Here is a 56,873-nt window from a genome sequence, read left to right as displayed (position 1 = left end):
TATTCGGGCGCAAGTGGAGCGTGGTGACTGCGGGACCGCGCTGCTTTGGAGCGGCGTGGGTGTCGCGCTGGAGGCGCTCAAATCTCACCCCTTCACCCCGCACCCCCAACCGTCCCGCCCACCGCGGCGCTCAGCTCGTGCGCGGCGGCCATGACGGCGGCGCTCAACCGGGCGATCTCCTCCCGCGCCACCCGGCTCGTGGGACCAGAGACGGAGATCCCGGCCACCGCCTCGCCGGTCATGTCGAAGACCGGCGCCGCGATGCAGCGCATGCCGGCGTTTTTCTCCTCGTCGTCCACCGCGTAGCCCCGGGCGCGGATCTCGGCGAGGTCGGCCCGCAGCGCCTCGGGCGCGGTGATCGTCCGGCCGGTGAAGGCCCCGAGACCGCCCTCGGCCAGCCGCCTATCGAGCCGCGCGGCATCCATATGCGCCAGGAGCGCCTTGCCGATCCCAGAGGCATGCATCGGCGAAAGCGTGCCCGGCGGGAAGAAGGCGCGGATGCTGGCATGGGTCTCGACCTGGCTCAGGAAGAGCACGGAGCCTTCGCGCTCGACCCCGAGGTTGGCGGTCTCGCCCGTGGTCTCCATCAGCTTGCGCAGCACCGGGCGGGCGCGGTCGACCAGGCTGGTGCGGCGCAGGAAGCGCGCGCCGATCACGAAAGCGCGCGGGCCGATGTGCCAGAGCTGCTCCTCGGCGTCGAACTCCACCAGCCCGCGCCCCTCGAGGGTGATCAGGATGCGGTAGACCGTGGCCGGCGACTGGCTCATCTCGGCGGCGATCACGGTCAGCGCCTTGCCCTGGGCCTCGCTCAGGAATTCGAAGACCTCCATCGCCCGATCGAGCGACTTGATGACGTTCTGATCGGTCTTGTCGTCCCAGTGGCGCGGACGTCCGCGGGCCCGCCGGGTGCCGGTCTTCGGGTTCTCCATGACACACCTTCGCATTTCCCTGAAAAACGCCCCCACGATATGAAAAACGCAACCCCCTGACAACGGGCGAAAAATCCAGCCGCCTGCATTTCTGAAAAATGGTTTTAAAAAAATTTCCCCGAGGCGCGCCCCGGCGTATCCTGTCTGCATCGACGGAGGGAGTCACCGATGAGCTTTCAGAATCCGGTTTTCATTCCGGGGCCGACCAATATCCCCGAACGGCTGCGCAAGGCCTGCGACATGCCGACGATCGACCACCGCTCGCCGCTCTTCGGCGAGATCCTGCACCCCGCCCGCGCGGGTGTGCGGCGGATCCTGAAGAGCGACAGCGCCGAGGTCTTCATCTTCCCCGCCACCGGCACCGGCGGCTGGGAGACGGCGCTGAGCAACACGCTCTCGCCCGGCGACAAGGTGCTGGCGGCGCGGAACGGCATGTTCAGCCACCGCTGGATCGACATGTGCCAGCGCCACGGGCTCGAGGTCGAGATCGTCGAGACCCCCTGGGGCGCGGGCATCCCCGCCGACCGCTACGCAGAGATCCTGAGCGCCGACACAGGCCATGAAATCAAGGCCGTGCTGGCGACCCACAACGAGACGGCGACCGGCGTGCGCTCGGACATCGGCGCGGTGCGCCGGGCGATGGATGCGGCGGGCCACCCGGCACTTCTTTTCGTCGACGGGGTGAGCTCCATCGGCTCGATGGACTTCCGCTTCGACGACTGGGGCGTCGATGTCGCCGTCACCGGCTCGCAGAAGGGCTTCATGCTGCCCGCGGGCCTCGCGATCACCGGCTTCTCGGCGCGTGCCATGGAGGCCACCAGGACCGCCCGCCTGCCGCGCACCTTCTTCGACGTGCACGACATGGCCAAGGGCTACGCCAACAGCGCCTATCCCTATACCCCCGCCGTGGGGCTGATGAACGGGCTGAACGAGGCCTGCGGGATGCTGCTCGCCGAAGGGCTGGACAACGTCTTCGCCCGCCACCACCGCATCGCCGAGGGCGTCCGCGCCGCGGTCGCGGCCTGGGGGCTCGAGCTTTGTGCCACCTCCCCCGAGGTCTATTCCGACACCGTCAGCGCCATCCGCACGCCTGATGGCTTTGACGCCACGCGCATCGTCACCCATGCCGCCGAGACCTATGGCGTGGCCTTCGGCGTCGGCCTCGGCGAGGTCGCGGGCAAGGTCTTCCGCATCGGCCACCTCGGCAGCCTCACCGACGTGATGACGCTCTCGGGCATCGCCACGGCGGAGATGTGCATGAAGGACCTCGGGCTCGAGATCACCCTGGGCTCCGGCGTCGCGGCGGCGCAGGATTACTACCGCGGCCACCCGGCGCTGCTGCACAAGGACGCCGCCTGATGAAGGATGCCCCGATGTATATCCCGACCTACGAGGACATGCTGGCCGCGCACGACCGCATCCGCCCGCATATCCGCCGCACCCCGGTGCTGACCTCGGACCACCTGGATGATCTGACCGGCGCCAAGCTGTTCTTCAAATGCGAGAACCTGCAGGAGCCCGGCGCCTTCAAGGTGCGCGGCGCCTCGAACGCGGTCTTCGGCCTCGACGAGGACCAGGCCAGGCTGGGCGTTGCGACGCACAGCTCGGGCAACCACGCGCTCTGCCTGAGCTACGCCGCCGGACGCCGCGGCATTCCCTGCAACGTGGTCATGCCGCGCACCGCGCCCCAGGCCAAGAAGGACGCGGTGCGCCGCTACGGCGGTAAGGTCACCGAATGCGAGCCCTCGACCTCCTCGCGCGAGGAGGTCTTCGCCCGCGTCCAGCAGGAGACCGGCGGCGAGTTCGTGCATCCCTACAACGACCCGCGCGTGATCGCCGGCCAGGGCACCTGCTCGAAGGAGCTGATGGAACAGACCGAGGGGCTCGACGTCGTCACCGCGCCGATCGGCGGCGGCGGCATGATTTCGGGCACCTGCCTGACGCTCTCGACCCTGGCGCCCGAAGTGCAGATCATCGCCGCCGAGCCCGAACAGGCCGACGACGCGATGCGCAGCTTCAAGGCCGGGCATATCATCGCCGACGACGCGCCCGAGACCATCGCCGACGGGCTGAAGGTGCCGCTCAAGGACCTGACTTGGCACTTCGTGTCGAACCACGTGAGCGACATCCTCACCGCCTCCGAGGAAGAGATCGTCGAGGCCATGAAGATCACCTGGAAATACCTGCGGATCGTCATGGAGCCCTCCTGCGCGGTGCCCCTGGCGGTGATCTTGAAGAACCGCGAACGCTTCGCCGGCAAGCGCGTCGGCGTGGTCGTGACCGGCGGCAATGTCGACCTCGACCGCCTGCCCTGGATGGCGGGCTGACCCCCTTTTCCCTCGCGGGGGGCCGGGCCGCGCGCCCGGGCCCCGCGCAAACCGAGACAGACCTGACAACAGGAGACGCCCCATGAACGCCCCCCTCTCGCTTTCCGACCTCGAGGTCGGTTTCGACGTCCCCGCCCTGCCCGGCATGTCGGCGGACGAGATCCAGACCCCCTGCCTGGTGCTCGACCTCGACGCGCTCGAGCGCAACATCAAGAAGATGGGCGACTACGCCCGCGCCCATGGCATGCGCCACCGGGTGCACGGCAAGATGCATAAATCCGTCGACGTGGCGAAGCTCCAGGTCGAGCTGGGTGGCGCCTGCGGGGTCTGCTGCCAGAAAGTCTCCGAGGCCGAGGTCTTCGCCCGGGGCGGGATCACCGACGTGCTGGTCTCGAACCAGGTGCGCGACCCGCAGAAGATCGACCGTCTGGCGCGGATGCCGAAGCTCGGCGCGCGGACGATCTGCTGCGTCGACGACCTGGCCAATGTGGCCGAGCTTTCGGCCGCGGCCGAGAAACACGGCACCGAGATCGAATGCCTGGTCGAGATCGACTGCGGCGCGGGCCGCTGCGGCGTCACCACCACGCCGGCGGTGATCGAGATCGCCGAGGCCATCGACGCCGCGCCGGGGCTGAAGTTCGCCGGCATCCAGGCCTACCAGGGCGCCATGCAGCACCTCGACAGCTACGAGGACCGCAAGGCCAAGATCGACGTGGCGGTCGCCATGGTGAAGGACGCCGTGGACGGGCTGAAGGACAAGGGCCTCACCTGCGACATCGTCGGTGGCGGCGGCACCGGGTCTTATTATTTCGAGAGCAACTCGGGCGTCTACAACGAGCTGCAATGCGGCTCCTACGCCTTCATGGACGCCGACTATGGCCGCATCCTCGACGCCGAGGGCAAGCGCATCGACCAGGGCGAATGGGAGAACGCGATGTTCCTCCTGACCCAGGTGATGAGCCACGCCAAGGCGGAGAAGGCGATCTGCGACGCGGGCCTCAAGGCGCAATCGGTCGACAGCGGGTTGCCGGTGATCTTCGGCCGCACGGATGTGGAATACGTGAAATGCTCGGACGAACACGGGGTGATCGCCGACCCCGAGGGCGTCCTCAAGGTCGGAGAGAAGCTGCGCCTGGTGCCCGGCCACTGCGACCCGACCGCCAATGTGCACGACTGGTATGTCGGCGTGCGGGGCGGCAAGGTCGAGACGCTCTGGCCGGTCTCGGCGCGCGGCAAGGCCTACTGAGGCCCCCGCGCATCCTGGAGGGCCCGGCCCGCGAGGGGCCGGGAAGCCGTCCGCGTCGTATGCCCGCCCTCCGGCGGTGGCGCGCGGACGCACGAATTTCGGACGGAGGACAGACATGCTGATCGTGCCCGAGCGCGAGATCGCCGACCTGATGACCCGCGAGGCGGCCTTTGACGCCGTCGAAGCGGTCTTCGCCGCCATGGCCGCGGGCCAGGCCTACAACTTCCCCGTGGTGCGCGAGGCCCTGGGCCACGAGGACGCACTTTATGGCTTCAAGGGCGGGTTCGACCGCTCGGGGCTGACGCTGGGGCTGAAGGCCGGGGGCTACTGGCCGAACAACCTCGAGACGAAGGGGATCATCAACCACCAGTCGACGGTCTTCCTCTTCGATCCCGACACCGGGCGGCCCCGGGCCATGGTCGGGGGCAACCTGCTGACCGCGCTGCGGACGGCGGCGGCCTCGGCGGTCTCGATCCGGCACCTGGCGCGGCGCGACGCGCGGGTCCTGGGCATGATCGGCGCGGGCCACCAGGCGAAGTTCCAGCTGCGCGCGGCGCTCGAACAGCGCGCCTTCGAGAAGGTGATCGGCTGGAACCTGCACCCCGAGATGCTGCCCGGCCTCGAAGAGGTCGCGCGCGGTGCGGGCGTGCCCTTCCAGGCGGTCGAGCTGGACGAGATGCACGCGGCTGATGTGATCGTCTCGATCACCTCCTCCTTCGCGGCGATCCTCGGGGCCGACCAGGTGGCGCCCGGCACGCATCTGGCCTGCATGGGCACCGACACCAAGGGCAAGCAGGAGGTCGACCCCGCGCTTCTCGCCCGCGCCCGGGTCTTCACCGACGAGGTGGCGCAGGCGGTGAGCCTCGGCGAGGCGCAGCACGCGGTGGCCTCAGGGCTGATCGGCGAGGGCGACATCCAGACGCTCGGCGCGGTGATCAACGGCGACGATCCCGGTCGCCGCTCGGACGAGGAGATCACGCTTTTCGACGGCACCGGGGTCGGGCTGCAGGACCTGGCCGTCGCCGCCGCCGTGGTGGACCTGGCGGTGGAGAAAGGCGTGGCGATCGAGGTGGAGGTCTGACGCGGGGGCATTCTCGCGGTTTGGAGCGAGGCGGGATGGTCGGGCGGTTGCCCGGCCGTTTTGGTGTGAGGGGGGCGGGTTTGGACGATTGCCTACCGTGGGTGTCCCGCCCATCCGTCGGCAACTCACGGTGACCTCGCGGCACCTCCCACGCCCGCCGCAGGCGCAGGGCGCGCGGCGGACCGGGGGCTGGCGCTCCCGACCTCTGAGCGATGCACTTTATGGATACCATGTTCCTCTGTCGGACGAGCGGCGCACACCGCCCACAAAAGCGCCAGACCGCCGGGCCGGTCCGGCGCGCGCCCTGCGCCTGCGGCGCGGTCCGGGCGCAGCGGGTGGTTGGGACGGCGCGACGCACTGAATGGGGTGATTGTGGTGGGGGGGCGGCCTAATGGCGGGCCCGTCCCTCTGGATGTTCAGTCGCATTTGGTTGCGGCGGACCGCAGCGGTCCTCGCTCAGGGAGCCGTGAAAGATGTCCCCGGTCCAGAAAAAGGCGGCGCACGAAGCGCCGCCTTATGTCTTAGGAGCCAAGGCGCGGGGTGCGGCGCGAGCTAGGCCGAGCGTGAGAGACCAGCACCCATTGTCTCCCCCCCCGGCCTGGACCGCCTCACCACCGCACCCCGGCGCAAGCGAGGGGCCCCAAAGGCCCCCGCCCCAAACCTCACCCGCGTTCGTCGCGGGTGAAGCTGCCGCGCGCGTGGCCGGACATGCCGCCCGAGACCTCCTCGGTGCTCTCACCGGACAGCTCCTCGGGCAGCACCAGGTTCAGCACGATGGCGATCAGCGCCGCGGGCAGGATGCCCGAGGTCGCCAGCACCTTCAGCGTGCCCGGCAGGTATTGCAGCGCGTTGGGCTCGAGCTGCAGCCCCAGGCCCAGCGACAGGGCAATCGCGAAGATCACCATGTTGCGGCGGTTCCAGGTCACGTCGGAGAGCATCGAGATGCCCGCCGCGACCACCATGCCGAACATCACGATCACACCGCCGCCCAGCACCTCGATCGGCACCGAGGAGATCACCGCGCCGATCTTCGGCACCAGCCCGCAGGCGATCAGGAACAAAGCCCCGATGGTCACCACGTGGCGGCTCATCACGCCGGTCATGGCGATCAGCCCGACGTTCTGGCTGAAGGAGGTGTTGGGCAGCGCCCCGAAAAGCCCCGAGATCGCGGTGCCGAAACCGTCGGCATAGGTCGCGCCCTGGATCTCGCGGTCGGTGGCCTCGCGGCCCGCGCCGCCCTTGGTGATGCCCGAGACGTCACCCACCGTCTCGACCGCCGAGACGAAGGCCATGAGGCAGAAGCCCAGGATCGCCGCGACCGAGAACTCGAGCCCGAAGTGCAGCGGATCGGGCAGCGCGAAGCTCGCCGCGCGGCCGACGTTGCCGAGGTTCACCTGCCCCATGACGAAGGCGAAGGCATAGCCCGCCAGAAGCCCCAGGAGCACCGCCGAAAGCGACAGCATGCCCCGGGCGAAGAACTTCAGCGCCAGGGTCACCAGGATCACCACGCCCGCCATCGACCAGTTCAGCGCCGAGCCGTATTCCGGCGTGTCGATCGCCGGGACGCCGCCCGCGGCGTACTGGATGCCGACCTTCACGAGCGCCAGGCCGATCATGGTCACCACGAGGCCGGTCACCAGGGGCGGCAGCGCGAAGCGGATCCGCCCGATGAACAGGCCCAGCACCGCGTGGAAGAGGCCGCCCACAAGCACCCCGCCCATCAAGACCGCGATGGCGTCGACGCCCTTGCCCGCGACCAGCGGGATCATGATCGGGATGAAGGCGAAGCTCGTGCCCTGGACGATCGGCAGCCGCGCGCCCACCGGGCCCACGCCGATCGACTGGAAGAGCGTGGCGATGCCCGCGAAGAACATCGACATCTGGATCATGTAGATCATCTCGGGGAAGTCCGGGCTGTTCGAGCCGAAGCCGAAGCCCGCCGCGCCGCAGACGATGATCGCCGGGGTGACGTTCGAGACGAACATCGCCAGCACGTGCTGGATGCCGAGCGGCACCGCCTGTGCGATGGGCGGCGTGTAATTGGGGTCGCGCAGCTCCTCCGCGGTCCCGATGGATGCATCAGCCATGGTGTTCCCTCCCTTTGATGCGGCTGCCGGCTCCTCAACCGGCGGTTCTCGTCAGGCGACGATGCGATAAGGCGCGTCGAACCAATGTTCCTCCAGGTTGGATCCCGCGCCGATGCGGTCGACGACCGCGAAAAGCCCCGGGGCGGACAGGGGCGTCAGCACCCCGTGCCAGGTGCCCCGGTGATAGTTCACGCCCTGCCCCGGGCTGGTCAGGAAGGCCCGCGGCTGGCCCGGCGCCCCGCCTGCGTCGGGCGCCACCACCACCAGGAAGGGCGCCTGCGTCATCGGCAGGAAGGCCTGGCTGCCCTCGGGGTGGCGCTCGACCATCTCGAGGGCGAGCGGCAGCGCCCGGGGCTCGGCGTCGAAGAGGCTGATGCCCGCCCGGCCGTCCCCGAAATCGAGCCGCGCGCGGTCGTGGTGCCGCCCGCAGAGCCCCTGGTTGATCAGCTTGTCGGGCGGCCCCGCCACCTCCAATAGGTCGCCGAAGGGGGCGAAATCCGCCGCGGTCAGCGGCTCGAGGGCGATCTCGCGGCTCATGTGCCGAGCTTCTCGCGCAGGCGCAGCTCGGCGATGCGCTCGACCTGGGCGCAGGCGGTCTCGAACTCGGTGGTGCGGTCGTTGTCGAGTCGGGCGCGGAAGGCCGCCATGATCGAGGACTTGTCGTGGTCGCGCACCGCGATGATGAAGGGGAAGCCGAACTTGGCGGTATATGCGTCGTTCAGCTCGGTGAAGCTCGCGCGCTCCGCGTCGGTCAGCGCGTCGAGCCCGGCCGAGGCCTGTTCGGCGGTCGATTCGGCCGTCAGCCGCTTGGCGGCGGCGAGCTTGCCCGCAAGGTCGGGGTGCGCGGTCAGCACGCCCATGCGGCGGGCGTCGTCGGCGCTGCGGAAGATCCGCGCCAGCGCGTTGTGCACGCCCGTGGCGCTGTCATGGGCGGGGCCCAGCTCCAGCGCATGGGCGCCCTCGGCGATCCAGGCGCTGTGCTCGAAGATGCCGCCGAATTCGGCGACGAAACTCTCGCGGTCCATCTCGGAGGGGCGCACGCGGTGCTGCGGAGGATGCGCGCGCGCCCAATGCTCGGCGATCTCCTCGCGGGTGGCGAACCAGACGCCCTCCTGGGCGCGCATGTGATCGAGCGCGCGCTTCAGCGCCATGGCCCGGCCCGGACGGCCGATCAGCCGGCAGTGCAGCCCGATCGAGAGCATCTTCGGCGCGCCCGCCTCACCCTCGGCATAAAGCATGTCGAAGCTGTCCTTGAGGTAGCTTTCGAACTGCTCGCCGGTGGTGAAGCCCGCCTGGATCGCGAAGCGCATGTCGTTGCAATCCATCGTGTAGGGCAGGATCAACTGGTCCTTCCCGCCCGCCTTCACCCAATAGGGCAAGTCGTCGGCGTAACTGTCGGAGATATAGGCGAAATCGCCTTCCTCGGCGGCCAGCTCCACGGTGTTCATCGAGCACCGCCCGGTGTACCAGCCGCGCGGCGCGCGCCCGGTGACCTCTTTGTGCAGCCGGATCGCCTCGCGGATCTGGGCGCGCTCCTCCTCGGGGGGCATGTCCTTGTGTTCGACCCACTTCAGCCCGTGGCTCGCAATCTCCCAGCCGGCGGCCTGCATGGCGGCGACCTGCTCGGGCCCGCGCGCCAGCGCGGTGGCCACGCCATAGACCGTGACCGGCAGGTCCCGGAGCATCCGGTGCACGCGCCAGAACCCTGCCCGCGCGCCGTAGTCGTAGATCGTCTCCATGTTCCAGTGCCGCTGGCCCGGCCAGGGCTGGGCGCCGGTGATCTCCGACAGGAAGGCCTCCGAGGCCGCATCCCCGTGCAGGATGTTGTTCTCGCCGCCCTCTTCGTAGTTCAGCACGATCTGCACGGCGATCTTCGCGCCGCCCGGCCAGTCGGCCTTGGGCGGGGTGGCACCATATCCGGTCATGTCGCGGGGATAGCGGGTCAAATTGGCACTCCTCCGGTTTCTTGCGTTCATATGACGAAAAATGCCGCGCCATTATCAAAAAAATCTAAAAGCAGCCTTCTGGCGCCGGCGCTTGGCCTGTGCCACCTCTCCACCATAGAACGGTCGCAGCTGCGAGGAGAGACGCCGATGAGTGGATATCTGACGACCCATGTGCTCGACACCGCGCGCGGATGCCCCGCGGCGGGGCTTAGGATCGACCTCTACCGCATCGAGGGCGAGGCGCGGCGGCACCTGAAGACGCTGACCACCAATGACGACGGGCGCACGGACGAACAGATCCTGCCGGCCGCGGAGTTCGCCAAGGGCAGCTACGAGCTGGTCTTCCACGCCGGGGCCTATCTCGACGCCGCGGGCGTGCCGCCGGAAGAGCCGCGCTTTCTCGACGTGATCCCGATCCGCTTCGGCATGTCTGAGGCGGCGCATTACCACGTGCCGCTGCTGCTTTCGCCCTTCGGCTATTCGACCTATCGCGGCAGCTAAGGCGCGGGCGCGCCCGCCCCGGGCGCGCGGATCAGATCGCCGATGCGCGCGATCACGAAGTCCATGAAGAGCCGCGTCTTGGGGTCCTGCCCGCGCCGGTGGGTGTAGAGGCAGGCCATCTGGATCGGCTCGGGCGGGGTCTCGGTCACCACCGGGACCAGCGCCCCCGAGGCCAGGTGTTCGGCGATCTCGAAGACCGGCTTCATCGCGATGCCATGGCCCGCCAGCGCCCAGTCGGTCAGCACGTCCCCGTCGTCGGATTCGTAGCGCCCCGAGACCCGGAAGCGCTTCGGCCCCTCGGGGGTGGCGAGCCGCCACTGGAACTCGGTTGCGCCCGGAAAGCGCAGGTTCAGGCATTCATGCGCGCCCGAGACCAGGTCCTCGCCCTGCCGGGGCAGCCCGCGCGCGGCGATATACTCCGGCGCCGCGCAGAGCACCCGCTCCACGTCGGCGATCTTGCGGATGCGCAGGTTGCTGTCCTCGGGCTGGCCCAGGAAGAAGGCCAGGTCGAGCCCCTCGGTGGTCAGATCGACCTTGCGGTCGGTCAGCCGCAGCCGCACGCTGACCTGCGGATATTCGGCCAGGAACTCCGGCACCCGGGGCGCGATCAGCCGCCGGCCCACGCCCAGCGGCGCGGCCACGTAGAGCGAGCCGCGCGGGTTCTCGGTGATGTCCATGATCTGCGCCTCGGCGCTTTCCACAGCCGCCAGGATGTCGGTCGCACCGCGGTAGAAGGCATTGCCCTGTTCGGTCGGCGCGAGGCTGCGGGTGGTGCGCTGGAAGAGCCGCACGCCCAGGTGATCCTCGAGCTGCGAGATCCGCGCCGAGGTCACCGCCGGGGAGACGCGCAGGTCGCGCCCCGCCGCCGACATGCTGCCCAGCTCGTAGACGCGGACGAAGGTGCGGACGTTGTCGAGATAGGACATTATTCGGCAATTTTTGATGCTGCTTGGCTTTCGTCAGAAATACCAGAACAAAGAGCTTTGCACTAGGGTAACGGTGATTCCGAAGCCGAGAGGGAGCGCGCGACGATGTACGATCTGGCGATCATCTGGGGCTGGCTGGCCTTCTCGGTCCGCTGGCTGCATGTCATCACCGCCATGGCCTGGATCGGGGCCTCCTTCTATTTCATCGCGCTCGACCTCATGCTGCGCGAGGCCCCGGACCTGCCCGAGGGCGCCTCGGGCGAGGAATGGGAGGTGCATGGCGGCGGCTTCTACCACACCACCAAGTATCTCGTGGCCCCCGACCGGCTGCCCGAGCACCTGACCTGGCACAAGTGGCAGAGCTACACGACCTGGCTGTCCGGCGCGGCGCTTCTGATGATCGTCTACTGGGTCGGCGGCGAGCTGTTCCTGCTCGATCCCGGCAAGGTGGACCTCGCGCTCTGGCAGGGGGTGCTGATCTCGGGCGGCTCGCTGACCATCGGCTGGCTGGCCTATGACGCGCTCTGCAAGTCGCGGCTCGGCGAGACGCCGACGGCGCTGATGCTGATCCTCTTCGCGATCCTGGTGGTCATGGCCTGGGGCTACGACCAGGTCTTCACCGGCCGCGCGGCGCTGCTGCATCTCGGTGCCTTCACCGCGACGATCATGACGGCCAATGTCTTCTTCATCATCATGCCGAACCAGCGCATCGTGGTCGCCGACCTCAAGGCCGGCCGCAAGCCCGATCCGAAATACGGCAAGATTGCCAAGCTGCGCTCGACCCACAACAACTACCTGACCCTGCCGGTGGTCTTCCTGATGCTGTCGAACCACTACCCGCTGGCCTTCGGCACCGAATACGCCTGGGTGATCGCCTCGCTGATCTTCCTGACCGGGGTGACCATCCGGCATTACTTCAACACCATGCATGCCACCGGGCGGGGGCCGCATTGGACCTGGGGCGTGACGGTCTTGATCATGCTGGTGATCGCCTGGCTCTCGACCGTGCCCGGGGGCGAGAGCTACGAGGAGGCGCAGGCCCGGCCGCTCAGCGCCGCCGAGGCGCAGTTTGCCGAGGCCGAGGGCTTCGAGGCGGCCTATTTCGCCGTCATCGGCAATTGCTCCATGTGCCACGCCCGCGAGCCCTCCTGGGAGGGGATGCACTGGCCGCCCAAGGGCGTGGTGCTGGAGACCGAGGGCGATGTCGCCCGCCACGCCCAGGAGGTCTACCTCCAGGCCGGGCGCAGCCACGCCATGCCGCCCCCGGGCGCCTTCGCGATGTCCGAGGAGGCGCGCGCGGAGATCGTCACCTGGTACCGCGCGGCGACGGGAGGCTGAGCGCGGGGCGGGGTTGGTTTTTAACGCGAGTTTTGCGTGAGGCGTTGGAGGGCACTGGCTGGGGTGCCCTTTTTTGTCTTCGCGGCGGAGGTCTTTCTGCGGGTGGCTCGGGTTTAGCCGAGCTTTGCAGAGGCCCAGTGATGCGCGTGGCTGCGCATCGGACCCCTGCCCGGACGTCGCCCGCCGTCGGGCCCGCCGCTCAGGCCAGCCCTTCCTTGCCCTGCGGCGGAAACAGCGTGTCGTAGCCCCAGGTGAAGACGAAGGCATAGCCCATGTAGAAGACAGCGAAGGACAGGTCGAGCAGCAGCGCCTGCCAGAGCGAGATCGCCAGCCACCAGGCGAAGATCGGCAGGAGCAGCACCAGGAGCGTCGCCTCGAATAGCGCCGCATGCAGGATCCGCAGCGGCAGCGTCTTATGAAGGTCCCCGCGCCAGCGCTTCAGCGCATGGTCGAAGCCCAGGTTGAAGAGGTAGTTCCAGGCGGTCGCCGCCGTCGCGCCCAGGAGCGCGAGCACGCCGGTCTCGGCCAGCGAATGATCGAAGATCAGCGCGAAGAGCGGGGTGACGATGGCGAGGCCGATGATCTCGAAGCTGACGGCCTGACGGATGCGGTCTGCGGTGGTGCGCATGGGGAGCGGCTCCTTCTGACTGTCGGGCCGTCCCGCCTGCGGACCCATGCGGGCCAAGCGGGGCCGTCCCCGCCTGCCGCGCAATCTGCGCTCCCCGGGGTGGGGTTTCAAGAGCGGCGGCGCGCAGGCAGGGTTTGCAGGGGTCGGGTGGCGACAACGGGTGTCGGGCGGTGGGGATTGTTCGGGGTTGAGCGGGGGATGAGCGGGGGCGTGGCTGCACCTGCGGGTGTGCTGGTGAGAGGTGGCTCGGGTGTTGGTGGCTGGAAGCTGGCGGTGACGTGGAGATGGCGCCCGCCTCGGCAAAGCCCGGTTCCCGACCTGTCACTCCAAGCACCAGAGTCCCGAAACCCGGCTGCCTACCTGTCACTCCAGGCACCAGAGTCCGAAACCCGGCTCCCTACCTGTCACTCCAGGCACCAGCGTCCCGAAACCCGGCTCCCTACGTGTCACTCCAGGCACCAGCGTCCGGACACCCGGCTCCCCCCCATCACCCTGCGCACCAGAAGGGCATGGCGAAGTCTGCTCCACCACCTATCACCCCGCCCAACAGAGGGCGCGCGCCGGACCGGGGGCCGGCGCTGCTGCCCTCCGAACGAGGCGCTTTATGGCAGCAAGTTCAGGGCTAGGGTCGATCTATGCACGCCACACCAAGGAGCGCCGGCCCAAGGGGCCGGTCCGGCGCGCGCCCGGCACCTTCGGTGCTATTCGGGCGCAAGAAGGGGACGGGATTATTGCGGGTCGGCGCTCCCTGACACGACGCCCCGCGTCTCTGGCGGACCCGCGTCTCCGGCAGGACCCGCATTACCGGCAGGACCCGCGTCAACGCAGGCACCCAGCACTGCAATCAATGCAAGTTCGTCTTCCCGCTCGCCTCCTGCGCCTGCGCGCGGTCGAGGAAATCCCGCGGCTCCACCGTCTCCAGCACATGCGCGCAGGCGGCCTCGAAGTCGACGCCGCTCTCCGAGGCGGAAACCTCGCGGGCCATCTCCTCGAAACCCGCGAGCCCCAGGCTCTCGGTGCCGAGGAAGACCCCGCGGGTGTTCTCCTGGGTGCTGCGGTCGACCACCAGGAAGCGCACCATCTCGGCGCGTTTCATCCGGTCGTAGGTCGGATCGGGGAACTCCGAGAGGTCGATGAACTGCTCCTGCAGGAAACCCGCCTCGCTGTCCGGGGCGACCTGCCACAGCCAGTAGCCGACGCTGCCGAAGGGCGTCGGGATGATGCCCGAGACCAGCCCGACGTTCAGCCGGTCGACCCCGGCGGCGGCCTCGGCGATGTCGGGATCGCAGGCGCAGATGATGACGCTTTCGAGCCCCTTCTCGGTGACCATCTCGTGAAAGAAGGTGGCGGTCTGCAAGCCGCCCTCGGCGTCCCAATCGTCTTCGTCACCGGGCGCGCCCTCGCCGTCGGTCTCGACCTCCTCGCCCTCGGAGATCAGCCGCGCGACGACGCTTTTCGCCGACAGCCGGCCCGCGTCGATGTCCTCCTGCAAGAAGGGCGCCATGGCGCGGCTGCCCTCCTTCACGAGTTCCAGATGGGCGTGCGGATCGGCGGTGCTGGTCAGCGAGGTGCCGAGGAACCGCGCGGTGAAGCCCGCCGCCCCGTCGCGGTCGGGCGCCCGGAAGACGCCGATGGCGATCAGGTTGTAGCCCCGCTCGAGCGCCGCGCGCAGGGTCTCGGTCCCGGCCACCAGGCTGACGATGGAGCGCGCCACCAGCTCCTCGTAGCGCAGCCCGTTCTCGGCCACGCGGTCCTTCAGGCTCTGCCAGTTGCCGCCGCCGAAGAGCGTGCCCAGGACCTGCACGTAATCCTCGCCCGCCGGCGTGTCGAAGACCGGCTCGGCGCTGGTGTCGAAGGCCGACTTGTCGATGGCGAAGGACGTGAAGTCGGTCTCGCCGAAGACGTGGATCACAAGCTGGTTGTCGAGTTCTGTCTGGGTGAGCATGGCGCCTCCGTTTGCGGGGCCTCCTCTACACCATGGCGGCGGGGAGATGCCATGGGTGCGGACCCCGAGGGGCAGAGTTGGCCACGCGGGCGCGGGATGTGAAGGGGGCCGGGGCCTTTGGGCGCGGCGGGGGTGGTGGGCTCCGACGACGGCATGCGCGACCCATCCGGGTGCGGCTTGCGCCGCGCCGGACGGCGTATTACGCTGTATGACACCGCACAACACGGGATGCACCCCATGGGCACCGCACCTTATTCGATCCGTCTCGACGACGAGCTTCGGCAATCGCTGGAGCGGGAAGCGGCGCTCGAGGATCGCCCGCCCGCGCAGCTCGCGGTCCGCGCCATCCGCGCCATGCTGGAGGCCAAGGCCACGAAACGCGCCGCCCTCGAGGCCGCGCTCCGGCAGGCCGACCAGGGACGGTTCATTTCCGCCGAAGCGATGAACGACTGGATCGACACCTGGGACACCGAGGATGAAGGGCCTGCCCCGAAGGCGGACATCACGCCCGACGAGGCATGAAGATCGTCTTCCTCGAGGATGCCGCGCGGGACATCCAGTGGTTCCGCTACTACTACGTCTCGGTCTTTCCCGAAGGCAGCGCCAAGGCCCGGGCGCATCTGAAGGCGATCCAGCAGACGCTGGCGGCCAATCCCTATGCCGGCCATCCAAGCGAGCTGCACGCCGACTTGCGCGAGCTGTCGATCCCGCGAACCCCCTTCACGCTGATCTACCGCGTGACCGCGACGCGGATCGAGATCCTGCGCCTCTGGGACAACCGGCAAGGCACCGGCTACTGAGCGCAAAAAAAGCGGCGCCCGAGTGAGCGCCGCCTTTCCGGTCAACAGGCGGGGATACCCCCGCCCCACCCGATCACATCTCGGGCATGATCACGCTGTCGATGACGTGGATCACGCCGTTCGAGGCTTCGATGTCGGCGCTGGTCACCGTCGCGCCGTCGATCATCACGCTGTCGCCGTCGATGCTGACGGTGATGCTCTCGCCCTGCACGGTCTCGGCTTCCATGCCGTCCGAGAGATCGCCCGACATCACCGCGCCCGGCACCACGTGGTAGGTCAGGATGGCGGTCAGCTGGTCGCGGTTCTCTTCCTCGAGCAGGCTCTCCACGGTGCCCTCGGGCAGCGCGGCGAAGGCCTCGTCGGTCGGGGCGAAGACGGTGAAGGGGCCCTCGCCCTCGAGCGTCTCGACCAGGCCAGCGGCCTCGATCGCGGCGGCGAGCGTGGTGAAGTTGCCGGCCTCGGCCGCGGTCTCGAGGATGGTCATCTTGTTGCCATGGGCGGCGGCGAAGGCCGCGCCGGACATGGCCACGGCGGCGGAGGCGGTCAGGGCGAGCGTCAGGTAGGTTCTGCGGAACATGAGAGTCTCCTTGTGAAATCCGAACGCGCGGCACCCGCGCATTCACAGGGGACTACGGGCGACAGCCGCGCAGGATCATGCGCGCTTTTCTGCCATGGGGCGAATGCGCCGCCTTGACTTCGCGTCGCCGCGACCCAAGCCGAGAGCTTGCGGCGGGACGAGCCAAGTTTTCGTGACATCATGTCATCGGGAGAGGGGCGCGCGGGGTGATTTTTTGGCCCGCACCACCCCGTCAGACCGCGCAGATCGCAGCCGCGCCGCGCGGGCGCAAGCCGCGCGACGGTCGCACCGGCGGCGCGCCCCGGCCCCTAGCGCAAGAGGGACCGGGGCCTGCGCAAAGCTCACGGGTCGGGCTGGCCCGGCACAGTGCGCAGATACATCACCATGGCGTCGAGGTCGGCCTCCGAGGCTTTCGCCAGGAAGCTGTAGGGCATCGGCGGCAGCATCTGCCCGCCGTCGGCGCGGCGGCCCTCGGTGATCATCACCTTCAGCTCGGCGTCCGAATAGCCCGCGAGCCCATCGGCGTGGTTGGTGATATTGGCGGCGACCGAGGTGCCCCAGGGCCCATGAAAGACGAAGCCGCCGCGCCCGAGCCCTTCGGCCAGGTCGGGGCCCTGCGGCGTCATCGGGCTGTGGCATTCCATGCAATGCGCCAGCGCCACGAGGTAGCCGCCGTAATCCACGCTGACCCCCGGCTCGGGGGCCATGACCGCCTCCACCGGCGGGCCATAGGCGGGGGGCAGCGGGATCTTGTAGTCCGAGACGCCGGGATCATGGCTGACCGCGGGCACGCTGCGCAGGTAAGCCACCACGGCAGCCAGGTCGTCGTCCGAGATGCCGCGATAGACTGCAAAGGGCATCGGCGGGCCGATGATGCTGCCGTCGGGGCGCCGGCCCTCGCGGATCGCCATGGCCAGTTCGGCGTCGCTCCACTCCGCGACGCGGCCGCCGGGCGTGATGTTGGGGGCCACGGCGGTGAACATCTCGTTCTTTTCCACCAGCCGCCCGCCCAGCGCGAGGTCGGCTTCGAAGCCCTGGGGGCCCAGAGGGGTGTGGCAGTTGCCGCAACCCATGAGCCCTTCGACAAGGTATTTGCCGCGCGCCTCGGCGCTTTCCGAGGCCGCCGGCCCGGCGAGCAGCGCCAGGCAGGCGGCCGCTGCGGCCACAGACAGTCCATGCATGTGTCTTCTCCCTATCCGCGGCGTGGACGGTTGTGTCCCCGTCCTGCGCCATGGCGAGGAGTATACCACGAAAGGTTGCGCGCGGGATGCGCGGATGCCGCGTGCCGGGCGGCGGGGCTGGGGGCAGGTCTGGCGGCCCGACGCCCGCCGGATGCAAGGCCACTACCGGACGCCTCCGCGCCCTACCCCGCGCCCTGCCCGGCCCGGCCGGACGCCCGCGCGGATCAGGCCGCCGCGCCTTCGCCCGAGAGGCCCGAAATCGCCTGGATCAGGTTGTCCTCGGTCACCTCCTCGGCGGTGAAGGTCCGCATGATCTGCCCGTTGTACATCGCCACGATGCGGTCGGAGACATGCAGCACCTCGGGCATCTCCGAGGAGATCACGATCACCGCGTAGCCCTGGGCGGCGAGGTCGCGGATCAGGTTGTGGATCTCGGACTTGGAGCCGACGTCGATGCCGCGCGTCGGCTCGTCCACGATCAGCACGTTGGGATGCATCGAGAGCCACTTGCCGATCACGATCTTCTGCTGGTTGCCGCCCGAGAGGTTGCCGACCATCTGCTTCCAGCCCGGCGTGCGGATGTCGAGCCGGTCGCGATACTGGTCGAAGATCGCCACCTCGGCGCCCTCGGCCACGAAGGGCCCGGCCTTGAGGTCCGAGACCTGCGGCAGGGTCATGTTGTCCCGGCAGTTCATGCCGAGGACCAGCCCCTGGCCCTTGCGGTCCTCGGGCACCAGGCTGATACCCCGGGCGATGGCCTCGGCGGGGGAATGGATGCGCACCTCCTCGCCGTCGAGCAGGATCTGCCCCGCCGAAGGATCACGCAGGCCAAAAAGCGTCTCGGCGATCTCGGTGCGCCCGGCGCCGACCAGCCCGTAGAAGCCCAGCACCTCGCCGCGCCGCACCTCGAAATCGATGTCGCGGAAGAGCCCGCCGCAGGAGAGCCCCCGCACCTCGATCGCGACGCCGCCCAGCTCGTGGGTGCGGGCGCTGCGCGTGAGGTCGAGCTTGCGGCCGATCATCAGGCTGGTGATCTCTTCCTCGTCGGTCGCCGCGGTGTCGAGCGTGCCGCGATACTGGCCGTCACGCAGCACGCTGATGCGGTCGGTGATCTTGAAGATCTCCTCCATGCGGTGGGAGATGTAGATGATCCCCACCCCATGGGCGCGCAGGTCCGCGATCACGTCGAAAAGCACCACCTTCTCGGCGTCGGTCAGCGAGGCCGTGGGCTCGTCGAAGATCACCGCCTTGGCGTCGACGGTCAGGGCGCGGGCGATCTCGACCATCTGCTGGTTGGCGATGGAAAGGTCGCCGACTTTGGTCTTGGCGTTGAAGCCGACCTTCAGCTTGCCGAGGATCTCGTTGGTCTGGGCCTCGAGCCGCGGCCAGTCGACCAGCCCGAAACGCTTGCGGGGCAGCTCGCCGAGGTAGATGTTCTCGGCCACGCTCAGCTCCTCGGCGAGGCTCAGCTCCTGGTGGATGAAGACGATGCCCTTGGCCTTGGCCTCGAGCGGGCTGCGCATCACCACCGGGCTTTCGCCCACGACGATCTGGCCGCTGTCGGGCTGGTGGATGCCGCCCAGGACCTTCATCAGGGTCGACTTGCCGGCGCCGTTCTCGCCCATCAGGGCATGGACCTCGCCGGGCATGACGCTGAAGGACACGCCGTCGAGCGCCCGCACCCCGGGGAAGGTCTTGACGATGCCCTCGAGCCGCAGGGCGGGGGTCTGGTCGGTCATACCTTGAGCTCCTCTTTGCCCTTGATGTTGAGCTGCCGGTCCAGGAAGAGGACCGCGATCAGGATCAGGCCGATCACCAGGTTCACCGTCTCGGTGTCGGCGCCGATATGGGCGAGGCCCTTGCGCAGAAGCTGGATCGCCAGCACCCCGCCGAGGGTCGAGATGATCGAGCCCGAGCCGCCGGTGAGCTTGGTGCCGCCGAGGACCACCGCGGTGATCACCCAGAGCTCGTAGAGCTCGCCGTCGTTGGGGTTCACCGAGCCGCTTTCGGAGTAGAAGACCACCGCCGAGAGCGCGGCGAGAAAGCCGATGATCATGAAGTTGATCATCATGTGCGGGCCGACCCTTATGCCGGCGTTCACCGCCGCCTCGCGGTTGTCGCCGATGGCATAGGCGTTGCGGCCATGCACGGTCTTGTTCATCAAAAACCAGATCGCCGCCGTCACCGCGAGCAGGAACCAGGTTGCGGTGTGCAGGCCCAGGACCTGCGCCTCGGCGAAGTCGACCAGCGTCCAGTTCAGATGGCTGGTGGGCTGCTCGCCGTTGTACATGAAGACCAGCCCGCGATAGCCGAGCATGGCGCCCAGCGTCACGATGAAGGCGTCGACCCCGGTCTTCCAGACGATCAGCCCGTTGAGCGCGCCGAGCCCCACGCCCGCGCCCAGCGCCAGGAGCCAGGCCACCGGGATCGCCCAGTCGCCGAGGCCTGCGAAGATCGGCCAGGTCATGCTGTCGAGCAGGATGATCGCGCAGATCGCGTAGATCGCGCCGACCGAGAGGTCGATGTTGCCGTTGATCATCACGATGGTCATGCCCATGGCGATGATGCCGATCGGCGCGGACTGCTTGAACAGCAGCAGCATGTTGTCGACGTCCATGAAGGCCTTGTCGCTGAGCGACATGAACTCTCCGGCGACGCTGAAGAAGATCAGCTCGAGGACGATGAAGCCCCAGATCGCGCCGCGCTTGAGGAAGGTGGACAGGGAACCCGCTTGCATAACCATTTCTCCCTTACGCGATGGGCGACCAGAGCTTGCCGCGCTTGGCCGCGATGTCGAGCCAGACCGCAAGGATGATGATGACCCAGGTGACGACGTACTGGACGTAGAACTGCAGGCCCACGAGCAGCAGGCCGTTCTGGATGAAGCCCAGGATCAACACGCCGATCACCGTCTTGAAGATCGTGCCCGAGCCGCCGAGGAGCGAGGCCCCACCGAGGATGATCGCCGCCAGCACCTCGAGCTCGAGCCCCTGGCCCACGGTGTTCTGCGAGCCGAGCGAGCGGCTGGCCTGGATCAGCCCGGCGGTGGCCACGCAGAAAGAGGACATCAGGTAGCAGATGAAGACCACCCGCGCCCGCCGGATGCCCGAGAAGGTCGCCGCGGTGCCATTGCCGCCGACGGCATAGACCTTGCGCCCGAAGGGCGTCTTGCCGAGCGTCACGCCCAGGAGCGCGGCGAGCCCCACGAAGATCAGGATCGGCACCGGGATGCCCAGCGCCTCGCCCTGGCCGAAGACCGAGAACCAGGTGCTTTCCTTGTCGGCGATGTCCATGTTCTGGCCGCCCGAATAGGTCAGCGTCAGCCCGTGGATCGCCGAGAGCATCCCCAGCGTGACGATCAGCGAATTGAGCTTCAGATAGCCCACCAGGAAGCCGATGAAGGCCCCGAGGCAGAGCGTCATGGCGAACATCGCCGGGATCGCCAGCGCCGGGCCGAGCTTGTCGTGCAGGTCCAAGACCACGATCGTGGAGAAGGACATCATCGAGCCGACCGAGAGGTCGAGGTTGCCCGAGATCACCACGAAGGTGACGCCCAGCGCCATGACCCCCAGGATCGCCGAGGACCGCATGACCCCCATGATGTTGTCGGGATCGAGAAACCGCTGATTGGCGAGGGTGAACCCCACCATGAAGACCACGAAGGCCACCAGGATGCCCTGGCGGGCCAGGAACCCGCCGATCTGCGCCTTGTTCACGCCGGACATGCGTCTCTCCCTTCCTGCGCCCCTCTGGCGCGCCTCTCTGCCTGAAATGTCAGCCATCCGTTCCCCTCCTCCGGGACCGGGCGCCACCCGCGATCAGACCAGGGTCATGCCCCCGTCGATCATCACGATCTGGCCGGTCATGTAGTCGCTCTCGGGCGAGGCCAGGAAGGTGGTCGTGCCGGTGATGTCCTGCGGCCGGGCGACCCTGCCGCGCAGGATCGAGGCCGAGAACTCCTGCATCGCCTGGCCCGGCTTCTCGGCCGCGCCGATCTCCATGAGGTCGCGGTCGACCTCGTCCCACATCTCGGTGGCGACCACGCCCGGGGCGAAGCCGGTCACGGTGATGTCGTGCTTGGCCAGGTCGCGCGCCCCCGACTGGGTCAGCGAGACCACGCCCCATTTGCTGGCGCAGTAGGGCGCGACCGTGTCGAAGCCCTGCCGGCTGGCCACCGAGGCGGTGTTGACGATCTTGCCGAAGCTGCCCTGGCGGATGAACTGCTGGGCCGCCTCCTGCATGCCGATCAGGCAGCCGAGGCCGTTGACCCGCATGATGAAGGTCCAGTTCTCCTCGGTCACATCGAGGAAGTTCATCGGCTTGTTCACGCCGGCGTTGTTGAACATCACGTCGAGCTTGCCGAAGGCGCCGACCGCCTTGTCGATCATGGCGCGGACCTCGGCCCGCTCGGCCACGTCGACCTGCGCCCAGGTGACCTTGCCGCCGCCGGCCTCGGCGCGGGCGGCATTGGCCAGGGCGACCTCGCGGATCGCCGTGCCGTTGATATCGGCGAAACAGACGTCGGCACCCTCGTCGAGCAGCGCCTCGCCGATCGCCCGTCCGATGCCCCGTGCCGCACCGGTGACGATGCAGGACCGACCCTTCACACGCGCCAAAGTCCCCTCCCTCGGCCAAAGTGACGTGAAAGCGCCGGGCGCGGCCCCTGCCCCGCCCGGCTTTGTTGTCGACCTTAGAAGACCGGCTTGGTGTAATCGCCCATGTTGTCCTGGGTGATCTTCGGGGTGTCGAAGTAGTTGAGGAAGGGCACCTCCTCGCCGTTCAGCACGTCGATGGCGGTCTGCAGCGCCGCCTCGGCGTCATCGACCGGCGACTGGTAGATCGAGCCCCAGTATTCGCCGCGCTCCATCGCCTCGTAGCCCACCGCGAAGTTGGTGGCGCCGACGAAGATGATGCCGTCGCGGTCGGCGGCCTTGGCGGCGTTCAGCGCGCCCACGCCCATGTTGTCGTCGCCCGCATAGACGCCGTCGATGTCGTCGTATTTGACCAGGAAGGCCTCCATGACCTTCTGCGACTTCTCGCGGTTCCAGTCGCCCGGCTGGGTGTCGACCACGGTCACCTCGGGGCAGACCTCGGGCAGACGGTCCTCGAAGCCCTTGGCGCGTTCGATCGCCGTGGTGTAGCCCGGCTGGCCGGTGATATGCACGACCTGGGCCTCGGTCTCGATGCCCATCTCCTTGAACTTGTCGCACATGATCTCGGCCGAGCGGGCACCCTGGGTGATGTTGTCGGGGCCTGAGAAGGACTTCACGAAGTCGAAGCCGGCCTCGGCGATGTTGGAATTGGTGACGATCACCGGGATGTCGGCCTGGAAGGCCTTGCGGACCGCGGGGATCACCGCCTCGCCGTTGGTCGGCCAGATGATGATGGCGTCGACCTCCTGCTGGATCAGGTCCTCCATCTGGGCGATCTGCCGCGCCACGTCGCCGCCGGCGTCAAGCACCACCGTCTCGACGCTGTCGTTGGCCTCGGCGGCCGCGATGAAGGCCTTCTCGTAGGTGGTCTGGTAGCTGTCCACGCCGACGTTGTTCTGCGTGATCCCGATCTTCATCGTCTCGGCGGCGGCCGCGCCTGCGAAGGCCAGCGATACGAGCGCCGTGGATGCGGCGAGTGTCTTGCGCGATGTCATGTTCGGTCTCCTCCCGAATGATCCTGTTGAACGTCTGCCCTCCGGCTCCTCCAGCCGTCGGACATCCGCCGCCGAAAGTCCGGCGAGCCCTTGAAGCCTGCCGTGCCCGGTCGCCCACGGGGTCCGTGAATATGTCCATCTTGAATATGTTCATATCCAATTTGGACATTATCGCGATACGCTGAATTGATCGATTTGAACAATCTCGAGGAGTGCCGCCGTGGTGCGACGCAGATCCCCCAACCGCCGGAGTGGCCCGCGCAAAAAGGCGCGCTCCGCGACCCACGAGACGATACCGCCGCAGATGAACGCCATGCAAGGACAACTCACGACCAGCCAGGTCTCGCCCCAGGCGAAGACCAAGATGCTGCGTATCCTGTCCTTTCTGGATAAATTCGGCGACGAGCTCGACCACACCTTCGAACTGGTGGAGCCCAATCCCTACTACCGGATGATGCTGCACCTGGTGCGCGGCCATCTCGAGGCGAAGATCATCACGCCGACCTCCCTCGTGGGGCAGAGCCGCGTGCCTTACGCCACCGCCACCCGGCGCATGAACGAGATGGTCGAGGCCGGGCTGATCGAGCGTCGCCCCCGCACCCAGAGCGGCAAGAGCTTCTCGCTGCATCCCAGCGACAAGCTCATGGAGCAGTGGATGCAGCTTTCGGGCCGGGTCGAACGGCTGGCCCGCACCAGCTTCGGCGGCGCCGACCGCCCCGGCGGGGACGAGGATTACTTCTACGGCGGCTCCTACATGGCCACCAGTGCGATCCCGCCGATGCAGGTCCTCTCGGAGCCGATCAAGCTGCCGGGCGGGCTGCGGGTCCTGGTCCATGGCGACCCGACCTTCATGGTCATGGACACGCTCAAGCGGCAGTTCGAACAGGCCATCGGCGCGCAGATCCACCAGCGCGCCTTCTCCATCGACCGGCTGCGCGAGGAGGCCCGGCGCAACGCCGAGCGCAAGACCAGCCGCTACGACATCATCGCCGTCGACCTGCCCTGGATCGGGGATTTCGCGGAAAGCGGCGTGCTGATGCCGCTCGACGAGGCGATGGACATCGCCCGGCTCGATCCGGCGGATTTCCACACCGCCGGCTGGAAGGCCGCGCATTGGGGCGGCCGGCCCTATGGCGCGCCGGCCCAGACCACGCCCGAGGTGCTGTTCTACCGCAAGGACCTGTTCGCCGAGGCGGGGCTGGCCGCGCCCGCGACGACCGACGCGCTTCTGAAAGCCGCCCAGCGCTTCCACGAGCCCCTGCGCGGGCGCTACGGCATCGGCTGGAACGCCGCCCGGGGCACCGCGCTCGGGCACACCGTCCTGATGACCATGGCCGATTTCGGCCAGCCGGTCCTCGACCTGCCCGAGATCGCTGGGGGCTTCGAGACCGACCACCTGGCCCGGCGCGACTACCGCCCGACCATCGACACCGAGGGGGGCCTGCGCGCCGCGGAGTTCCTGCTCCAGCTTCTGGAGTATTCGCCGCCCGACATCCTGTCGATGTCCTGGTACGAGCGCGTCCGCCCCTATGCGGCAGGCAAGATCGCCATGGCCTATGGCTACACGCTGCTCGCGCCCTTCTTCGAGCTCGACGAGACCTCGCCGGCGGCGGGCAACACCGGCTACCTGCCGCATCCCGCGGGCCCCGGCGGCCGGGCACTGGCGCCGGTCGGCGGCTACGTCATGGGCATTCCCGCCAATCTGCCCGAGGACCGGGTGCGCGCCGCCGTCGAGGCGCTGGTGCTCTTCACCTCGCCCGAGGCGCAGAAGATGTACGTGCAGAACGGCAGCCGGACCAACCCGCGCTATTCCGTCGGCGCCGACCCCGAGGTCCGCCGCATCTCGCCGATCTTCGAGGCGGTGGACGCCATGTCCTGGCGCGACGAGCTGCAGTTCTGGCCGCGCCCGCCGGTGCCCGAGATCACCGACATCATCCAGATCTGCGGCGAGGAATTTCACGACATGCTGCGCGGCATCGTCACGCCGCGCGAAGCCATCCGCAAGGCCCAGGCGCGGGCCGAGGCGATCGTCCGGGCCCCCGGACCCACATGATTTGAGGAGGAGAGACCAATGGACCCCAACCGCCTGACCGGCAAGCACATCCTGATCACCGGCGCCGCCCGCGGCATGGGCGCGGCCAATGCCGAGGCCTTCGCCGCCCAGGGCGCGAATGTCTGCATCGCCGATCTCGACGGCGACGAGGCCGCGCAGACCGCCGAGCGGATCAACGCCGCCGGCGGCGGCAAGGCGATTGCGGTCACCTGTGACGTCACCAAGCGCGCCGACAACGCCGCTGCGGTGGCCGCCACGGTCGAGGCCTTCGGCTCCATCAACGTCGGTCTCTTCAACGCCGGCCTGAACAAGCCCCGGTTCTTCATGGATATCGATGAGGACAACTGGGACATGATCATGAACGTCAACACCAAGGCGATGTGGCTCGGCATGCAGGAGACCGCCCGCCAGATGATCAAGCAGGGGCCGATGGAGGATCACCCCTACAAGCTGATCAACGTGGGCTCGATCGCCTCGCGCAAGCCGCTGGTGGACGTGACGGTCTATTGCACCTCGAAATACGGCTGCCTGGCGCTCACCCACTGCGGCGCCATCGGCCTGGCCGAGCACAAGATCACCGTGAACGGCTATGCCCCCGGCGTCGTCGTCACCCCGCTCTGGGAGCAGCTCGACAAGGACCTCGTGGACATCGGCTTCAAGCAGAAGGAAGGCCAGGCCTACGAGGACATCGTCCGCGACGCGCTGCAGATCAAGCGGGTCTCCTACCCCGAGGACATCACCGGCACGGCCGCCTTCCTGGCCTCGGACGACAGCGACTACATGACCGGCCAGATGATCCACATCGACGGCGGCTGGTGCATCCAGTGACGCCGCCGGGGGCGTGAACCCGCGCCCCCTTTCCGCCCTGCAGAAATCCGGTGCGTGCCCGGCACGCGCCCCAAGGAGTATTGCCTAATGTCCCGCGCACTCATGCCCAACATGCTGACCCCGCAAGACCTCGAACCGAACTGGCGATGGGAGGGGCGCATCCCCGCCTGGGGCCATACCTCGGTGGATTTCGAGCGCCGGATCGACCACGACCGCCTGCGCCGCTACCGGCTGGCGCGCACCCGCCAGGCGCTGCAGGCCTCGGGCGCGGGCACGCTCCTGCTCTTCGACGTGAACAACATCCGCTACGTCTCGGCCACCAAGATCGGCGAATGGGAGCGGGACAAGATGTGCCGCTTCTGCCTGCTGACCGGCGATGACAGCCCCTATGTCTGGGACTTCGGCTCGGCGGCGGTGCACCACCAGAAGTATTCCGACTGGCTCGAGCCCGACCACTGCCTTGCCGGCGTGGTGGGCATGCGCGGCACCATCCCGCCCGAGTTCGGCCTGATGCGCAAATACGCCAAGGAGATCGCCCGCCTCATCAAGGAGGCCGGCATGGCCGACATGCCGGTGGGCGTCGACTACGCCGAGACCGCGATGTTCCATGCCCTCCAGGAGGAAGGCATCAAGGTCGTCGACGGCCAGCAGATCATGCTGGCCGCCCGCGAGATCAAGAACTGGGACGAGATCCAGCTGCTCACCCAGGCCGCCTCAATGGTCGACGGCGTCTACCACATGATCTGGGAGGAGCTGAAACCGGGCGTGCGCGAGAACGACATCGTCGCGATGTCGAACAAGATGCTCTACGAGATGGGCTCCGACGACGTCGAGGCGATCAACGCGATCTCCGGCGAGCGCTGCAACCCGCATCCGCACAATTTCACCGACCGCTACTTCCGCCCCGGCGACCAGGCCTTCTTCGACATCCTGCAGTCCTACCAGGGCTACCGGACCTGTTATTACCGGACCTTCAACATCGGCCGGGCGACGCCCGCGCAGAACGACGCCTACGTGAAGGCGCGCGAATGGATCGACGCCTCGATCCAGATGATCAAGCCCGGTGTCAGCACCGACAAGGTCGCCGAGGTCTGGCCCAAGGCCGAGGAGTTCGGCTTCCCCTCCGAGGATGCCGCCTTCGGGCTGCAGTTCGGTCATGGGCTGGGCCTCGCGCTGCACGAGCGGCCGATCATCTCCCGCGCGGTGTCGCTCGATCACCCGATGGAGATCCAGACCGGCATGGTCTTCGCGCTCGAGACCTACTGCCCCGCGGCCGACGGCTATTCCGCCGCCCGTATCGAGGAGGAGGTCGTGGTCACCGAGACCGGCTGCGAGGTGATCTCGCTCTTCCCGGCCGAGGATCTGCCGATCGCCAACCGCTACTGACCGGCCCGGGGGCGGCGGGCCCAGCGCCGCCGTCCCCGACCTTGGGGCCCACCCCGCGACCGACCGCGGGGCCCCGGCCCGCCCGCAAGCTCAGGGAAAGACCAGATGGCACAGACCAAACACAACACCGAGGACTACCTGCGGATGTACCGCCAGATGGTCCGCATCCGCACCTTCGAGGACAACGCCAACCAGCTTTATCTCTCGGCCAAGATGCCGGGGCTCACGCATATGTATTCCGGCGAGGAAGCCGTGGCGGTGGGCATCTGCGAGGCGCTGACCACCAGCGACAAGATCACCTCGACCCACCGCGGCCACGGCCATTGCGTGGCCAAGGGCGCCGCCTTCCGCGAGATGTTCTGCGAACTGCTCGGCAAGGAAGAGGGCTACTGCCGCGGCAAGGGCGGCTCCATGCATATCGCCGACCAGTCGAACGGCAACCTCGGGGCCAATGCCATCGTCGGCGGCTCCATGGGCATCGCCACCGGCTCGGCCTTCACCGCCAAGATGCTGGGCACCAAGGATGTGACCGTCTGCTTCTTCGGCGACGGCGCCACCGCCCAGGGCCTCTGGTACGAGGTGATGAACATGGCCGCGCTCTGGAAGCTGCCGGTGATCTACGCCTGCGAGAACAACGGCTATTCGGAATACACCAAGACCGAGGAGATCGCCGCCGGCTCGATCACCGCCCGCGCCGAGGCCTTCGGCATCGAGGCGCACCAGGTCGACGGACAGGACGTGCTGGCGGTCAACAACCTCACGCGCGACCTCGTGGCCCGGGCCCGCAAGGGCGAGGGCCCCTTCTTCCTGGAGCTGATGACCTATCGCTACCACGGCCACCACGTCGGCGACATCAACCGCGAATACTACCGCTCCAAGTCCGAGGAACAGGACTGGAAGGACAACCGCGACCCGATCATCCGCTTCCGCGCCTGGTTGGTCGACCAGGGCATCGCCAGCGAGGCCGAGATCGAGGCCATGAACGGCGAGATCAAGGCCGATGCCAAATCCGCCGTCGAATACGCGCTGAACGCCAAATATCCCGACGTCTCCGAGGTGGACATGCATGTCTACGTCGGCGTCGACCACGCGCTGGCCTGAGCCCGGCCCGAGCAAGAGGAACACACCCATGCGAGAGATCACCCTGTCCCAGGCCGTGAACGAGGCGCTCGCCGAGGAGATGCGCCGGGACGAGACGGTCTTCATCATCGGCGAGGACGTCGCCGAGGCCGGCACCCCCTTCAAGGTGCTCTCGGGCCTCGTGGAGGAGTTCGGCACCCAGCGGGTCGTCGACACGCCGATCGCCGAGCCGGGTTTCATGGGGCTGGCCGTCGGCGCCGCCATGACCGGCACCCGGCCCGTCGTCGACCTGATGTTCGGCGATTTCATCTACCTGATCATGGACCAGCTCTGTAACCAGGCGGCCAAGACCCACTACATGTCCGGCGGCAAGCTCTCGGTGCCCCTGGTGCTGCGCACCAACCTCGGCGCGACGCGCCGTTCGGCGGCCCAGCACAGCCAGTCGCTGCACGCGCTGGTGGCGCATATCCCGGGGCTGAAGGTCGCCCTGCCCTCCTCGGCCTATGAGGCCAAGGGCCTGATGAAGACCGCCATCCGCGACGACAACCCGGTGGTGATCTTCGAAGACAAGCTCATGTACAACGACAAGGCCCCGGTCCCCGAGGAGGAGTTCCTGATCTCCTTCGGCGAGGCCAACGTGAAGCGCGAGGGCACCGACATCACGCTGATCGGCACGTCGTCGATGGTGCAGGTCTGCGAGAAGGCCGCCGAGATCCTGGAGGCCGAGGGCATCTCGGCCGAGGTCATCGACCCGCGCACCATCGTGCCCTTGGACGAGGCGACGCTTCTGGCCTCGGCCCAGAAGACCAGCCGGGTGATCGTCGTCGACGAGGGCCACCAGAGCTACGGCGTCACCGGCGAGATCGCGAGCCGGATCAACGAGAAGGCCTTCTACCATCTCGACGCCCCGGTCCTGCGCATGGGCGCGATGGATGTGCCGGTGCCCTTCAGTCCCGCGCTCGAGGACATCACCGTGCCGACGCCCGAGGGCGTGGCCGCGCAGGCGCGCAAGCTGGTCGGACAGGAGATGATCCATGCCGCTTGAGGTCATCATGCCGGCGCTCGGCATGGCGCAGGACACCGGGCTGATCGTCTCCTGGCACAAGTCCCAGGGCGAGGCGGTGGCCGAGGGCGACGTGCTCTTCGAGGTCGAGACCGACAAGGCCACCATGGAGGTCGAAGCCCAGGGCGCGGGCTTCCTGACCGATGTGCGCGCCGAGGCCGGGGCCGAGGTGCCGGTGGGCAATGTCATCGCGGTGATCGCGGACAGCGCGGAGGCGGCGGGGGCTGGTGCATCTGACGCGAAGGCCGGGGCGTCCGGCGGATCCGACGTTGGAGCCGCTCCTGCCGCGTCCGACGACGCAAGCGGCTCCGATGCCGCCGCCGACGACGCCCTGCCCGAGGGCGCGCAGGTCATCATGCCCGCGCTCGGCATGGCCCAGGACACCGGCCAGATCGTCGCCTGGCACAAGGCCCCGGGCGATGCGGTCGCCGCCGGGGACGTGCTCTTCGAGGTCGAGACCGACAAGGCCACCATGGATGTCGAGGCGGGCCACGACGGTTTCGTCGCGGCGCTCCTGGCCGAGGCCGGGGAGGATGCCCCGGTGGGCGAGCCCATCGCCATCATCGCGGCCAGCAAACCCGACGCCCCGATCAGCCGCAGCCGCAAGGCCGGCGCGGCCTCCGCGAAGACCGCCCAACCGGCGGCAGGTGGCGCGGGCGCGGAGACCAAGCCCGCACCAAGCGTCCCCGCCAAAGCGGGCGCGGCCACTGCAGGCGCGCCTCAACCCGGTGCCGCCAAGGCAGGCGCGGCGCAATCCGCCACACCCGGCACGCAGAGCGCCGCCCCCACCGAAGGAGCACGCATCCTCGCCTCGCCCAAGGCGCGACGACTGGCGCTGGAACAGGGGCTCGACCTCGCGCGCCTCGTGCGGGCGGGCCATCCCCAGCCCTACCACGCCGCCGACATCGAGGTCTTGAAGGCCCTGCCGCCCGAGGACACCGCCCCCGCGCCCGGCGCCGCCGCCGCGACCCGCCACCTGACCGCGCGCCTCCCCGAGGAAGGCTTCTCGGCCTTCGCCGATTGGGCCGCGCGCGAGATGGGCCTCGGCGACGCGACGCAGCTACTTGCGGGCCTCGCGGGCGCCAGCCTCGACCGGGGCGCCGTCACTGTCGCGGTGGAAAGCTTCGGCGCCACAAGGGCCGTCGCGGTCCCGGGCCAGACCCTCGGGCAGATCACCGAGGCCGAGGGCGATGCCGTCCCCGACCTGATCCTGCGCGACCTGCGCTTCAGCGCGGTCCAGACCGTCACCCTCGGCGCGGAAGCCGCGCCGGTCCTGACCCTCACCCGCGAGGGCGCGGGCCTCGCGGTCACGCTGGAATGCGGCAGCGCCCAGCTGTCGGCCTCCGAGGCCGTGACCCTCCTTTCCAATTTCGCCGGTCGGCTGGAGCTGCCGCTCCGCCACCTGCTTTGACCCCGGGGAGACCCTGCATGGAATTCACCGACCTCTACATCAACGGCAGCTGGGTGCCCGGCGCCGCCAAGGACCGTTTCGACGTCATCAACCCCGCCACCGAGGAGGTGCTGGCCTCGGTCGCCTCGGCCGAGATCGCCGATGCCGACGCCGCGCTCGACGCCGCCGAGGCCGCCATGGCCGACTGGGCCGCGCGCACCCCGCGCCAACGCTCGGAAGTGCTGCGCCGCGCCTGGGAGCTAATGACCGCGCGGCTCGAGGACTTCGCCCGCTACATCACGCTGGAGAACGGCAAGGCCCGCGCCGACGCCATGGGCGAGGCCACCTATGCGGCCGAGTTCTTCCGCTGGTTCGCCGAGGAAGCGGTGCGCGCCGACGGGATGATCACCCATGCGCCCGCCTCGGGCGCGCGGATCATGGTGCAGCACAAGCCCGCGGGCCTCGCGGTGCTGGTCACGCCCTGGAACTACCCCGCCGCCATGGGCACCCGGAAGATCGCGCCCGCGCTGGCCGCCGGCTGCGCGGTGATCATCAAACCCGCCTCGGAGACGCCGCTGACCATGCTGGCGCTGATGCCGCTTCTGGAAGAGGCCGGCGTGCCGAAGGGCCTCGTCAACGTGCTGCCCTCGAAGCGCACCGGGGCGCTGGTCGATCACATGCTGCACGACCCGCGCGTGCGCGTCGTCTCCTTCACCGGCTCCACCGGGGTCGGGCGCAAGCTTCTGCATTCCGCCGCCGACCAGGTGCTGAAACCGGCCATGGAGCTTGGCGGCAACGCGCCCTTGATCGTCTTCGAGGACGCCGATCTGGACGTGGCGGTGGAAGGCGCGATGCTCGCCAAGATGCGCAACCTCGGCGAGGCCTGCACCGCGGCCAACCGCTTCTACGTGCACGAAAAGGTGGCCCGCGCCTTCACCGAGAAGTTCACCGCCGCGATGTCGGCGCTCAAGGTCGGCGACGGCAGCGATGCTTCGGTTGACGTTGGCCCGTTGGTGAACGCCCAGACCCGCGACAAGGTGGCCGACTTCGTGGCGGATGCGCTGGCCAAGGGCGCCAGGATCGAATGCGGCGGCACCACGCCCGAAGGCACCGGGTTCTTCTACCCGCCCACGGTGCTGTCGAACGTCTCCGAGGATGCCGACTGCGTGCAGGACGAAATCTTCGGCCCGGTCGCCGCAATCCAGACCTTCACCGACCAGGAGGACGTGATCCGCCGGGCCAATGACACCGAATACGGGCTGGTCGCCTATGTCTTCTCCGAGGACATGAAGCGCGCCCTGCAGGTCTGCGAGCGGCTGGATTACGGAATGGTCGGCCTGAACCGCGGCCTTGTCTCGGACCCCGCGGCGCCCTTCGGCGGCACCAAGCAGTCGGGCCTCGGACGCGAGGGCGGACACGAGGGCATGCTCGAGTTCATGGAAACCCAATACATCTCGGCAAGCTGGTAAGGAGGTGGCCATGGACAGTGTGATCGCATCCCCCTCGGTCCGGGCTTTGGCCCTGGCCAAGGGCATCGAGATCGAGGCGCTGGCCCGCGAGCTGGGCCGGACCACCATCGGCCGCGAGGATGTCGAGGGCGGGGGCTCGGGCTCGGGCGCGCCTCAAGCCTCCGGCGGCCCCGACCCCGCCGTTACGGCCTACTGGGACGTCGACCACGCCGCCTACGGCCCGGTCACCGAGGAGCCGATGAGCCGCTTCGCCCAAGTGGCGGCGGCCAACCTCTCGGCCGCGCATACGGCGATCCCGCAGGTCACCCATCATGACCGCGCCGAGGTCACCGCGATCGAGGCCCTGCGCAAGCGGCTCAAGCCCGAGGCCCAGGCGCGCGGCGTGAAGCTGACCGCCCTGGCCTTCCAGGTCATGGCCCTGGCGCGCGCCTTGCGCGAGTTCCCGCGCTTCAATGCCTCGCTCTCGCCCGACGGCAAGCGGCTGATCCTGAAGGATTACGTGCACATCGGTGTGGCCGTGGACACCGCCCATGGGCTCATGGTGCCGGTGATCCGCGACGCCGACAAAAAGCGGCTCTGGCAGATCGCGGCGGAGATCGCGGATCTCGCCGGCCGCGCCCAGGCCCGCAAGCTCGGCCCCGAGGAGATGGGTGGCGCCTCGATGAGCGTCACCAGCCTCGGCGGCATCGGCGGCATCGGCTTCACCCCGATCGTGAACCCGCCCGAAGTGGCGATCCTGGGCATCACCCGGGTCGAGACGGTGACGGTCTGGGAAGGCGAGACCCCGCGCCCGGTGGACATGGTGCCGCTTGATCTGAGCTACGATCACCGGGTGATCAATGGCGCCGATGCGGCGCGCTTCCTGCGCTACCTCGGCGGGCTCATCGCCGATCCGCGCCGCTTGATGGTCTGAGGGCTCGGGCCTTCCCGGGGGTCCCGGGTCTTGGGTGCCCCTCATGGGCGGCCCGGCCTCCGCGAAGCGCGGGTTCGGCAGGGGGCTCCTCCAAGCCGGACCCCGAGGGCGGGCAGCGCGCGTTCTCCCAGCGCCGCCCGTTTTCTTTTGGCGGGTTTGCCTTTGAGGTCATTGGCGCAGCGGGCACCTTCCGAAGCGCCGCGAGGCCAAGTCGCGCGGTCCCTCGAGGACCTTGGCCCCTCATCTCCGCCCACCCCTCACTTCCCTGGTCAGGTCCGGTCCCTCAGCGGGCCGCCCTGCGCCCCGTGCCCGAAACCCCCTCACCCGATGAAATCCGCCCGCCGCTCCAGGAGGCTCTCGTAGAGGAAATCCACCAGGAGCCGCACCCGCGCCACCCGGCGCAGGTCGCCGTGCATCAGAACCCAGGTCGCGCGGCTCTGGTCGAGCGCCGTGCCCGGCACCCGTTGCAGCTCGGGAAAGACGCTGGGCACCCAGGCGGCGAGGAAGCTCATGCCCGCCCCGGCCCGCGCCAGGTGCAGATGCATCGCCGGGTCCGGGATCGCGTGGCGGACCCGCGCGCGCGGAAAGGGCGAGGCGGCGATCATCGCCTCGAGCTCGGGCACCGGGCCGTAGCCGAGCCAGGTCAGCCCCTCGCCGCGCGGGCCCGCGTCATGCAGCGCCCGATCGATGTAGCTGCGCGCCGCGAAGACCCCGATGGAGAGCGGGAAGAGCTTGCGCCCCACCGCGTCGCCCGAGACCTCGCGGACATGGCGGATCGAGACGTCGGTCTCGCCGCGCTCGATCGAGTCGGTCTCGTAGGAGAGCCGCATCTCCAGGTGGATCTCGGGGTAGAGCGCGAGGAACTCGCCCAGCACCGGGGCCAGGAGGTAATGCGCGGTCATCGGATCGGCGGAGAGCCGGATGCGCCCGGAGGCCGCGCTGTCGAGCCCGCGCACCGCGTTGAAGCCCTGGCGCAGCGCCGCCTCGGCCTCGAGCGCCTGCGGCAGGAGCCGCCGCCCGGCAGCCGAGAGCGTCAGCCCCCCGGCGCTGCGGCGAAAGAGCGTCACGCCGAGCTGCGCCTCGAGCCCCTCGATCTGGCGGCGCAGGGTCGCATGGGTGCCGCCCTGCGCCTCGGCCGCGCCGCGCAGGGAGCCCGCCCGCGCCACGGCCAGGAAGGCCGGCAGAGATTTCCAATCGATCATGCGGATCAATTTTGAACCATAGCGGCGCGTTTGCGGCAATAGGCGGAATGATGGCGCACCGCTATTTCGGGATCACGGCACTGGTGTCACAGGAAAGGAGACCCCCATGGCTGCCACACTATCCGCCTGGCGCATCGACCGATACGGCCCGCCCGAGGTCCTGCGCCCCGAGACCGCGCCCCTGCCCACCCCCGGCCCGCGCGAGATCCTGATCCGCATCCGCGCCTCGGCGGTGACGCGCGCCGACGGCATGATGCGCGCCGGGCGCCCGCGCTTCGCGCGGCTTTTCCTGGGCCTCGGGCGGCCGCGCCAGAACCGCTCGGGCACCGGGCTCTCGGGCGAGGTCTGGGCCGTCGGCGCCGAGGTCACCCGCTTCGCTCCGGGCGACGCGATCTTCGGCGAGGCGGGCATGCGTTTCGGCGCCAACGCGAGCCACATCTGCCTTGAGGAGTCCGGCGTGCTGATGCCCAAGCCCGACTGGCTGTCGCACCAGGACGCGGCGGTTCTCTGTGACGGGCCGCTGACCTCCTGGCACTTCCTGCAGGGGCTGGGCGGCTTGCACGTGGGCCAGCGGGTGCTGGTCCTGGGCGGCGCCGGCAGCCTCGGCAGCGCGGCGGTGCAGATCGCCCGCGCCGCCGGCGCGGAGGTGAGCGCCACGGCGGGCCCGCGCAACCAGGCGCTGTTGCTGGAGCTCGGGGCCGATCACGCAATCGACTATACGAGTCGGTCCTTGGAGACGGGTGCCGCACGCTACGACGTGATCTTCGACACGCTGGGCGTCAGCAGCTTCCGCGCAATGAAGGGCCAGCTCGCGGAGGGCGGGCGCTACCTCTGCCCGGTGCTGAGCCTGCCCTTGCTGGCGGCCAGTTTGGGGAGCCGGTTGGTCGGTGGAAAGCGCGCCTTGTTCGCCGCGGCGGGGCTGCTGCCGCCCGAGGTGCTCAGGGGCTATCTCGGCGAGGTGCTGGGGTTGCTCGATGAGGGCGCGTTGGTGCCGCTCCTCGACCGGGTCTACCCGCTGAGCGACCTTGTCGAGGCGCATCGGCACATGGAGACCGGCCACAAGCGCGGGAACGTGGTGGTGGTGTGAGGGGTAGCCCCGGGCCGGAGTCGGGGCCGGGAACGGGCCAAGTTGCGCGCTCCCCAACAGTTGAAGCGCCCCACCACCAAGCAGCGCCCCAACCCGGTCGACACCTGCACCGACAGAGGGCGCGCGCCGGACCGGGGGCCGGCGCTGCTGACCTCCGAGCGAGGTGCTTTATCTAGGCAAGGTCAGGACTAGGGAAGAACTATGCGCACCACTCACAAGAGCGCCGGCCCAAGGGGCCGGTCCGGCGCGCGCCCGGCACCTTCGGTGCTATTCGGGCGCAAGGGGGGGCGCGTGGGTAGATGTGCTTGGTCGGCTATTCCGGGGGGAGACGCGCGGGGTGCAGTGGTGTTCTGAAGTTCGGCCTTTGGTCCAGCTCTGCAAGAGCACCCCTTTCACAAGCCCCCCTCCACCGCACCAACCCAGCCCCCCTCACCCGTCCTCCGTCCACCGCCGCACGTGGTCCATGTGGATGTCGAACAAATCCAGCGCCCGCCCGACCGACTGATCCACCATCTCCATCAGCGTCTTCGGCTTGCTGTAGAAAGCCGGAACCGGCGGCATCACGATGGCGCCGTTGCGGGTCGCCTGCTCCATCAGCGCGATATGGCCCGGATGCAGCGGCGTCTCGCGGAACATCAGGACCAGCCGGCGGCGCTCTTTCAGGCAGACGTCGGCGGCGCGCGGGATCAGCTCTCCGGCGTTGCAGGTGGCGATATTCGACAGGGTCTTCACCGTGCAGGGCGCCACCAGCATCCCCGCGGTCTGGAACGAGCCCGAGGACAGCGAGGCGCCGATGTCGCGGTGACTGTAAAGCACATCCGGCAGCGCCTTCATCTCCTCCTGGGTCATGTCGACCTCGTCCTGGGCGGTGCGGAAGGCCGAGGGCGAGATGATCGCATGGGTCTCGATCCCCGGCACCTCCCGCAGGAGCTGCAGGGCGCGGATGCCGTAGATCACCCCCGAGGCGCCGGTGATCGCCACGATCAGCCGCTTCCGGCGGTCACCTTGCGTCATCATTCCTCTCCCCTCAGCGCGGCCCAGACCCGGGCCGGGGTCGCCGGCATGTCCAGGTGTCTGACCCCGCGCGCCCCGAGCGCATCGACCACCGCGTTCACCGCGGCGGCCAGCGCGCCCACCGTCCCGGCCTCGCCCGCGCCCTTGGCGCCAAGCGGGTTGGCGGCAGTGGGCACCGGGTGGGTCAGCACCGTGATCCCAGGAATATCGTCAACCCGCGGCACCGCGTAGTCCATGAAACTCGCCGAGAGCAATTGCCCGGTTTCTGTGTCGTAGGCGACATCCTCGAGCAGCGCCTGGCCGAGGCCCTGGGCGACGCCGCCGGCGATCTGGCCCTTGACCAGCATCGGGTTGATCACCGTGCCCACGTCGTCGACCACGGTGTAGCGATCGAGCCTGACCTGCCCGGTCTCGGGGTCGATCTCGACCTCGCAGAGGTGGCAGCCGTTGGGGAAGGTCGCGCCCTCGGCATGGGCGTTGACCTCGGTGTCGAAATCGCGCTTGGCATGGGCCAGGGCCTCGAGGAAGGAGACCGCGCCGCCGCCCTCGGCGCGGAACATCCCCGCCTCGAAACTCAGGGCCGCCTCGGGCACCTCCAGAAGCGTCGCGGCGGCCGGGCGGGCGGCCTCCTCGGCCTCTGCCATGGCCTGCCAGAGCGCGGTGCCCACCGCGGTCAGGCTGCGCGAGCCGAAGGTGCCGGTGCCCTGCGGCACCACGCCCGTGTCGCCGGTCAGGATCTCCACCGCCTCCGGGTCGAGGCCGAGCCGCTCGCACAGGAGCTGCCGGAAGGCGGTCTCGTGTCCCTGCCCGGAGCTGCAGGAGCCCAGCGCCAGCCGCCCGCTGCCCTGCGCCCCGATCGAAAGCCGGGCGTATTCGGAATGCGGCTTCTTCACCGGCCCGCCCGCAATCTCGATCGGCATGCTGAGGCCGATGCCGCGCAGCCGCCCCCGCGCCTCGGTCTCGGCGCGGCGCGCGGCGAAGCCCGCCCAGTCCCCGGCCTCGAGCGCGTGGTCGAGCACCCCGGCGAAATCGCCGCTGTCGTAGACCCAGCCAAGCGGCGTCTCGTAGGGCAGAGCCTCGGGCGGGATCAGGTTCATCTGCCGCAGCGCCACCCGGTCGTGGCCGGTCTCGGCGGCGGCGATGTCGAGGATGCGCTCGATGATATAGGTCGCCTCGGGCCGGCCCGCGCCGCGATAGGGCGCGACATGCAGGCAGTTGGTATAGACCCCGTCGATCACCACCCGGATCGCGGGCGTGCCGTAGACCCCGGCCAGCCCCGCCACATTGGCGACCGGCGGATGCGTCGTGGCGGGGCCCAGCACCGCGCCCATGGCCGCGGTGATGCCCACGTCGAGCGCCAGGATCCGGCCCTCGGCATCGAGCGCCAGCGCCACGTCGGCCCATTGGTCGCGGGCATGGGCGTCGGACATGAAGGATTCCGTGCGGCTGGCCTGCCAATGCACGGCCCGCCCGCTGCGCCGCGCCGCCCAGAGCGCCAGCGCGTATTCACCGTAGCCCGCGTTCTTCATCCCGAAGGAGCCGCCGGTATCGGCCGAGACCACGCGCAGCGCCCCCGGCTCGACGCCGAGGATCGGGGCCACGTCCGAGGCCACCCGGTGCGGGGTCTGGGTGCCGGTGTCGAGCCGGTAGCCCTCGCCTTCGGAATAGCGCGCGATCACTTCGCGGGGTTCGAGCGCAACGGCGGTCACCCGGTTGATGCGGAGCCGCGCGCGGGTCACATGGGCGGCCTCCTCGAAGGCCCCCGCGACCGCCGCGCCGTCGCCCTTCCCGACGCGGAAACAGTGGTTGTCGGGCAGCTCGGGCCAGACCTTCGGCGCGTCCTTCTCCAGGGCCGCGAGGGGGTCGATCACCGCCGCGCGGTCCTCGAAATCGAGAAGGATCGCCTCGGCGGCATCCTCGCCCGCCGCCCGGCTCTCGGCCAGAATCACCGCGATGGGCTGGCCCACGTAATGCACCGAGCCCGTGGCCAAGGGCAGCACAAGCGGCACCCGCATCTCGCCACCATCGGGGCCGGGGTGATGCAGCCGGGGCAGCATCGGGCCAAGCCCGTCCTCGGCCTGCTCCTCGGCGGTCAGCACCGCGACCACGCCGGGCATCCCGCGCGCCTCCTCGGCATCGAGCGCGGTGATCCGCCCCGCCGCCACGGGCGCGCGCAGGATCACCATCTCGAGCGCGCCCTCGGGCACCCGGTCGCCGGTGTAATCGCCCTGCCCCCTCAGGAAGCGGTCATCCTCGACCCGCACCTGCGACCGACCGATTTTCCACATGAGCTCCACCAATCCCCGGAGGCCCTGCCCCCGTCATACACGCGTCCCCTTGCGGGCCGCCACTTGCAAAGCATATCGTCATACATTAAGACATACAACATTCGCGGTGGAATGGATTATGGCGCAATGACCGAGCAGAAAAAGGGCGGAATCCCGACCCCGGAGGGTGGCAGCAGACCCGCCGGCCCCTGCACCGATCTGCCCGAGGGCTGGGCCTATGACGAAGGCGCCTCGGGCATCGGGCCGCTCTCGGTCGAGCTCTTCCGCAATATCGGCAAGCCCCTGAAACGGCGCGAGGATCACCGCCTCGTCACCGGCAAGGGACGGTTTACCGACGATTTCACCCGGCCCGGCCAATGTTTCGCCGCCATGGTCCGCTCGCCCTATCCGCACGCGCGGATCGGCGGCATCGACGCCAGCGCGGCGCTCGAGCTGCCGGGCGTCGTCGCGGTGCTGACGGGCTCGGACGCCGAGGCCGACGGGCTGGGCCCGATCCCGCACAACCCCGTGCCCTCGACCCGCTTCGACGTGAAGCTGCGCGCCCCCGACGGCAGCATGCCCTTCATCGGTCCGCATGTCCTTCTGCCGACCGACAAGGCCCGCCACGTCGGCGAGGCCGTCGCCGTGGTCATCGCCGAGAGCAAGGGCGCCGCCGAGGATGCCGCCGAACTGGTCGAAGTGGACTGGGAAGAGCTGCCGCATGTGGCCGACAGCCTCGAGGCGATCACCGACAGCGCCCCGCGCGTCTGGGAGGAGACCGCGAAGAACACGCTGGTCGACAGCAGCTTCGGCGACCAGGCCGCGGTCGATGCCGCCTTCGCCGCCGCCGCCCATGTCGCCAAGGCGGAGTTCCACATCAACCGCGTCACCGCCGTCACCATGGAGCCACGCTCGGCGCTGGCCGATTACGACGCCGAGAGCGGCCGCTCCACGCTTTACGCCGGCAGCGGCGGCGCGGTGCGGCAGAAGCGCGAGCTGGCACAGGTGCTGGGCATCCCGCAGGAGGACCTGCGCGTCCTCTCCTACGACGTCGGCGGCAACTTCGGCGCGCGGAACCGGGTCTACGTGGAGTTCGGGCTGGTGCTCTGGGCCTCGCGGCGGCTGAAGCGGCCGGTGAAATACACCGCCACCCGCTCCGAGGCCTTCCTGACCGACTACCAGGGCCGCGACCTGCACAGCCGGGTCGAACTGGCGCTCGACGCCGACGGGCGCTTCCTGGCGCTTCGGGCCGACAACATCTCGAACGTCGGCGCGCGCTGCGTCTCGCTTTCGCCGCTCTCCAAGGGCTCGGGGCTGATCACCGGCTCCTATCACATTCCCCATGCGCATCTGCGCGCCCGTGCGGTCTTCACCAACACCATGTGCACCCAGGCCTACCGCAGCTCGGGCCGGCCCGAGGTCACCTATGCCATCGAGCGGCTGGTCGACATCGCCGCCGAGGAGATGGGCATCGACAAGATCGCCCTGCGCCGCCGCAACCTCGTGCCGCCCGGGGACATGCCCTACCGCAACGCCGTGGGCTCGATCTACGACAGCGGCCAATACGAGGCCAACATGGACCGCGCCATGGCGATCTTCGACTGGAGCGCCATCGAGACCCGCCGGGCCGAGGCCGCGGGGCGCGGCAAGCTCCTGGGCGTGGGGCTGGCGAACTACGTCGAAAGCTCGATCGGCACGCCCAAGGAACGCGCCGAGATCACGCTGTCGCCCGACGGGCGGATCGAGGTGGTGATCGGCACCCAGCCCTCGGGCCAGGGCCACGAGACCTCCTTCGCGCAGGTGGTGGCCGACATGCTGCAGACCCCGGTGGAACGGGTGCGCATCGTGATCGGCGACACCGACAAGGTGAGCCTTGGCGGCGGCTCGCACTCGGGCCGCTCGATGCGGCACGCGGGCACCGTCATGGCCATGGCCTCGGCCGATCTCCTGCGCCTGGCGCGGGAGCGCGCCGCCGAACGGCTGGGCCTGCCGCCCGAGGATCTGAGCTTCGAGGGCGGCGCCTTCTCGGGCCGCGAGACCAACCGCTCGGTCACCCTGGCGGAGCTGTCGACCGAGGAGGATCCGCTCTTCGCCGCGCGCACCAACGAGATGCACGCCCCGGTCTTTCCCAATGGCACCGCCATCTGCGAGGTCGAGATCGACCCGGTGACCTGCCAGATCGGGATCACCCGCTACGCCTCGATCGACGACGTGGGCCGCTGCATCAACCCGCTGATCGTGCACGGCCAGAGCCATGGCGGCATCGCCCAGGGCGTCGGCCAGGCGATGTGGGAGAACTGCGCCATCGACCCCGAAAGCGGCCAGCCGCTGTCGGGCTCGCTAATGGACTACGGCATGCCGCGCGCCGACAATCTGCCCTTCTACGACTGCGAGATCGCCGAGGTGCTCTCGCCCACCAATCCCTTCGGCATCAAGGCCGGCGGCGAGGGCGGCACCACGCCGGCCTTGGCCACCGTCACGCTGGCGGTGCTGGATGCGCTGCGCGCGCAGGGGGTGCGGGACATTTCCATGCCGATCACGCCGCAGCGGATCTGGCAGGCGCTGAGTGACGCCGGCGCGACAGCTTTCGACAGGGAGACCGCAGAGACATGACCGCCCCGCGCCACAAGACCCGCGTGATCGCCTTCCCGGGCGCCCCGAACCTGCCGATCTTCGCCGCCCTGGAAGAGGGCTTCTTCGCCGAGCGCGACCTGGCCGTCGAGATCGAGCTGACGCCCTCGAGCATCTACCAGGCCGAAGAGGTCGCGGCGGGCAACTTCGACGTCGCCATGACCGCCTTCGACAACGTCGTGGCCTATTCCACCGGCCAGGGCGCCGCCGGGCCCGGGATCGATCCGGCCTATGTGGCTGTCATGGGCGCGACCCAGCTCGAACTGTCCTTTGTCACCGCCCCCGAGATCACCCGCTTCGCGGATCTGCGCGGACGCAGCATCGCGCTCGACGCCAAGGACACGGGCTTTGCCTTCGTGCTCTCGGAGATGCTGGAACGCGCGGGCCTCGCCCCGGGCGAGACCGACTACGTCGCCGTCGGCGCCACGCCCCAGCGCTGGCAGTCGGTGCAGGCAGGCACCCATGTCGGCACGCTGACCATCGAGCCCTTCACCACGCTGGCGACCCGCGCGGGCTTCCAGGTCCTGCAGAAATCGACCGACATCCTGCCCGCCTACCAGGGCGGCGTCATGGCCGCGAACCGGGGCTACCGCGAGGCCCAGCCCGAGGCGCTCTCGGCCTATATGCGCGGCTATCTGGCCGGGCTCGACTGGGTGCGCCGCCCGGAGAACCGCGAGGCCGCCGCCGCGCATCTGCAAAAGCACATGCCCGCGATCAAGCCGCAGGCGGTGGCGCCGGTCATGGCAAGCCTGCTCGATCCGCGCTCGGGGCTGACCCCGGAAGGCGCGATCCTGCCCGAGGGCATGGCCTGTGTCCTCGACCTTCGAAGCCGGCATGGCTCGGGCGGGGCGCTGTCCGAGGACATCGCGCCTTACATCGACCTCTCCCTCTGGGAGGAAATCCGCAAGGGAGCGCCCGCATGAGCCAGAGCGAGATCGCCATCACCGTGAACGGCACCGAGCGCCGCGCCGAGGTCGAGGACCGGCTCTTGCTCGTGGACTTCCTGCGCGAGCACCTTGGTCTGACCGGCACGCATGTGGGCTGCGACACCTCGCAATGCGGCGCCTGCACGGTGATCCTCGACGGCCAGGCGGTGAAAAGCTGCACGGTTCTGGCCGTCATGGCCGAGGGCGCCGATATCCGCACCATCGAGGGGCTGGCCGAGGGCGAGAGCCTGCACCCCATGCAGGAGGCCTTCTGCACCCATCACGCCCTGCAATGCGGCTTCTGCACCCCGGGGATGATCATGGCGGCGGTCAACCTGGTCGACCGGCACGGCCCGGATGTCGACGCCGAGACGGTGCGCCACCAGCTCGAGGGCAACCTCTGCCGCTGCACCGGCTACCACAACATCGTCAAGGCGGTGCTCGCGGCGGCGGGCGCGCAGAAGACCCCGGCGGAGTAAGGCGCGATGATGTATCCCTTCTCCTACCACCGCGCGCGCACGCTGGACGAGGCCCGCGCCTATTTCGAGGGCGGCGAGGATGCGGCCTATCTCTCGGGCGGGCATTCGCTTTTGCCGACCATGAAGAACCGGCTCGCGGCACCCGACCGGCTGGTGCATCTCGCGGCGATCCCCGAGCTTCGGGGCATCATGCGCGCGGGCGACCGGTTGTCGATCGGCGCCGCCGAGACCCATGCCGCCGTGGCCGCCTCTCCCGAGGTGCGCGGGGCGATCCCGGCGCTGGCGGCGCTCGCCGGGTCGATCGGCGATCCGCAGGTGCGCCATCGCGGCACGATCGGCGGCTCGCTTGCCAACAACGACCCGGCGGCGGATTACCCCGCCGCTGCGCTGGCCCTCGACGCGGTGATCGAGACCTCGGAGCGCGCGATCTCGGCGGACAACTTCTTCCAGGGGATGTTCACCACGGCGCTCGACGAGGGCGAGATCATCACCCGCGTCACCTTCACGGTCCCGGACAGCGCGGGCTACGCCAAGATGCGCAACCCCGCCTCGCGCTACGCGCTGGCGGCGAGCTTCGTCGCCCGGGGGCCGGATGGCGTGCGGCTGGCGATCACCGGGGCGGGCAACAACGGCGTCTTCCGCTGGTCCGAGGCCGAGGCGGCGCTGGCCTCCCGCTTCGAGCGCGGGGCGCTGGCGGGGCTGGCGCTCGATCCCGGGGACATGATGTCGGACATGCACGCCGACGCGCGCTACCGGGCGCATCTCTGCGCCGTGGCAAGTGCCGAGGCGGTGGGCCATCAGGGGAAGCTGACGCTGCTTTGAGAGGGCGTGGGCCGGTTCAAGGGCGCGTCTCCTGTCGCGCCCGCCAATGCCTGTGCGTTGGGTCAGAGCACCTCGCGCGTGGCCGCAGACCGCCCCGCTCTCTCAGCCGCTCGCCACCGCGTCCCGCTAGTTGGCCTCCGCCGCCTCAAGAAGCGGCGCAAGCAACGCCTCGGGCACCTCGGCCCTTTCCGCGAAATAGGCAACCGCCAGCGCGAGGTTGCGGGCCGCATCGCCCTGCCCCTCTGCCTCGGGCTGCGCCGCGGCCCATTCGGCCAGCCGCACCATCTCGATCTTCTCGGCGGAGAGCTCGGCGCGCTTGATCTCGCTCCGCAGCGCCTCGGTCGTATCCGAAGGTGCGGGCGCGGGGCCGGACTTCAGCCGCCGTCGGAGCGCGCGGAGCGGCTGGACCATCTCGGCGCGCCAATCGGCCACCACGCCGTCGAGCGCCGCCATGGCTGCCGCATCGAGCGCCCGCCCCCGGCGCCCCATCCAGAGCGCGGTGAGCAGGACCGGCACATCCGCGCCGAAGCGGTCCTGCAGTTCGAGACAGGCCGCCGAGACGCCAGACGCCCCGTAGACCGCCAGGGCGAAACGCCAGAGATCCTCGGCGGGGCTATCCGCGTCCGACATCCGCCCGGCCCTATTCGGCGAAGCCCAGCGCCGATCTCGCGGCGTTGTCGACATGGGCGCGGGCGGCGGTCCGCACCGCGTCCACGTCGCGGGCCAGAAGCGCTTTCTTCAGGGCGGCGATCTCCTCGATCGACTGGCTCTGGCGCTCCTTGCGCACCACCGAGCGGCTGCGGAGCTGCGCGGTGCGCAGCGTCAGCCGGCCCAGGAGCTCGCGCGCGATGCGGTTGTCGGCGCAGTCGCAGATGAAATCGTAAAGCGCCCGCTTGGCGTCCACGATGGCGACGAAATCGCCGCTCTCGTAGGCGGTGATGATGTCGTCGCAGAGCGTCTCGGCCTCGGAGAGCGCCTTGCCGTCGGCGGCATCCAGGAACTGCTCGAAGACCAGCGCCTCGATGTCGGCGCGGATGCGGTAGATGTTCTCGGCGTCGCGGCGCGAGATCTTCACCACGGTCAGCCCGCGTGCGCCGAGCTGGGCCACCACGCCCTCGGCCTCGAGCTCGCGCAGGGCCTCGCGCAGCGAGGTGCGGCTGACGCCGAGCTGCTCGCAGAGGTCCTTCTCGACCAGCCTCTCGCCGGGCTGCAGCTGTCCCCGCTCGATGGCCCGGCGCATGGATTCGATGATCTTGGCGCGCAGCGGAGCCGCTTCGAACTGGATGGGGGACAGCCGCCCCGAGTTGGTCTCCGCCATGGTCCACGTCCTCCAATGATGCGGCCCGAGAGGGCGCTAGCGCGCCCGCCGGCCGGCTCTTTTCTTCACGGCCCCGAACACCAGGGGCGCCATCAGCACGATCATGCTGATCCGTAACAGGTGATGACTGGCCACGTAGGCAATATCGGCATCCATCGCCAGCGCGACCAGGCTCATTTCCGCCAGCCCCCCCGGAGAATAGGCCAGGATCACCTGTTCGAGCGTCTGATTGAACATGCCGAAGAGCAGCAGCGCAAAGCCGAAGGTGATCGCCAGCATCAGGACTGTTGCACCGATGCTGAGCCCGATGGCCCGCAGGATGGTCCCGGGCGCGGCGCCCACGAAGCGGCAGCCGATGATCGTGCCAAGAAAGACCTGCGCGACGATCACCAGCTCCTGCGGCGGCGGGCTGGCGGTGAGCCCGCCGAGATGCACCGCCGCGCTGACGATCATCGGGCCGAGGAGCATCGGCGCCGGCAGCCGCAGGTATTTGCCAAGCGCGTAGCCCGCGACGCCGGCGAGGAACAGGATCACCAGCTCGCTGCCCGGGATCTCGGCGAAAGGCGTGCCGAACTGCGAGCGGTCCGAGAGGTCGACGCCCTGGATCAGCCGGAACCAGACCGCGACCAGCGCCACCACGATGACGATGCGGCTGGCATGGGCCAGCGCGATGGCGCGGTCGTCGCCGCCCATCTCCTTGCCGACGATCATCATCTCGTTGAGCCCGCCGGGCATCCCGGCGAAATAGGCGGTCGGCAGGTCGAAGCCGCCGACCCAGCGGTAATAGGGAATGACCACCGCCCCGCTGATCGCGATATAGAGCCCCAGGAACAGGAAGGAGAGCGTCCATAGGCCGAGCTGATCGAGGATCTCGGGCGTGAAGCCCGAGCCCAGCATCACCCCGATCACCACGACCACATAAGGCCGGACCCGCACCGGCGAGGCGACCGGAAGCCGGCCGATCGCCGCCAGCGTGTTGACGATCATCGCCCCCAGCATCCAGGGCAAGGGCAGCGTCAGCCAGTAGAAGACCGCCCCCGCCGCCGCGCCGAGCGCAAGCGCAAAGAGGATCTGCGGCAGCCCCCGCGCGGGGCCGCCCCCGGCCCCCGGCGGGCCCGCGGCTTTGGCGGCTGCCTCGCTCACCCTTCGATGTCGCGAACCGGCGTTTCGGGCTTCATGCCGCCCCGCTGGCGCCCCTCGGTCACCCGGCCGTTGTCCTCCCAGTCGCCGGCGACGGCGCGGTCGGCGTAGTCCGACCAGAGGTCGGACCAGTCACCCAGCTCGTAGCCGTGCCAGGGCGGCTGCGGCGTCAGGCGCGGCAGCTGCAGCTCTTCCCAGATCTGCCGGGCGCGCGTCATGTAGGGCTCGCGCGGGAGCGCCAAGGGCGGCATGGCAGCCTTCAGCGTGGCGTCGATCATCAGCGTCGAATCCGCGCCGCTCCGCCCCGATTTCGGGCCGTGCCCGCCCGAGCGGTAGGGCGTCACATGCAGGTCGGTCGAGAGGTTGGCGCGATAGGCGATCGACCAGAAGATCGCATCGGCGTTGTTGGGCTCGATGTCCTCGGAGACGGCGATGACCACCTTGCCGCATTGCGCCTGCAGTGCCGCCGCCCCCTGCAGCCCGCGCCAGACCTCGGTCTGCGGCGCGCTGCGGTCGAACTGCAGGAAGATCACCTTGCGGATATTGGTCAGGGGCTCGTGCATGACGACCCGGGTGATGCCCTTCACGTTCAACACGTTTTTCAGATGCTCGAAGTAGAGCGGCTCATAGGCGACCTTCTTCAGCGTCGAGCTTTCGCTGGGCGTGACCTGGCTGACGATGGAGACGAAGACCGGCTTCTTCTTCGTGGTGATCGCGGTCACCTGCATCGACATGTTGAAATCCTCGAGCGCCACGTGCCCGTGGCTTTCGCCGAAGGGCCCCTCGGGTTCGAGGTAGTCGATGGCGATCTCGCCCTCGATCACGATCTCGGCGTCGGCGGGCACCTCGAGGTCGACGGTCTTGCAGGCCACGGTGCGCACCGGCGCGCCGATCAGCCCGCCGGCCACGGCCATCTCGTCCTGGTCGATCGGCAGCTTCTGCGGCCCGGTGAACAGCACCGCCGGCGCGCAGCCGATGACGATGGCCACGGGCATTTTCTCGCCGCGTTCCTTGTATTTCAGCCAGTGCTGGTAGCCGCCCGCCCCGCCGAGGCGGCTGGCCATGCGCACGCCCAGCCGGTCGCGGGCCTTCAGCTGGCCGCGGTATGTGCCCATGTTGCGGATGCCCGACTCGGGGTCCTTGGTCACCACCAGCGTCGCGGTGAGATAGGGCGCGGCGTCGAAGCCCGGGGTCGAGATCGGCACCGGCAGCGCCGCGAGGCCGCCGCCCTCGCGGGTCAGGTCCGCGCCGGTCATCACCACCTCCTGGCAGGGCGCCTCGGTGACCACCTCGGGCGGGATCGGGTTCTGCATGGCGCGCACCCAGACCTCGCCGATCTCCTCGACCGGAACGCCGAGCCCGGCGGCATAGATCTCGGGGTTGGCGGCCAGGGCGCCCACGGTCACCGGGATGTCGTAGGAGCGGCCCTTGCCGTCGGTCACATCGGTATAAAGGAAGGCCTTGCGGTCCTCGGCGGGGATGCCGCCCTGGAACTGCCACCGCGCCAGCGGGTGCAGCTCGCTGTCCTTGTCGATGGGGATTTCGATCCGCTGCAGGAGGCCCTTTTCCTCCAGCCGCGAGAGATGATCCTGAAGATCCATGGGGGCCCGGGTCCCCTGCGCATTCGACATCGTGGTCCACCGTCACTGAAGCGCCGCCTGCAGGATCTGCAGCGGCGCATGTCCGTCAATAGACCGGCCAGCGGATGGGGAACACCCGCTGGCCGGCGTCTCTCAGTTGGCCTCTTCGGCGTCCGAGGTGTCGATGGCCGCCTTCACGTCGGCCAGGAGCTCGTCGCTGGCGCCCATGATCTCGGCCATGACCGCTTCCATGTCCTCACCCGAGGCGGGGTTGATGATCGCCGAGCGCTGTTCGGCGGCGGCGAGGAAGTCCTCGTCGGTGATCATCGCCTGGAAGGCGGCGCGCAGCCCCTCGATCACCGCCTCGTCGGTGTCGGGGTGCACCATCATCGAGCGCCCGATCGGCGCCGAGGCCCCGAGGTAGCGCAGCACCGCCTTGTCGGCGGGATCTTCGGCCAGGTCCTGCATGAGCGGCACGTCCTGCAGGTCGGGATCACGCTCGAGCCCGGTCTGCACGACCACCTTCAGGGTGCCGTCGCCGAGGTCGGCGGGGTCCGAGACGAAGGAGGCCCAGTTCTGCGAGAGCATGTCGGCCTCGCCGCGCAGCGCCGCGAGCACGGTCGCCTGCGAGCCGTCGTAGCCGCAGATCAGCCGCAGGTTCAGCCCGGCGGCGTTCTTTAGCGCCGCGGCCTGCTGGGCCGAGCGGGCGTTGCGGCCGGTGCAGGCCACGATCACCTCGGTCTCGCGCATCTCCTCGGCCGAGGAGACCTTGTCGGCGCGCACCGCGAAGGCCGCATTGGCGGTGGAGAATCGCCCGATGTAGCGGAAATCGGCGGCGTCCCAGCTGGCCGCGTCGGGACGCAGGTGCTGGATGTGGCCGAGGCTGTCGGGGAAGATCCCCACTGTCAGCCCGTCGGGGTCGGTGTTGTTGAGGAAGAAGGCCGCGCCCTTGCGCCCGCCCCCGCCCGGCATGTGCTGCACGATGACATTGGGATTGCCGGCGATGTGCTCTCCCATGAATTCCGCGGCCAGCTGGGCGTATAGATCATAAGAGCCGCCCGGCGGGTGGCCGATCATGATGGTCAGCGTCTCGCCCTCGTAGATCTCCTCGAGAGATTGCGCCGCGGCAGTCTGCGGCACCCAGGCCGCGGTCGCCGCGACGGCCCCGACCATGGTGGCTGCGCGAAGAATTCGTCCGAAGTTCATATCACTCCTCCCAGTTATGATCACCGCGAACGAGGCCCCTCCGGCCCCTTGCGGCGCGAACCCATCCGGGGCGCGCCAGGGCCCGCCACAAATCGGTTGTAAGTCATATTGTCATACATTATACGGAAATGCAATCGACCAGGCGATCCTGCGGGGAGGCAGGACCCGGGCTTCGATTAAAGGGAGGATATCGCATGATCGAAGCGGCACTCGACGCGCTCCTGATCATCACCGACCCCTCGCGACTGGTCTTCGTCGCGCTGGGCACGGTCCTGGGGCTGATGATCGGGGTGATCCCCGGCATCGGCGGTCTGGTCGGACTGGCGCTTCTGTTGCCCTTCACCTTCTCCATGGACCCCTACACCGCGCTGGCCTTCCTGGTCGGCGTGCAGTCGGTGACCACCACGTCCGACACGATTCCGGCGGTCCTCTTCGGGGTGCCGGGCACGACCGGCTCGGCGGCGACGGTGCTCGACGGGCACCCGATGGCCAAGAAGGGCCAGGCCGGGCGGGCCTATGGGGCGGCCTTCACCGCCTCGGTCTGCGGCGGGCTCTTCGGGGCGGTGGTGCTGGCGATCTCGATCCCGATCCTGCGGCCCTTCATCATGGCGATCGGCACGCCGGAGCTTCTGGTGATCTGCCTTCTGGGCCTGACGCTGGTCGTCTCGCTCAGCCATGGCGCGCTCTTCAAGGGGCTGGTGGCCACGGCCATCGGCCTGCTTCTGGCGACCATCGGCGACGAGCCGCAGACCGGCGAGCTGCGCTGGACCTTCGGCTCCTTCTACCTCTGGGACGGGCTGAGCCTGGTGCCGGTGGCGCTGGGGCTCTTCGCGGTGCCCGAGATGATCGACCTCGGCGCCTCCAAGCGCACCATCGCGCGCAACGGCGACAAGATGTCGGCCTGGGACCAGCTCGAGGGCGCGCGCGACGCGTTCCGCAACTGGTGGCTGGTGCTGCGCTGCTCGAGCATCGGCACCTTCCTGGGCTCGATCCCGGGGCTCGGCTCCAATGTCATCGACTGGATTTCCTACGGCTATGCCGCGCGCAGCCTGCCGGACGCCCGCGAGACCTTCGGCAAGGGCGACGTGCGCGGGGTGATCGCGGCGGAAAGCGCCAACAACGCCAAGGAGGGCGGCGCGCTGGTGCCGACCCTGGCCTTCGGCGTGCCGGGCTCGGCCTCCATGGCGATCCTGCTCGGCGCCTTCCTGATCCATGGCATCGCGCCGGGGCCGAACATGCTGGGCGCGCAGCTCGACGTGACCTTCACGCTGATCTGGACCGTGGCGCTGGCCAATATCCTGGGCGCGGGCATCTGCTTCGGGCTCGCGGGCCAGTTCGCCAAGGTCGCCATGGTGCGCGCCGGGCTCCTGGTGCCGCTGGTCTTCGGGATCATGGTGATCGGCGCCTACCAGGGCGCCAAGGATTACGCCGACCTGATCGTGCTTCTAAGCTTCGGCCTCCTGGGCTGGGTGATGAAGCGCCTGAGCTGGCCGCGCCCACCGCTGATCCTGGCCTTCGTGCTGGGCGGGCTGGTCGAGAACTACCTCTTCATCTCGCAGCTGCGCTACGGCTTCGGCTGGATGATCCAGCCGCTGCCCGCGGTGGTGCTGCTGATGATCGCCTTCCTGCTGCTGCGGCCGTTGGTGGTGCGCTTCCTGCCCGGCTGGGAGAAGTTCCAGACCCGCAAGGGCGCCCCGCCGCGCACCGCAGCGCGGGACGCCCGCACCGAGGACGGCAAGAGCGCGACCTCGGGCGTCGTCCATGCCCGCGGCGGAGAGCTTTTTGCCGACCTCGCGCTCTGGGCCGTGGTCGTGGGGCTGATGCTCTACGTCTATCTCAGCTCGGCAAGCTGGCCCGCGCCCGCCAAGATGCTGCCCCAGGCGGTGGCCGTCGGCGGCCTGCTCGCGGCGGGGGGCTTCTTCGCCTTCCGGGCGCTCGGGAAGATCCCACCGCTCCGCGCCGAAGGCAGCGAGCCCCTGCCCGCGATCCTGAAACAGGTGGCCTGGCTGCTGGCCCTGATCGTCGGCGTGCGGCTGATCGGCATGGTGCCCGCCATCGCGGTCTTCGCGCTGGCCTACATGATGATCGAGGGCAAGGTCCGGCCGCTGCACGCGCTCCTGCTGGTCGTGCCCTTCATCGGCGGCATCCTCTTTCTCTTCCACGAGATGCTGCACATCCCCTGGCCGCAATCGCTGCTGGGCGACCTCTTCCCCGACATTCGCAAGCTGACGGAACGCCTCATCTGAGGCCCGCCGACCCGCAGAGAAGGAGATCCCCCGTGGACAAGCCGCTTCAGACCCCGCCGCAAGAGACCGAAGGGTCGAACCATGTGCTCTACGGCAGCGACCTGATCGCCGAGGCCCTGCGCGAGCAGAACTTCCCCTATATCGCGCTCAATCCCGGGGCGAGCTACCGCGGGCTGCACGACAGCCTGGTGAACCACCTCGGCAACGAGACGCCCGAGATCGTCACCTGCATGCACGAGGAACACGCCGTGGGCATCGCCCAGGGCTACGCCAAGATCACCGACCGGGCACTGGCGGTGGCGGTGCATTCCAACGTCGGGTTGATGCATGCCTCCATGGGCATCTTCAACGCCTGGTGCGACCGCACGCCGATGCTGGTGATCGGCGCCACCGGCCCCTTCGACGCGGCCAAGCGCCGGCCCTGGATCGAATGGATCCACACCACCGTGGACCAGGCCGACATGGTGCGCGGCTACACCAAGTGGGACGACCAGCCGGCCTCGCCCGAGGCCGCGGTCGAGGCGATCCGGCGCGGGGTGATGCTGGCCAACACCCGGCCCTCGGGCCCGGTCTACGTGAACCTCGACGTCTCGGTGCAGGAGATGGAGATCACCGAGCGCCCCGAACTGGGCGACATCTCGCAATACCCCACGCCCGAGGACGCCGAGCCGCCCAAGGCCGCGCTCGAGGCGGCGCTCGAGATCCTGAAGACCGCCAAGCGGCCCTTCATCTTCTGCGGCCGTTCGAGCCGCAGCCTCGAGGAATGGGACGACCGCATCCGCCTGGCCGAGGCGCTCGGCGCGCGGACCACGACCCACATGAAGCTGCCCGCCGGCTTCCCGACCACCCATCCCGCCTTCATCGGCGAGACCGGCTGGCGGCTGAAGGGCACGCTTCTGGAAGAGATCCAGGCCGCCGATGCGATCATCATGCTCGACTGGCTCGACGCCGGGAACACCATCAAGCTGGCCTTCCCGCCGGGCCAGCCGCGCCCGCCGATCATCCATGTCTCGAACGACTTCCACATCCATCGCGGCTGGAACATGGATTACGGCGGACTGCCGGCGGTGGATGTGACCATCCCCACGGTGACCAGCACCACGGTGCGCGCCCTGCTCGAGGGGCTGGATGCCGGCCCGGCCAAGGCCAGCCACCAGGGCTGGGACGTGCCCGAGGTCTCGGGCCAGGGCGAGATCGGCCTGATGGACCTCGCCCGCGCCTTCCACCACGCCAGCCGCGACCGCGAGATCTGCATCACCGGCCGCCCGCTCGGCTGGCCGCAGAACGCCAACGAGATCACCCATCCGCTGGGCTTTCTCGGCCATACCGGCGGCGGCGGCCTCGGCGCAGGGCCCAGCATCGCGGTCGGCGCGGCGCTTGGCCTGCGCGAGACCGGCGCCTCGCGCCGCGCCGTGGCGATCCTGGGGGACGGCGATTACACCATGGGGCTCACCGCGATCTGGAACGCCGCGACCCTGCGGCTGCCGGTGCTCTTCCTGATCGCCAACAACCATTCCTACTACAACGACGAGGATCACCAGATCAAAGTCGCCCGCCGGCGCGGCCGCCCCGAGGAGAACGCCCCGATCGGCCAGCGCATGCAGGGCCCCGATCCCGACCTCGCCGGGCTGGCGCGGTCGCTCGGGCTCGAGGCGCCGGACCCGGTGACGGATCTCGCCGATCTGCCCGGCGCGCTCACACGGGCGCTCGACCGGGTGGCCGAAGGCGCGGCGGTGGTGCTCGATGTGCGGGTGCGGCAGGAATACATCGGCCAGCCCATGGTGGAGCTGTCGTGAGCGCGCCGGCCAAAACCGAGGCCGTCGCCCGCGCCGCCGACGGCACCAGCCTGCGCTACGTGGTCTGGGGCGCGCCCGGTGCGCACCATCGCGTGGCGCTGGTGCATTCGCTCGCCATGCAGGCCGAGTTCTGGGAGGCCACGGCCCGCGCGCTTGGTGCCGACTGGCAGGTCTTGGCGCTCGATTGCCGGGGCCATGGCGCCTCGGGGAAGCCCGCCGGGCCTTATACGGTCGAGCTTTTCGCCGAGGATCTTGCGGCGGTGCTCGATGACGCCGGCTGGGAGCGCGCGCTCATTGGCGGGGCCTCCATGGGCGGCTGCGTGGCGCTGGCCTTCGCGGCGGCCCATGCGGATCGGACCCAAGGGCTGGCGCTGATCGACACCACCGCCTGGTATGGCGAAACCGCCGCCGAGGACTGGGAAGGCCGGGGCCAGAAGGCCGCCGCCCAGGGCATGGCGGCGCTGACCGATTTCCAGAAGACCCGCTGGTTCTCGGAGCGCTTCCGCGCCGAGGTCCCGCTGGCCGTCGAGGCGGCGGTCTCGGTCTTTCTGGCCAATGACACCGCGGCCTACCTCGAGACCTGCCGGATGCTCGGGCGCTGCGACATGCGCGCGGCGCTGCCTGGCTTCGAATTCCCGGTGCAGATCGTGGTCGGCGAAGAGGATTACGCCACGCCGGTGGCCATGGCCGAGGCCATGCAGGACGCCATCCCCGGCGCCCGGCTCGAGGTGCTGCCCGGGGTGCGCCATTTCACCCCGCTCGAAGTGCCCGAGCGGATCGCGGATTGCCTGCGCGGGGTCACGCGCGGCTGAGGTTCGCCTCGGTCCGCCGCGCGCAGGCAGCGCGGCGCGGGCGCAGCACCCGGCGCCCGCGTCGTTGAGGTTTTGGGGCGGGGGGTGGGTTGGCCGGGATGCGTCTTCTGTGGGCTGGTCGGTGTGGCGGCGGTCGGGGTGGAGCCGGGCGGCGCCTGCGCTGGAAGTTGGGCTCTACGGCAGGGCCGATCCTGCGCCGGAGAGCAGGCCTCGTGGGCGGGTCGCTCATGCGCAGGACAGCGGGCCTATTTGCAGGGCGGCACCTTGGCCTTGGGGCATCGCACCGCCCGCGTCGTCCCTCCGCGCGCCGCATAAACCCCCGGCGCCCCGCGTCATCTCCATGCGCGTCCCGCGCACCTGACATCACCTGAAGGCAGCGGCCCCGCCGCCTGCCCCTGTCCCTGAACCGAGCAAAAGGAGACCGCCCATGGATCTCACCGACGAGATCACCATCGCCGCACCCAAGCCCCGGGTCTACGCCGCGCTCAACGACCCCGAGGTCCTGCAGCGCTGCATCCCCGGCTGCGAGCACCTGGAGAAGCTCTCCGAGACCGAGCTCGAGGCCACGGTGCTTCTGAAGGTCGGCCCGGTGAAGACCCGCTTCAAGGGCCGGGTGACGCTCGACGTGAGCGCCGCGCCCGATGCCTTCACCCTGACCGGCCAGGGCTCCGGCGGCGCCGCGGGCCACGCCAAGGGCGGCGCCGAGGTCGTGCTGACCGAGACCGCCCCGCAGGAGACCCTGTTGCGCTACGAGGCCCGCGCCGAGGTCGGCGGCAAGCTCGCCCAGCTCGGCAACCGGCTGATCCAGGGCACCGCGAAGAAGCTCTCCGCGCGGTTCTTCGAAGAGTTCGCCCGGGTGGTGGTGGAGGACGCGGTGGCGTGAGGGGGCGGAGCACTAAGGGGCTCAGCACGTTGACTCAAGAGTGCGCTCGACTTGGCGTGAGGTTGCCATGGTGCAGCTACGGAACGGTTATCCGGCCAAGAATGCGACGCCTTGGGCTTTTCGCCTCGCCCTTCAAGCAGCGCCCCACTCCGCTCGACACACGCCCCACCAGAGGGCGCGCGCCGGACCGGGGGCCGGCGCTGCTGACCTCTGGGCTACGCGCTTTATCCCGGCAAGGTCAGGGCTAATGAGACGCTAGGCACGCCACCCCAAGGAGCGCCGGCCCAAGGGGCCGGTCCGGCGCGCGCCCGGCATCTTCGATGCTGTTCGGGCGCAAGAAGGGGCGCTGAATGGGTGGTTTGGGGAGATGGCCGCCGGGGCTGTGTGTTGCGGCGCTGGGGGATGTTGCGGTTGGGGGAGCGGGAATGAGCCGCTCTGCATCGGGAAGCTCAGGGAAAGTCCGGCGCAGCACGACGAGTGCAAGCCAAAACAGCCCCCGACCTGCTGGACAACCCCGCCGCGCCCTGTTGTCCTCGCGGCGAGCCGCAACCCACAACCCCACACCCCCACACACCCAAGGGAGCGCCCCCATGCGACTGCGCGATCTCGAGATCCTCACCGTCGCCCCGCCGCCGCCGGGCTGGGGCGGGCGCTACTGGATCCTGGTGAAGCTCACCACCGACGACGGCATCACCGGCTGGGGCGAATGTTACGCCGCCGCCGTCGGGCCCCGCGCCATGGAGGCGGTGATCCGCGACGTCTTCACCCGCCACATGGAGGGCGAGAGCCCCGAGAACGTCGAGATGATGTTCCGCCGCGCCTATTCCTCGGGCTTCACGCAGCGCCCGGACCCGACCGTCATGGGCGCCTTCTCCGGCCTCGAGATCGCCTGCTGGGACATCCTCGGCAAGGCGCGCGACCGGCCGGTCTGGGCGCTCATGGGCGGCATGATGAACCGCCGCATCCGCGCCTATACCTATCTCTACCCGCTCGACGCCCACCCGCTGCCCGACTTCTGGGTCGATGCGGACATGGCCGCGGAAAGCGCCGCCGAGGCGGTCTCGCGCGGCTACACGGCGGTCAAGGTCGACCCCGCGGGGCCCTATACGCTCCGCGGCGGGCACCAGCCGGCGATGTCGGACATCTCGCGCTCGGTCGAGTTCTGCCGCAAGATCCGCGCGGCGGTGGGCGACCGGGCGGACATCCTCTTCGGCACGCATGGGCAGTTCAACACCGCCGGCGCGATCAGGCTCGGGCGCGCCATCGCCGCGTTCGACCCGCTCTGGTACGAGGAGCCCCTGCCCCCGGACAACCCGCTGGAGTTCGCCAAGGTGGCCGAGGCCACGGGCATCCCGGTGGCGACCGGCGAGCGGCTCTCGACCCGGGCGGAGTTTGCGCTGCTCCTGCGGACCGGCGGGGCCGAGATCCTGCAGCCCGCCCTCGGCCGCGCGGGCGGTCTCTGGGAGAGCCGCAAGCTCGCCGCCCTGGCCGAGAGCTTCAACGCCCAGATCGCGCCGCATCTCTACGCCGGGCCGGTGGAATGGGCCGCCAACATCCAGCTCGCCGCGACGATCCCGAACCTCCTGATGGCCGAGACCATCGAGTCGCCCTTCCACGCGCAGCTGATCAAGGGCGGCCCGCAGGTGGAGGAGGGCTTCGTCACCCCGCCCGACGCGCCCGGCCTCGGGATCGAGGTCGACGAGGAGCTGGCCCGCGCCCATCCCTACGAGGGCGACGGGCTGCACCTGGAGATGCGCGAAGCGCCCTGCGACTACCAGAACGGCAATGTCTTCGAGGGCGGCGCGCCGGCGCCCAAGGTCTGAGCGAGGGGCCTGCCCGAGGCGCGGAGGCGCGCCTCGGGTGGTGACGCTGCGGTGTCAGGTGGATGTGGCGCGTGCGGAGGCCCGAGGCCACGGCGCCCAGCTAAAAGGAGCCGGACGCAAAAAGGCCTCGTCACAAAGAGCCGGGCGCGTCAGGACCCAGTGACCTGCTCCCCTGAAAAATCCGCGGTTTGAAGTTAGCCTGTTCTCCAAACGAGGAGACAGACGATGCGGAAAAGCCGTTTCAGCGAAGAGCAGATCATTGGCATCCTGAAGGAGCACCAGGCCGGCATAGGGGCCAAG

At 69.3% G+C, this 56,873-nt stretch carries 48 protein-coding genes; 26 read left to right on the top strand and 22 right to left on the bottom strand.

Features of this window, described 5'->3' with window-relative positions:
- Positions 1-92: 92 nt before the first annotated feature.
- Positions 93-929: an HTH-type transcriptional regulator BhcR gene (gene bhcR / locus ACX938_RS03050; protein WP_459429935.1), complete on the bottom strand. Its 837-nt coding sequence runs from the start codon at positions 927-929 to the stop codon at positions 93-95.
- Positions 930-1,097: 168 nt separating this feature from the next.
- Between bhcR and bhcA the strand changes: the two genes are divergently transcribed.
- The 4 genes from bhcA (at position 1,098) to bhcD (ending at position 5,583) form a co-directional block, all read left to right on the top strand.
- A complete protein-coding gene (gene bhcA / locus ACX938_RS03045; protein ID WP_459429934.1) occupies positions 1,098-2,288 on the top strand; it encodes an L-aspartate--glyoxylate aminotransferase BhcA in 1,191 nt (396 codons plus the stop codon).
- Complete coding sequence (gene bhcB, locus ACX938_RS03040; RefSeq protein ID WP_459429933.1) at positions 2,288-3,256, top strand: beta-hydroxyaspartate dehydratase BhcB; 969 nt, start codon at positions 2,288-2,290, stop codon at positions 3,254-3,256. The genes bhcA and bhcB overlap by 1 nt, the downstream gene beginning before the upstream one ends.
- An 82-nt stretch (positions 3,257-3,338) precedes the next feature.
- Entirely contained in the window at positions 3,339-4,502 is a 1,164-nt protein-coding gene (bhcC, locus tag ACX938_RS03035) for a 3-hydroxy-D-aspartate aldolase BhcC (RefSeq protein WP_459429932.1), read from the top strand.
- Between the two features lie 115 nt (positions 4,503-4,617).
- A complete protein-coding gene (gene bhcD / locus ACX938_RS03030) occupies positions 4,618-5,583 on the top strand; it encodes an iminosuccinate reductase BhcD (RefSeq protein WP_459429931.1) in 966 nt (321 codons plus the stop codon).
- Between the two features lie 662 nt (positions 5,584-6,245).
- Here the strand turns inward: bhcD and ACX938_RS03025 are convergent.
- The 3 genes from ACX938_RS03025 to puuE are packed head-to-tail and all read right to left on the bottom strand — an operon-like array spanning position 6,246 to position 9,616.
- Positions 6,246-7,670 carry a uracil-xanthine permease family protein gene (locus ACX938_RS03025; RefSeq protein WP_232754867.1) on the bottom strand — a complete coding sequence of 475 codons (1,425 nt, stop codon included), beginning with the start codon at positions 7,668-7,670 and terminating at the stop codon, positions 6,246-6,248.
- Between the two features lie 51 nt (positions 7,671-7,721).
- On the bottom strand, positions 7,722-8,207 hold the full coding sequence (locus ACX938_RS03020) for an ureidoglycolate lyase (protein WP_459429930.1): 486 nt from the start codon (positions 8,205-8,207) through the stop codon (positions 7,722-7,724).
- Complete coding sequence (gene puuE, locus ACX938_RS03015) at positions 8,204-9,616, bottom strand: allantoinase PuuE (protein ID WP_459429929.1); 1,413 nt, start codon at positions 9,614-9,616, stop codon at positions 8,204-8,206. Before puuE ends, ACX938_RS03020 begins: the two co-directional genes overlap by 4 nt.
- Positions 9,617-9,763: 147 nt before the next feature.
- Here puuE and uraH point away from each other — a divergent pair, with 147 nt between their 5' ends.
- Positions 9,764-10,117, top strand: coding sequence for a hydroxyisourate hydrolase (gene uraH / locus ACX938_RS03010; RefSeq protein ID WP_459429928.1), 354 nt, complete (start codon positions 9,764-9,766; stop codon positions 10,115-10,117).
- On the opposite strand, the gene ACX938_RS03005 is transcribed toward uraH, so the two are convergent.
- Positions 10,114-11,043 carry a LysR family transcriptional regulator gene (locus ACX938_RS03005; protein ID WP_459429927.1) on the bottom strand — a complete coding sequence of 310 codons (930 nt, stop codon included), beginning with the start codon at positions 11,041-11,043 and terminating at the stop codon, positions 10,114-10,116. The two genes, uraH and ACX938_RS03005, sit on opposite strands and share 4 nt — an antisense overlap.
- Before the next feature lie 105 nt (positions 11,044-11,148).
- On the opposite strand from ACX938_RS03005, the gene ACX938_RS03000 reads away from it, so the two are divergent.
- Entirely contained in the window at positions 11,149-12,381 is a 1,233-nt protein-coding gene (locus ACX938_RS03000) for a urate hydroxylase PuuD (RefSeq protein WP_459429926.1), read from the top strand.
- A 199-nt stretch (positions 12,382-12,580) separates the two neighbouring features.
- On the opposite strand, the gene ACX938_RS02995 is transcribed toward ACX938_RS03000, so the two are convergent.
- Together ACX938_RS02995 and ACX938_RS02990 are read right to left on the bottom strand one after the other, a co-directional pair.
- The gene (locus ACX938_RS02995; RefSeq protein WP_232754861.1) at positions 12,581-13,009 is read right to left on the bottom strand and encodes a PACE efflux transporter; all 429 of its coding nucleotides are present in this window, start codon (positions 13,007-13,009) and stop codon (positions 12,581-12,583) included.
- Between the two features lie 844 nt (positions 13,010-13,853).
- Positions 13,854-14,954, bottom strand: coding sequence for a hypothetical protein (locus tag ACX938_RS02990; protein WP_459429925.1), 1,101 nt, complete (start codon positions 14,952-14,954; stop codon positions 13,854-13,856).
- Between the two features lie 237 nt (positions 14,955-15,191).
- On the opposite strand from ACX938_RS02990, the gene ACX938_RS02985 reads away from it, so the two are divergent.
- A complete protein-coding gene (locus ACX938_RS02985) occupies positions 15,192-15,476 on the top strand; it encodes a CopG family ribbon-helix-helix protein (protein WP_232754859.1) in 285 nt (94 codons plus the stop codon).
- Positions 15,473-15,754 (top strand): type II toxin-antitoxin system RelE/ParE family toxin, encoded by a 282-nt coding sequence (locus tag ACX938_RS02980; protein ID WP_232754858.1) that lies wholly within the window; start codon positions 15,473-15,475, stop codon positions 15,752-15,754. Before ACX938_RS02985 ends, ACX938_RS02980 begins: the two co-directional genes overlap by 4 nt.
- A gap of 73 nt (positions 15,755-15,827) precedes the next feature.
- On the opposite strand, the gene ACX938_RS02975 is transcribed toward ACX938_RS02980, so the two are convergent.
- The 7 genes from ACX938_RS02975 to ACX938_RS02945 form a co-directional block, all read right to left on the bottom strand.
- Positions 15,828-16,331 carry a fasciclin domain-containing protein gene (locus ACX938_RS02975; protein ID WP_232754857.1) on the bottom strand — a complete coding sequence of 168 codons (504 nt, stop codon included), beginning with the start codon at positions 16,329-16,331 and terminating at the stop codon, positions 15,828-15,830.
- 341 nt (positions 16,332-16,672) lie between these two features.
- The gene (locus ACX938_RS02970) at positions 16,673-17,512 is read right to left on the bottom strand and encodes a c-type cytochrome (RefSeq protein ID WP_459429924.1); all 840 of its coding nucleotides are present in this window, start codon (positions 17,510-17,512) and stop codon (positions 16,673-16,675) included.
- Positions 17,513-17,736: 224 nt separating this feature from the next.
- On the bottom strand, positions 17,737-19,251 hold the full coding sequence (locus tag ACX938_RS02965; protein ID WP_459429923.1) for a sugar ABC transporter ATP-binding protein: 1,515 nt from the start codon (positions 19,249-19,251) through the stop codon (positions 17,737-17,739).
- Complete coding sequence (locus ACX938_RS02960; RefSeq protein ID WP_232754854.1) at positions 19,248-20,249, bottom strand: ABC transporter permease; 1,002 nt, start codon at positions 20,247-20,249, stop codon at positions 19,248-19,250. The genes ACX938_RS02965 and ACX938_RS02960 overlap by 4 nt, the downstream gene beginning before the upstream one ends.
- Positions 20,250-20,262: 13 nt before the next feature.
- Positions 20,263-21,237 (bottom strand): ABC transporter permease, encoded by a 975-nt coding sequence (locus ACX938_RS02955; RefSeq protein ID WP_459429922.1) that lies wholly within the window; start codon positions 21,235-21,237, stop codon positions 20,263-20,265.
- A gap of 93 nt (positions 21,238-21,330) precedes the next feature.
- A complete protein-coding gene (locus ACX938_RS02950) occupies positions 21,331-22,128 on the bottom strand; it encodes an SDR family oxidoreductase (RefSeq protein WP_232754852.1) in 798 nt (265 codons plus the stop codon).
- 74 nt (positions 22,129-22,202) lie between these two features.
- Positions 22,203-23,159 (bottom strand): sugar ABC transporter substrate-binding protein, encoded by a 957-nt coding sequence (locus ACX938_RS02945; protein WP_459429921.1) that lies wholly within the window; start codon positions 23,157-23,159, stop codon positions 22,203-22,205.
- Positions 23,160-23,463: 304 nt separating this feature from the next.
- On the opposite strand from ACX938_RS02945, the gene ACX938_RS02940 reads away from it, so the two are divergent.
- The 8 genes from ACX938_RS02940 (at position 23,464) to ACX938_RS02905 (ending at position 33,341) form a co-directional block, all read left to right on the top strand.
- A complete protein-coding gene (locus ACX938_RS02940) occupies positions 23,464-25,212 on the top strand; it encodes an extracellular solute-binding protein (protein WP_459429920.1) in 1,749 nt (582 codons plus the stop codon).
- An 18-nt stretch (positions 25,213-25,230) separates the two neighbouring features.
- Positions 25,231-26,040 (top strand): SDR family NAD(P)-dependent oxidoreductase, encoded by an 810-nt coding sequence (locus tag ACX938_RS02935; RefSeq protein ID WP_232754849.1) that lies wholly within the window; start codon positions 25,231-25,233, stop codon positions 26,038-26,040.
- Between the two features lie 87 nt (positions 26,041-26,127).
- Complete coding sequence (locus ACX938_RS02930) at positions 26,128-27,426, top strand: M24 family metallopeptidase (RefSeq protein WP_232754848.1); 1,299 nt, start codon at positions 26,128-26,130, stop codon at positions 27,424-27,426.
- A 105-nt stretch (positions 27,427-27,531) separates the two neighbouring features.
- Positions 27,532-28,527, top strand: a complete 996-nt coding sequence (locus ACX938_RS02925) for a thiamine pyrophosphate-dependent dehydrogenase E1 component subunit alpha (RefSeq protein WP_232754847.1) — start codon at positions 27,532-27,534, stop codon at positions 28,525-28,527.
- Positions 28,528-28,555: 28 nt separating this feature from the next.
- Complete coding sequence (locus ACX938_RS02920; RefSeq protein WP_459429919.1) at positions 28,556-29,551, top strand: alpha-ketoacid dehydrogenase subunit beta; 996 nt, start codon at positions 28,556-28,558, stop codon at positions 29,549-29,551.
- Positions 29,541-30,980 (top strand): biotin/lipoyl-containing protein, encoded by a 1,440-nt coding sequence (locus ACX938_RS02915; RefSeq protein WP_459429918.1) that lies wholly within the window; start codon positions 29,541-29,543, stop codon positions 30,978-30,980. The genes ACX938_RS02920 and ACX938_RS02915 overlap by 11 nt, the downstream gene beginning before the upstream one ends.
- 17 nt (positions 30,981-30,997) lie before the next feature.
- Complete coding sequence (locus tag ACX938_RS02910) at positions 30,998-32,428, top strand: NAD-dependent succinate-semialdehyde dehydrogenase (protein WP_459429917.1); 1,431 nt, start codon at positions 30,998-31,000, stop codon at positions 32,426-32,428.
- A gap of 10 nt (positions 32,429-32,438) precedes the next feature.
- Positions 32,439-33,341 carry a 2-oxo acid dehydrogenase subunit E2 gene (locus ACX938_RS02905; RefSeq protein ID WP_459429916.1) on the top strand — a complete coding sequence of 301 codons (903 nt, stop codon included), beginning with the start codon at positions 32,439-32,441 and terminating at the stop codon, positions 33,339-33,341.
- A 320-nt stretch (positions 33,342-33,661) separates the two neighbouring features.
- On the opposite strand, the gene ACX938_RS02900 is transcribed toward ACX938_RS02905, so the two are convergent.
- Positions 33,662-34,543, bottom strand: coding sequence for a LysR family transcriptional regulator (locus tag ACX938_RS02900; RefSeq protein WP_459429915.1), 882 nt, complete (start codon positions 34,541-34,543; stop codon positions 33,662-33,664).
- A 106-nt stretch (positions 34,544-34,649) separates the two neighbouring features.
- Between ACX938_RS02900 and ACX938_RS02895 the strand changes: the two genes are divergently transcribed.
- Positions 34,650-35,630: an NAD(P)-dependent alcohol dehydrogenase gene (locus tag ACX938_RS02895; RefSeq protein WP_459429914.1), complete on the top strand. Its 981-nt coding sequence runs from the start codon at positions 34,650-34,652 to the stop codon at positions 35,628-35,630.
- Positions 35,631-36,059: 429 nt separating this feature from the next.
- Here the strand turns inward: ACX938_RS02895 and ACX938_RS02890 are convergent, their stop codons facing one another.
- Both ACX938_RS02890 and ACX938_RS02885 read right to left on the bottom strand, forming a co-directional pair.
- The gene (locus ACX938_RS02890) at positions 36,060-36,644 is read right to left on the bottom strand and encodes a UbiX family flavin prenyltransferase (RefSeq protein ID WP_459429913.1); all 585 of its coding nucleotides are present in this window, start codon (positions 36,642-36,644) and stop codon (positions 36,060-36,062) included.
- Positions 36,644-38,932: a xanthine dehydrogenase family protein molybdopterin-binding subunit gene (locus tag ACX938_RS02885; protein WP_459429912.1), complete on the bottom strand. Its 2,289-nt coding sequence runs from the start codon at positions 38,930-38,932 to the stop codon at positions 36,644-36,646. Before ACX938_RS02885 ends, ACX938_RS02890 begins: the two co-directional genes overlap by 1 nt.
- 126 nt (positions 38,933-39,058) lie before the next feature.
- Here ACX938_RS02885 and ACX938_RS02880 point away from each other — a divergent pair, with 126 nt between their 5' ends.
- Genes ACX938_RS02880 through ACX938_RS02865 form a run of 4 tightly spaced genes read left to right on the top strand, consistent with a single transcriptional unit; the run spans position 39,059 to position 43,769 of the window.
- Positions 39,059-41,524: a xanthine dehydrogenase family protein molybdopterin-binding subunit gene (locus ACX938_RS02880; RefSeq protein WP_459429911.1), complete on the top strand. Its 2,466-nt coding sequence runs from the start codon at positions 39,059-39,061 to the stop codon at positions 41,522-41,524.
- Complete coding sequence (locus ACX938_RS02875; protein ID WP_459429910.1) at positions 41,521-42,465, top strand: ABC transporter substrate-binding protein; 945 nt, start codon at positions 41,521-41,523, stop codon at positions 42,463-42,465. Before ACX938_RS02880 ends, ACX938_RS02875 begins: the two co-directional genes overlap by 4 nt.
- The gene (locus ACX938_RS02870) at positions 42,462-42,947 is read left to right on the top strand and encodes a (2Fe-2S)-binding protein (RefSeq protein WP_459429909.1); all 486 of its coding nucleotides are present in this window, start codon (positions 42,462-42,464) and stop codon (positions 42,945-42,947) included. The genes ACX938_RS02875 and ACX938_RS02870 overlap by 4 nt, the downstream gene beginning before the upstream one ends.
- A 9-nt stretch (positions 42,948-42,956) precedes the next feature.
- Complete coding sequence (locus tag ACX938_RS02865; RefSeq protein ID WP_459430065.1) at positions 42,957-43,769, top strand: FAD binding domain-containing protein; 813 nt, start codon at positions 42,957-42,959, stop codon at positions 43,767-43,769.
- Between the two features lie 126 nt (positions 43,770-43,895).
- Here the strand turns inward: ACX938_RS02865 and ACX938_RS02860 are convergent, their stop codons facing one another.
- The 5 genes from ACX938_RS02860 to ACX938_RS02840 form a co-directional block, all read right to left on the bottom strand.
- Positions 43,896-44,399, bottom strand: coding sequence for a TIGR02444 family protein (locus ACX938_RS02860; RefSeq protein WP_459429908.1), 504 nt, complete (start codon positions 44,397-44,399; stop codon positions 43,896-43,898).
- A gap of 10 nt (positions 44,400-44,409) precedes the next feature.
- On the bottom strand, positions 44,410-45,087 hold the full coding sequence (locus tag ACX938_RS02855) for a GntR family transcriptional regulator (RefSeq protein WP_459429907.1): 678 nt from the start codon (positions 45,085-45,087) through the stop codon (positions 44,410-44,412).
- Positions 45,088-45,123: 36 nt separating this feature from the next.
- The gene (locus ACX938_RS02850) at positions 45,124-46,230 is read right to left on the bottom strand and encodes an AbrB family transcriptional regulator (protein ID WP_459429906.1); all 1,107 of its coding nucleotides are present in this window, start codon (positions 46,228-46,230) and stop codon (positions 45,124-45,126) included.
- Positions 46,227-47,828 carry a UbiD family decarboxylase gene (locus ACX938_RS02845; RefSeq protein ID WP_459429905.1) on the bottom strand — a complete coding sequence of 534 codons (1,602 nt, stop codon included), beginning with the start codon at positions 47,826-47,828 and terminating at the stop codon, positions 46,227-46,229. The genes ACX938_RS02850 and ACX938_RS02845 overlap by 4 nt, the downstream gene beginning before the upstream one ends.
- 132 nt (positions 47,829-47,960) lie before the next feature.
- Complete coding sequence (locus ACX938_RS02840; RefSeq protein ID WP_459429904.1) at positions 47,961-49,013, bottom strand: Bug family tripartite tricarboxylate transporter substrate binding protein; 1,053 nt, start codon at positions 49,011-49,013, stop codon at positions 47,961-47,963.
- A gap of 194 nt (positions 49,014-49,207) precedes the next feature.
- Between ACX938_RS02840 and ACX938_RS02835 the strand changes: the two genes are divergently transcribed.
- The 5 genes from ACX938_RS02835 to ACX938_RS02815 all read left to right on the top strand — a co-directional run bounded on the left by ACX938_RS02835 (position 49,208) and on the right by ACX938_RS02815 (position 56,573).
- On the top strand, positions 49,208-51,259 hold the full coding sequence (locus ACX938_RS02835) for a tripartite tricarboxylate transporter permease (protein WP_459429903.1): 2,052 nt from the start codon (positions 49,208-49,210) through the stop codon (positions 51,257-51,259).
- Between the two features lie 32 nt (positions 51,260-51,291).
- Positions 51,292-53,055 (top strand): thiamine pyrophosphate-binding protein, encoded by a 1,764-nt coding sequence (locus tag ACX938_RS02830; protein ID WP_459429902.1) that lies wholly within the window; start codon positions 51,292-51,294, stop codon positions 53,053-53,055.
- Entirely contained in the window at positions 53,052-53,867 is an 816-nt protein-coding gene (locus tag ACX938_RS02825; protein ID WP_459429901.1) for an alpha/beta fold hydrolase, read from the top strand. Before ACX938_RS02830 ends, ACX938_RS02825 begins: the two co-directional genes overlap by 4 nt.
- 427 nt (positions 53,868-54,294) lie before the next feature.
- A complete protein-coding gene (locus tag ACX938_RS02820) occupies positions 54,295-54,750 on the top strand; it encodes a CoxG family protein (RefSeq protein ID WP_459429900.1) in 456 nt (151 codons plus the stop codon).
- Positions 54,751-55,340: 590 nt separating this feature from the next.
- Positions 55,341-56,573, top strand: coding sequence for a mandelate racemase/muconate lactonizing enzyme family protein (locus ACX938_RS02815; RefSeq protein ID WP_459429899.1), 1,233 nt, complete (start codon positions 55,341-55,343; stop codon positions 56,571-56,573).
- Positions 56,574-56,873 lie beyond the last annotated feature (300 nt).

This window comes from Roseivivax sp. (genome assembly GCF_054552075.1).
The sequence above is the reverse complement of the archived record's forward strand: the minus strand, read 5'-3'. Positions and strand labels throughout refer to the sequence as shown.

What these genes read in the sequence shown, in the direction of transcription:
- bhcR (WP_459429935.1), bottom strand. Translation starts at nt 929, where the DNA reads ATGGAGAACCCGAAGACCGGCACCCGGCGGGCCCGCGGACGTCCGCGC.
- bhcA (WP_459429934.1), top strand. Translation starts at nt 1,098, where the DNA reads ATGAGCTTTCAGAATCCGGTTTTCATTCCGGGGCCGACCAATATCCCC.
- bhcB (WP_459429933.1), top strand. Translation starts at nt 2,288, where the DNA reads ATGAAGGATGCCCCGATGTATATCCCGACCTACGAGGACATGCTGGCC.
- bhcC (WP_459429932.1), top strand. Translation starts at nt 3,339, where the DNA reads ATGAACGCCCCCCTCTCGCTTTCCGACCTCGAGGTCGGTTTCGACGTC.
- bhcD (WP_459429931.1), top strand. Translation starts at nt 4,618, where the DNA reads ATGCTGATCGTGCCCGAGCGCGAGATCGCCGACCTGATGACCCGCGAG.
- ACX938_RS03025 (WP_232754867.1), bottom strand. Translation starts at nt 7,670, where the DNA reads ATGGCTGATGCATCCATCGGGACCGCGGAGGAGCTGCGCGACCCCAAT.
- ACX938_RS03020 (WP_459429930.1), bottom strand. Translation starts at nt 8,207, where the DNA reads ATGAGCCGCGAGATCGCCCTCGAGCCGCTGACCGCGGCGGATTTCGCC.
- uraH (WP_459429928.1), top strand. Translation starts at nt 9,764, where the DNA reads ATGAGTGGATATCTGACGACCCATGTGCTCGACACCGCGCGCGGATGC.
- ACX938_RS03005 (WP_459429927.1), bottom strand. Translation starts at nt 11,043, where the DNA reads ATGTCCTATCTCGACAACGTCCGCACCTTCGTCCGCGTCTACGAGCTG.
- ACX938_RS03000 (WP_459429926.1), top strand. Translation starts at nt 11,149, where the DNA reads ATGTACGATCTGGCGATCATCTGGGGCTGGCTGGCCTTCTCGGTCCGC.
- ACX938_RS02995 (WP_232754861.1), bottom strand. Translation starts at nt 13,009, where the DNA reads ATGCGCACCACCGCAGACCGCATCCGTCAGGCCGTCAGCTTCGAGATC.
- ACX938_RS02990 (WP_459429925.1), bottom strand. Translation starts at nt 14,954, where the DNA reads ATGCTCACCCAGACAGAACTCGACAACCAGCTTGTGATCCACGTCTTC.
- ACX938_RS02985 (WP_232754859.1), top strand. Translation starts at nt 15,192, where the DNA reads ATGGGCACCGCACCTTATTCGATCCGTCTCGACGACGAGCTTCGGCAA.
- ACX938_RS02980 (WP_232754858.1), top strand. Translation starts at nt 15,473, where the DNA reads ATGAAGATCGTCTTCCTCGAGGATGCCGCGCGGGACATCCAGTGGTTC.
- ACX938_RS02975 (WP_232754857.1), bottom strand. Translation starts at nt 16,331, where the DNA reads ATGTTCCGCAGAACCTACCTGACGCTCGCCCTGACCGCCTCCGCCGCC.
- ACX938_RS02970 (WP_459429924.1), bottom strand. Translation starts at nt 17,512, where the DNA reads ATGCATGGACTGTCTGTGGCCGCAGCGGCCGCCTGCCTGGCGCTGCTC.
- ACX938_RS02965 (WP_459429923.1), bottom strand. Translation starts at nt 19,251, where the DNA reads ATGACCGACCAGACCCCCGCCCTGCGGCTCGAGGGCATCGTCAAGACC.
- ACX938_RS02960 (WP_232754854.1), bottom strand. Translation starts at nt 20,249, where the DNA reads ATGCAAGCGGGTTCCCTGTCCACCTTCCTCAAGCGCGGCGCGATCTGG.
- ACX938_RS02955 (WP_459429922.1), bottom strand. Translation starts at nt 21,237, where the DNA reads ATGTCCGGCGTGAACAAGGCGCAGATCGGCGGGTTCCTGGCCCGCCAG.
- ACX938_RS02945 (WP_459429921.1), bottom strand. Translation starts at nt 23,159, where the DNA reads ATGACATCGCGCAAGACACTCGCCGCATCCACGGCGCTCGTATCGCTG.
- ACX938_RS02940 (WP_459429920.1), top strand. Translation starts at nt 23,464, where the DNA reads ATGAACGCCATGCAAGGACAACTCACGACCAGCCAGGTCTCGCCCCAG.
- ACX938_RS02935 (WP_232754849.1), top strand. Translation starts at nt 25,231, where the DNA reads ATGGACCCCAACCGCCTGACCGGCAAGCACATCCTGATCACCGGCGCC.
- ACX938_RS02930 (WP_232754848.1), top strand. Translation starts at nt 26,128, where the DNA reads ATGTCCCGCGCACTCATGCCCAACATGCTGACCCCGCAAGACCTCGAA.
- ACX938_RS02925 (WP_232754847.1), top strand. Translation starts at nt 27,532, where the DNA reads ATGGCACAGACCAAACACAACACCGAGGACTACCTGCGGATGTACCGC.
- ACX938_RS02920 (WP_459429919.1), top strand. Translation starts at nt 28,556, where the DNA reads ATGCGAGAGATCACCCTGTCCCAGGCCGTGAACGAGGCGCTCGCCGAG.
- ACX938_RS02915 (WP_459429918.1), top strand. Translation starts at nt 29,541, where the DNA reads ATGCCGCTTGAGGTCATCATGCCGGCGCTCGGCATGGCGCAGGACACC.
- ACX938_RS02910 (WP_459429917.1), top strand. Translation starts at nt 30,998, where the DNA reads ATGGAATTCACCGACCTCTACATCAACGGCAGCTGGGTGCCCGGCGCC.
- ACX938_RS02905 (WP_459429916.1), top strand. Translation starts at nt 32,439, where the DNA reads ATGGACAGTGTGATCGCATCCCCCTCGGTCCGGGCTTTGGCCCTGGCC.
- ACX938_RS02900 (WP_459429915.1), bottom strand. Translation starts at nt 34,543, where the DNA reads ATGATCGATTGGAAATCTCTGCCGGCCTTCCTGGCCGTGGCGCGGGCG.
- ACX938_RS02895 (WP_459429914.1), top strand. Translation starts at nt 34,650, where the DNA reads ATGGCTGCCACACTATCCGCCTGGCGCATCGACCGATACGGCCCGCCC.
- ACX938_RS02890 (WP_459429913.1), bottom strand. Translation starts at nt 36,644, where the DNA reads ATGACGCAAGGTGACCGCCGGAAGCGGCTGATCGTGGCGATCACCGGC.
- ACX938_RS02885 (WP_459429912.1), bottom strand. Translation starts at nt 38,932, where the DNA reads ATGTGGAAAATCGGTCGGTCGCAGGTGCGGGTCGAGGATGACCGCTTC.
- ACX938_RS02880 (WP_459429911.1), top strand. Translation starts at nt 39,059, where the DNA reads ATGACCGAGCAGAAAAAGGGCGGAATCCCGACCCCGGAGGGTGGCAGC.
- ACX938_RS02875 (WP_459429910.1), top strand. Translation starts at nt 41,521, where the DNA reads ATGACCGCCCCGCGCCACAAGACCCGCGTGATCGCCTTCCCGGGCGCC.
- ACX938_RS02870 (WP_459429909.1), top strand. Translation starts at nt 42,462, where the DNA reads ATGAGCCAGAGCGAGATCGCCATCACCGTGAACGGCACCGAGCGCCGC.
- ACX938_RS02865 (WP_459430065.1), top strand. Translation starts at nt 42,957, where the DNA reads ATGTATCCCTTCTCCTACCACCGCGCGCGCACGCTGGACGAGGCCCGC.
- ACX938_RS02860 (WP_459429908.1), bottom strand. Translation starts at nt 44,399, where the DNA reads ATGTCGGACGCGGATAGCCCCGCCGAGGATCTCTGGCGTTTCGCCCTG.
- ACX938_RS02855 (WP_459429907.1), bottom strand. Translation starts at nt 45,087, where the DNA reads ATGGCGGAGACCAACTCGGGGCGGCTGTCCCCCATCCAGTTCGAAGCG.
- ACX938_RS02845 (WP_459429905.1), bottom strand. Translation starts at nt 47,828, where the DNA reads ATGGATCTTCAGGATCATCTCTCGCGGCTGGAGGAAAAGGGCCTCCTG.
- ACX938_RS02840 (WP_459429904.1), bottom strand. Translation starts at nt 49,013, where the DNA reads ATGAACTTCGGACGAATTCTTCGCGCAGCCACCATGGTCGGGGCCGTC.
- ACX938_RS02835 (WP_459429903.1), top strand. Translation starts at nt 49,208, where the DNA reads ATGATCGAAGCGGCACTCGACGCGCTCCTGATCATCACCGACCCCTCG.
- ACX938_RS02820 (WP_459429900.1), top strand. Translation starts at nt 54,295, where the DNA reads ATGGATCTCACCGACGAGATCACCATCGCCGCACCCAAGCCCCGGGTC.
- ACX938_RS02815 (WP_459429899.1), top strand. Translation starts at nt 55,341, where the DNA reads ATGCGACTGCGCGATCTCGAGATCCTCACCGTCGCCCCGCCGCCGCCG.